Source organism: Corynebacterium sp. MSK310 (assembly GCF_030227355.1).
Taxonomy (GTDB): Bacteria; Actinomycetota; Actinomycetes; order Mycobacteriales; family Mycobacteriaceae; genus Corynebacterium; species Corynebacterium rhinophilum.
On sequence record NZ_JASPFZ010000002.1, the window covers coordinates 114,133 to 171,162 of the forward strand.

At 60.8% G+C, this 57,030-nt stretch carries 54 protein-coding genes (2 of these 54 cut by a window edge); 31 read left to right on the plus strand and 23 right to left on the minus strand.

All coding sequences use genetic code 11. The features are described from left to right. Positions 1-70, plus strand: the final stretch of a protein-coding gene (gene typA, locus QP891_RS02890; protein ID WP_284769917.1) for a translational GTPase TypA. 1,841 nt of this gene lie to the left of the window's left edge; 70 of the gene's 1,911 nt are visible here — the last part of the coding sequence; its start codon lies beyond the left edge, outside the window; its stop codon occupies positions 68-70. Positions 71-81: 11 nt separating this feature from the next. On the opposite strand, the gene QP891_RS02895 is transcribed toward typA, so the two are convergent. Together QP891_RS02895 and QP891_RS02900 are read right to left on the minus strand one after the other, a co-directional pair. After that, entirely contained in the window at positions 82-591 is a 510-nt protein-coding gene (locus tag QP891_RS02895) for a GPP34 family phosphoprotein (RefSeq protein WP_284769916.1), read from the minus strand. 14 nt (positions 592-605) lie between these two features. Beyond that, positions 606-737, minus strand: coding sequence for a hypothetical protein (locus QP891_RS02900; RefSeq protein WP_284769915.1), 132 nt, complete (start codon positions 735-737; stop codon positions 606-608). Between the two features lie 89 nt (positions 738-826). On the opposite strand from QP891_RS02900, the gene QP891_RS02905 reads away from it, so the two are divergent. The 7 genes from QP891_RS02905 to QP891_RS02935 are packed head-to-tail and all read left to right on the plus strand — an operon-like array spanning position 827 to position 6,583. Beyond that, positions 827-2,446 carry an ABC transporter family substrate-binding protein gene (locus QP891_RS02905; RefSeq protein WP_284769914.1) on the plus strand — a complete coding sequence of 540 codons (1,620 nt, stop codon included), beginning with the start codon at positions 827-829 and terminating at the stop codon, positions 2,444-2,446. After that, positions 2,436-3,305, plus strand: coding sequence for a PIG-L family deacetylase (locus QP891_RS02910; RefSeq protein ID WP_284769913.1), 870 nt, complete (start codon positions 2,436-2,438; stop codon positions 3,303-3,305). The genes QP891_RS02905 and QP891_RS02910 overlap by 11 nt, the downstream gene beginning before the upstream one ends. Beyond that, positions 3,305-3,682, plus strand: coding sequence for a hypothetical protein (locus QP891_RS02915; RefSeq protein ID WP_284769912.1), 378 nt, complete (start codon positions 3,305-3,307; stop codon positions 3,680-3,682). The genes QP891_RS02910 and QP891_RS02915 overlap by 1 nt, the downstream gene beginning before the upstream one ends. 54 nt (positions 3,683-3,736) lie before the next feature. Further along, positions 3,737-4,060 carry a ferredoxin gene (fdxA, locus tag QP891_RS02920; RefSeq protein ID WP_284769911.1) on the plus strand — a complete coding sequence of 108 codons (324 nt, stop codon included), beginning with the start codon at positions 3,737-3,739 and terminating at the stop codon, positions 4,058-4,060. 3 nt (positions 4,061-4,063) lie between these two features. Then, positions 4,064-5,152 carry a succinyldiaminopimelate transaminase gene (gene dapC, locus QP891_RS02925; protein WP_284769910.1) on the plus strand — a complete coding sequence of 363 codons (1,089 nt, stop codon included), beginning with the start codon at positions 4,064-4,066 and terminating at the stop codon, positions 5,150-5,152. Positions 5,153-5,204: 52 nt separating this feature from the next. Continuing rightward, a complete protein-coding gene (locus QP891_RS02930; protein ID WP_284816952.1) occupies positions 5,205-5,993 on the plus strand; it encodes a pseudouridine synthase in 789 nt (262 codons plus the stop codon). Between the two features lie 29 nt (positions 5,994-6,022). Then, positions 6,023-6,583, plus strand: coding sequence for a GtrA family protein (locus tag QP891_RS02935; RefSeq protein WP_005280100.1), 561 nt, complete (start codon positions 6,023-6,025; stop codon positions 6,581-6,583). Positions 6,584-7,010: 427 nt separating this feature from the next. Here QP891_RS02935 and QP891_RS02940 read toward each other — a convergent pair whose 3' ends face one another. The 6 genes from QP891_RS02940 to QP891_RS02965 form a co-directional block, all read right to left on the minus strand. Continuing rightward, positions 7,011-7,490: a transcriptional regulator gene (locus QP891_RS02940; protein ID WP_284769909.1), complete on the minus strand. Its 480-nt coding sequence runs from the start codon at positions 7,488-7,490 to the stop codon at positions 7,011-7,013. Next, on the minus strand, positions 7,483-7,692 hold the full coding sequence (locus tag QP891_RS02945; protein WP_284769908.1) for a helix-turn-helix transcriptional regulator: 210 nt from the start codon (positions 7,690-7,692) through the stop codon (positions 7,483-7,485). The genes QP891_RS02940 and QP891_RS02945 overlap by 8 nt, the downstream gene beginning before the upstream one ends. Positions 7,693-7,757: 65 nt before the next feature. Next, positions 7,758-8,603, minus strand: coding sequence for a type IV toxin-antitoxin system AbiEi family antitoxin domain-containing protein (locus QP891_RS02950; protein ID WP_284769907.1), 846 nt, complete (start codon positions 8,601-8,603; stop codon positions 7,758-7,760). Positions 8,604-9,021: 418 nt separating this feature from the next. Next, complete coding sequence (locus QP891_RS02955; protein ID WP_349838315.1) at positions 9,022-10,353, minus strand: amino acid permease; 1,332 nt, start codon at positions 10,351-10,353, stop codon at positions 9,022-9,024. 101 nt (positions 10,354-10,454) lie between these two features. Further along, a complete protein-coding gene (dapD, locus tag QP891_RS02960; protein WP_284769905.1) occupies positions 10,455-11,426 on the minus strand; it encodes a 2,3,4,5-tetrahydropyridine-2,6-dicarboxylate N-succinyltransferase in 972 nt (323 codons plus the stop codon). 17 nt (positions 11,427-11,443) lie between these two features. Continuing rightward, complete coding sequence (locus tag QP891_RS02965; RefSeq protein WP_284769904.1) at positions 11,444-12,802, minus strand: amino acid permease; 1,359 nt, start codon at positions 12,800-12,802, stop codon at positions 11,444-11,446. A gap of 88 nt (positions 12,803-12,890) precedes the next feature. Here QP891_RS02965 and dapE point away from each other — a divergent pair, with 88 nt between their 5' ends. Genes dapE through QP891_RS03000 form a run of 7 tightly spaced genes read left to right on the plus strand, consistent with a single transcriptional unit; the run spans position 12,891 to position 17,659 of the window. Beyond that, positions 12,891-13,979, plus strand: coding sequence for a succinyl-diaminopimelate desuccinylase (dapE, locus tag QP891_RS02970; RefSeq protein ID WP_284769903.1), 1,089 nt, complete (start codon positions 12,891-12,893; stop codon positions 13,977-13,979). Positions 13,980-13,981: 2 nt separating this feature from the next. Further along, positions 13,982-14,746, plus strand: coding sequence for an LOG family protein (locus QP891_RS02975; RefSeq protein WP_284769902.1), 765 nt, complete (start codon positions 13,982-13,984; stop codon positions 14,744-14,746). 14 nt (positions 14,747-14,760) lie between these two features. Beyond that, on the plus strand, positions 14,761-15,573 hold the full coding sequence (gene folP, locus QP891_RS02980; protein WP_284769973.1) for a dihydropteroate synthase: 813 nt from the start codon (positions 14,761-14,763) through the stop codon (positions 15,571-15,573). Then, on the plus strand, positions 15,570-16,292 hold the full coding sequence (locus tag QP891_RS02985) for a glucosyl-3-phosphoglycerate synthase (RefSeq protein WP_284769901.1): 723 nt from the start codon (positions 15,570-15,572) through the stop codon (positions 16,290-16,292). The genes folP and QP891_RS02985 overlap by 4 nt, the downstream gene beginning before the upstream one ends. A gap of 3 nt (positions 16,293-16,295) precedes the next feature. Continuing rightward, a complete protein-coding gene (locus QP891_RS02990) occupies positions 16,296-16,601 on the plus strand; it encodes a DivIVA domain-containing protein (protein WP_284782508.1) in 306 nt (101 codons plus the stop codon). Between the two features lie 11 nt (positions 16,602-16,612). Beyond that, on the plus strand, positions 16,613-16,780 hold the full coding sequence (locus QP891_RS02995; protein ID WP_005280113.1) for a DUF3117 domain-containing protein: 168 nt from the start codon (positions 16,613-16,615) through the stop codon (positions 16,778-16,780). A 9-nt stretch (positions 16,781-16,789) separates the two neighbouring features. Further along, entirely contained in the window at positions 16,790-17,659 is an 870-nt protein-coding gene (locus QP891_RS03000) for a methyltransferase domain-containing protein (RefSeq protein WP_284769899.1), read from the plus strand. 258 nt (positions 17,660-17,917) lie between these two features. On the opposite strand, the gene QP891_RS03005 is transcribed toward QP891_RS03000, so the two are convergent. The 3 genes from QP891_RS03005 to QP891_RS03015 all read right to left on the minus strand — a co-directional run bounded on the left by QP891_RS03005 (position 17,918) and on the right by QP891_RS03015 (position 20,213). Beyond that, a complete protein-coding gene (locus tag QP891_RS03005) occupies positions 17,918-19,360 on the minus strand; it encodes a GH32 C-terminal domain-containing protein (protein WP_284769898.1) in 1,443 nt (480 codons plus the stop codon). 12 nt (positions 19,361-19,372) lie between these two features. After that, positions 19,373-19,504 carry a hypothetical protein gene (locus tag QP891_RS03010; protein WP_284769897.1) on the minus strand — a complete coding sequence of 44 codons (132 nt, stop codon included), beginning with the start codon at positions 19,502-19,504 and terminating at the stop codon, positions 19,373-19,375. Between the two features lie 61 nt (positions 19,505-19,565). Next, entirely contained in the window at positions 19,566-20,213 is a 648-nt protein-coding gene (locus QP891_RS03015; RefSeq protein ID WP_023028631.1) for an O-methyltransferase, read from the minus strand. A gap of 151 nt (positions 20,214-20,364) precedes the next feature. On the opposite strand from QP891_RS03015, the gene sigE reads away from it, so the two are divergent. From sigE to QP891_RS03030, 3 genes are all read left to right on the plus strand, one after another. Next, the gene (sigE, locus tag QP891_RS03020; protein WP_005280118.1) at positions 20,365-20,994 is read left to right on the plus strand and encodes an RNA polymerase sigma factor SigE; all 630 of its coding nucleotides are present in this window, start codon (positions 20,365-20,367) and stop codon (positions 20,992-20,994) included. Between the two features lie 87 nt (positions 20,995-21,081). Continuing rightward, entirely contained in the window at positions 21,082-21,537 is a 456-nt protein-coding gene (locus QP891_RS03025) for an anti-sigma factor family protein (protein WP_284769895.1), read from the plus strand. Between the two features lie 21 nt (positions 21,538-21,558). Next, positions 21,559-22,080, plus strand: coding sequence for a twin-arginine translocase TatA/TatE family subunit (locus tag QP891_RS03030; protein WP_284769894.1), 522 nt, complete (start codon positions 21,559-21,561; stop codon positions 22,078-22,080). Positions 22,081-22,092: 12 nt separating this feature from the next. Here QP891_RS03030 and QP891_RS03035 read toward each other — a convergent pair whose 3' ends face one another. Beyond that, a complete protein-coding gene (locus tag QP891_RS03035; RefSeq protein ID WP_284769893.1) occupies positions 22,093-23,223 on the minus strand; it encodes an Mrp/NBP35 family ATP-binding protein in 1,131 nt (376 codons plus the stop codon). A 123-nt stretch (positions 23,224-23,346) separates the two neighbouring features. Between QP891_RS03035 and QP891_RS03040 the strand changes: the two genes are divergently transcribed. Further along, positions 23,347-24,093: a hypothetical protein gene (locus QP891_RS03040; RefSeq protein WP_284769892.1), complete on the plus strand. Its 747-nt coding sequence runs from the start codon at positions 23,347-23,349 to the stop codon at positions 24,091-24,093. Between the two features lie 373 nt (positions 24,094-24,466). Here QP891_RS03040 and QP891_RS03045 read toward each other — a convergent pair whose 3' ends face one another. Both QP891_RS03045 and QP891_RS03050 read right to left on the minus strand, forming a co-directional pair. After that, entirely contained in the window at positions 24,467-28,222 is a 3,756-nt protein-coding gene (locus tag QP891_RS03045; protein ID WP_410763623.1) for a multifunctional oxoglutarate decarboxylase/oxoglutarate dehydrogenase thiamine pyrophosphate-binding subunit/dihydrolipoyllysine-residue succinyltransferase subunit, read from the minus strand. Positions 28,223-28,385: 163 nt separating this feature from the next. Beyond that, positions 28,386-29,123 carry a hypothetical protein gene (locus QP891_RS03050; RefSeq protein ID WP_284769890.1) on the minus strand — a complete coding sequence of 246 codons (738 nt, stop codon included), beginning with the start codon at positions 29,121-29,123 and terminating at the stop codon, positions 28,386-28,388. Between the two features lie 145 nt (positions 29,124-29,268). Here QP891_RS03050 and QP891_RS03055 point away from each other — a divergent pair, with 145 nt between their 5' ends. Together QP891_RS03055 and QP891_RS03060 are read left to right on the plus strand one after the other, a co-directional pair. Further along, complete coding sequence (locus tag QP891_RS03055) at positions 29,269-30,972, plus strand: carboxylesterase/lipase family protein (RefSeq protein ID WP_284805831.1); 1,704 nt, start codon at positions 29,269-29,271, stop codon at positions 30,970-30,972. Positions 30,973-31,052: 80 nt separating this feature from the next. Beyond that, positions 31,053-31,910: a DNA primase gene (locus tag QP891_RS03060; RefSeq protein WP_284769972.1), complete on the plus strand. Its 858-nt coding sequence runs from the start codon at positions 31,053-31,055 to the stop codon at positions 31,908-31,910. A 3-nt stretch (positions 31,911-31,913) separates the two neighbouring features. Here the strand turns inward: QP891_RS03060 and QP891_RS03065 are convergent, their stop codons facing one another. Beyond that, a complete protein-coding gene (locus QP891_RS03065) occupies positions 31,914-32,426 on the minus strand; it encodes a hypothetical protein (protein ID WP_284769888.1) in 513 nt (170 codons plus the stop codon). Positions 32,427-32,538: 112 nt separating this feature from the next. On the opposite strand from QP891_RS03065, the gene QP891_RS03070 reads away from it, so the two are divergent. Beyond that, entirely contained in the window at positions 32,539-33,774 is a 1,236-nt protein-coding gene (locus tag QP891_RS03070; RefSeq protein WP_284769887.1) for an MFS transporter, read from the plus strand. A gap of 95 nt (positions 33,775-33,869) precedes the next feature. Here QP891_RS03070 and QP891_RS03075 read toward each other — a convergent pair whose 3' ends face one another. The 3 genes from QP891_RS03075 to QP891_RS03085 all read right to left on the minus strand — a co-directional run bounded on the left by QP891_RS03075 (position 33,870) and on the right by QP891_RS03085 (position 38,777). Beyond that, entirely contained in the window at positions 33,870-35,162 is a 1,293-nt protein-coding gene (locus QP891_RS03075) for an Nramp family divalent metal transporter (protein WP_284769886.1), read from the minus strand. A 93-nt stretch (positions 35,163-35,255) separates the two neighbouring features. Beyond that, positions 35,256-38,378, minus strand: coding sequence for a DUF3427 domain-containing protein (locus QP891_RS03080; protein WP_284816939.1), 3,123 nt, complete (start codon positions 38,376-38,378; stop codon positions 35,256-35,258). A 12-nt stretch (positions 38,379-38,390) separates the two neighbouring features. Further along, positions 38,391-38,777, minus strand: coding sequence for a (deoxy)nucleoside triphosphate pyrophosphohydrolase (locus tag QP891_RS03085; RefSeq protein WP_284769884.1), 387 nt, complete (start codon positions 38,775-38,777; stop codon positions 38,391-38,393). A gap of 127 nt (positions 38,778-38,904) precedes the next feature. Between QP891_RS03085 and QP891_RS03090 the strand changes: the two genes are divergently transcribed. Then, on the plus strand, positions 38,905-40,251 hold the full coding sequence (locus QP891_RS03090; protein ID WP_284769883.1) for a YjiH family protein: 1,347 nt from the start codon (positions 38,905-38,907) through the stop codon (positions 40,249-40,251). A gap of 3 nt (positions 40,252-40,254) precedes the next feature. Here the strand turns inward: QP891_RS03090 and hutG are convergent, their stop codons facing one another. After that, positions 40,255-41,193: a formimidoylglutamase gene (gene hutG, locus QP891_RS03095; RefSeq protein WP_284769882.1), complete on the minus strand. Its 939-nt coding sequence runs from the start codon at positions 41,191-41,193 to the stop codon at positions 40,255-40,257. Positions 41,194-41,255: 62 nt separating this feature from the next. Between hutG and QP891_RS03100 the strand changes: the two genes are divergently transcribed. Next, complete coding sequence (locus QP891_RS03100; protein ID WP_284769881.1) at positions 41,256-41,999, plus strand: IclR family transcriptional regulator; 744 nt, start codon at positions 41,256-41,258, stop codon at positions 41,997-41,999. Positions 42,000-42,073: 74 nt separating this feature from the next. Then, the gene (gene hutH, locus QP891_RS03105; protein WP_284769880.1) at positions 42,074-43,624 is read left to right on the plus strand and encodes a histidine ammonia-lyase; all 1,551 of its coding nucleotides are present in this window, start codon (positions 42,074-42,076) and stop codon (positions 43,622-43,624) included. Here hutH and QP891_RS03110 read toward each other — a convergent pair. Beyond that, positions 43,605-44,405: an SGNH/GDSL hydrolase family protein gene (locus tag QP891_RS03110; RefSeq protein WP_284805835.1), complete on the minus strand. Its 801-nt coding sequence runs from the start codon at positions 44,403-44,405 to the stop codon at positions 43,605-43,607. The genes hutH and QP891_RS03110 overlap by 20 nt on opposite strands. 181 nt (positions 44,406-44,586) lie before the next feature. Between QP891_RS03110 and hutU the strand changes: the two genes are divergently transcribed. From hutU to QP891_RS03130, 4 genes are all read left to right on the plus strand, one after another. After that, entirely contained in the window at positions 44,587-46,263 is a 1,677-nt protein-coding gene (gene hutU, locus QP891_RS03115) for a urocanate hydratase (protein WP_284816941.1), read from the plus strand. Next, positions 46,264-47,433, plus strand: a complete 1,170-nt coding sequence (hutI, locus tag QP891_RS03120) for an imidazolonepropionase (protein WP_284816943.1) — start codon at positions 46,264-46,266, stop codon at positions 47,431-47,433. Between the two features lie 46 nt (positions 47,434-47,479). Then, complete coding sequence (locus QP891_RS03125) at positions 47,480-49,351, plus strand: DEAD/DEAH box helicase (RefSeq protein WP_284769876.1); 1,872 nt, start codon at positions 47,480-47,482, stop codon at positions 49,349-49,351. 147 nt (positions 49,352-49,498) lie between these two features. Continuing rightward, positions 49,499-50,737 (plus strand): HNH endonuclease signature motif containing protein, encoded by a 1,239-nt coding sequence (locus QP891_RS03130; RefSeq protein ID WP_284769875.1) that lies wholly within the window; start codon positions 49,499-49,501, stop codon positions 50,735-50,737. An 8-nt stretch (positions 50,738-50,745) separates the two neighbouring features. Here the strand turns inward: QP891_RS03130 and QP891_RS03135 are convergent, their stop codons facing one another. The 3 genes from QP891_RS03135 to putP are packed head-to-tail and all read right to left on the minus strand — an operon-like array spanning position 50,746 to position 53,418. Continuing rightward, positions 50,746-51,189 (minus strand): DUF2269 domain-containing protein, encoded by a 444-nt coding sequence (locus QP891_RS03135; protein ID WP_284769874.1) that lies wholly within the window; start codon positions 51,187-51,189, stop codon positions 50,746-50,748. A gap of 56 nt (positions 51,190-51,245) precedes the next feature. After that, positions 51,246-51,812, minus strand: coding sequence for an HNH endonuclease family protein (locus QP891_RS03140; RefSeq protein ID WP_284769873.1), 567 nt, complete (start codon positions 51,810-51,812; stop codon positions 51,246-51,248). 34 nt (positions 51,813-51,846) lie between these two features. Next, positions 51,847-53,418, minus strand: coding sequence for a sodium/proline symporter PutP (putP, locus tag QP891_RS03145; RefSeq protein ID WP_284769872.1), 1,572 nt, complete (start codon positions 53,416-53,418; stop codon positions 51,847-51,849). 180 nt (positions 53,419-53,598) lie between these two features. On the opposite strand from putP, the gene QP891_RS03150 reads away from it, so the two are divergent. Together QP891_RS03150 and QP891_RS03155 are read left to right on the plus strand one after the other, a co-directional pair. After that, complete coding sequence (locus QP891_RS03150; protein ID WP_502869486.1) at positions 53,599-56,616, plus strand: DEAD/DEAH box helicase; 3,018 nt, start codon at positions 53,599-53,601, stop codon at positions 56,614-56,616. Positions 56,617-56,620: 4 nt separating this feature from the next. Further along, on the plus strand, positions 56,621-57,030 hold the beginning of the coding sequence (locus tag QP891_RS03155; protein WP_284769870.1) for an SWIM zinc finger family protein. Its footprint extends 412 nt past the window's final position; 410 of the gene's 822 nt are visible here — the first part of the coding sequence; the start codon lies at positions 56,621-56,623; the stop codon falls past the right edge of the window.

Sequence of the window (57,030 nt, forward strand, 5' to 3'; positions counted from 1 at the left end):
GCGCAAGCTGGAGCTTTCCGCCACCGACCGCAAGCGCGCTGCTTCCCGCGCTAAGCAGATGAAGAAGTAATCTGCCTCGGTCTAAGTGGTGGCTGCGGTTGATGCCGCAGCCACCGCGATAATCGCCGTCGTCTCCTGCAGTATGGTTTTTACCGCAGAGGCGGCGGCATCGTCGTATTCCACCTGTTGCTTTAATTCTTTGATGCGGGTGCGCATCTCCCGGCGTTTCATTTCGGGCGCATCCTCCTTGAGCAGGGGATAGGCCCCATTAACCTCGCGAAGAATATCCAAGATAATCATGTCTTTGGCGCTAGGGGCTTGGGTGCCGTCAAGTACCGCGGCGAGCCTCTCCCGCACCTCATCTTCTAGCGCCGTGTCCGTCATGATGTAGCGGTCGCCGCTCAACTGCCACCACGCGGCATCCTCAATTTCCAATTGGCCGCGGTCCTGAAAATCCTGGGCAATCTTCTCGCGCGGGGAGAACCACCGCGCCTGCAGCAGCGTTTTTACCGAGCCGGTCCGGTGCTCGTGCAGGCTATCCCACGCCCAGGCAAGCACCGGGTGCTCTGGCTTTTTGTCCGTGGCGTGCACCTTATTCTTTGCAGTTATGGCAACTGCTTCGTGCAGGAGCAAATCGCTAAAAGGCCGGCGCGCAGGGCGGTCTCGTTATTGGATAGCACCTCCTTTTTACCGTTGTCCTTGGTAAGCAGGAGGAACATTTCTTGGCAGATGAGCATGGTGAGGAGATCCCTTCAATGGTGATTTCGTACGAGTTTAGCGCGCAGAATCTTCGTATGGCGGGAAGAAGGTACTAAAGTAGTCCGCGATGAAAAATAGTCTCAAGGCCCGTGCACTTGCTGCCACTGCCGCCATTGGCCTCGCGTTTGTCAGCGGGTGTTCGGCCAATCCTGGCCCACCGCCGGTGGTAGAAGACTCGGACGAACATGAATCTACCGCCCAGGAAACGTCATCAACGACGACCGCGACGGACGATGAGCCGCCGCGCGCGGAGGAAGATAAGTCGCGGCCCACCATTTCCATCGGTGTCGATCCGCTGCGAGCCGGCCTCAACCCGCACTTGGTGGCCAATAACTCCGAGCTAGTGGATCAGATTGCAGAGCTAGTTTTGCCCTCAACGTTCCACTGGGGACGCATGGATACGGACGTCTTGGAATCTGCCGCGGAGGTCACCGCGCCGGAGGGCGTGGCCCAGCGGGTGCGCTACGTTATTGCCTCTCCCGCGCAGTGGTCCGATGGCACCCCGATTTCCGGCGCGGATTTCAGCTACTTGTGGAAGAAAATGACCACGACCGCAGGCGTTAAAGACCCTGCGGGCTACCGCGCCATTTCCGCGGTGACCACATCCGATGGCGGGCGCGTGGTCACGGTAGATTTTGCAGAGCGCGTTAAAGATTGGAAGCAGCTATTCAACCAGCTCCTTCCCTCGCACCTGCTGCAAAATTCCGATTTTGATTCGGTACTGGCCAATGACATCCCCGCCTCCGCCGGCCGCTTCTCGGTCGATAGCGTGGACCGCAGCCGCGGGGTCATCACGCTCAACCGCAATGACCGTTTTTGGGGCGCTGACCCCGCCCACATCGATGTCGTCCAGCTGCGCGAGGTGCGCGATAGCACGCAGGCGCTGAATATGCTGCGCTCCGGCCAAATTGGGTTCGCGGACTTTACCCCGGGTCAAACCTCACAGGAAGCGCTCGGCCTGCTGGGGCACGTGAGCGATAAGACGGTTACCCGCCCGCGCCAGCTACGCTTGCACATGTCCACTGAGCACGGCGCCTTGGAGGACGCCGCCGCGCGGCGCGGGGTGGCCTCGCTTATCGATACCGAACAGGTCGCCCGGCTCGCCACCGGCCGCGCGTCCAACCTGAAAGCCGGGCATAATCCGGTCTCAGGGGAGGCAAACCTGACGGCCCTGCGCGAACGCGCCAGCAAGAAGCCTATCCGCTTCGCTGTCGATCCGACCAGCCCCACGGCTTTGGCTGCGGCAAATACGCTTTACGATGTCCTCGAGGCCCACGGCATCCCCGCTGAGGTCACCACCGACCGGCTCACCACCATTACCTCTAAGCTGCTTCCGGAAGGCAAGGTTGATGCGGTGGTGACCTGGGAGGATATCACCCTAACCTCGCTCTCGGCCGCGAATGTCTTCACTTGCGCCGAAGACCAGCCGCTCGCCGGGGACCTCTCCGGGTTCTGCCCAGACAACGCCGCCGAAACACGCATGGACATTCTCTCCGGAAAGATAAGCCCTTCCACCGCGTTGGGGCGAATCCGCGAGATCAATGCCCAGGACGTGTTATACGTCCCGCTCTTAGATGAAACGCGTGTGCACGCGCTAGGGGAGGGTATTGTAGGCCCCGGCCAAAGTATTGATGATTGGGATAAAGGGCTGGTCACAGCGCCAGTTTGGAGGATAGATGAGGACTAAGGACTTGGCGGGCTACCGCGTAGTTGCAGTACACGCACACCCCGATGATGAAACGCTTTTTACCGGCGGCACCCTCGCCACCCTGGCCGCGCGCGGTGCGCAGGTCACGGTCATCACCCTTACCCTCGGCGAGGACGGCGAGGTCATCGGCGCGCCTTATCAAGGGCTCGCCGAGCACCATCAGCTCGGTGGCTTCCGCGCCCGCGAATTGGCCTGCGCTCTCTCCGCTTTAGGAGTAGAGGGCATCCAGCTGGGCGGATTCGGCCACTTCCACGATTCCGGCATGGTGGGGTCGCCCTCCCACGGCAACCCCCGCGCGCTGGTCAATCGCTTGGATGAGGCGGTAGATCTGCTCCGCGCGGAAGTAGATGTACTCAAGCCACACGCCATCTTGACCTATGGACCAGACGGCGGCTATAACCACCCGGACCACGTGGCGGTGCATAGGGTGGTGGAAAAGGCGGCATCGGCAAGCACGCGCATCTGGTGGGCGATTTTTGACCGCGCCGCCAATTACTCCGGCCTTGAGACCCTCGACGCGCCCGCGGGCTGGCGCAAACCCGATGCCGCGTACTTGGATAATTTCACCACTGCTGGCACGGATCTGGCCTTCGCGCTTGACGATGCCGCCCTCCACGCCAAACGCGCCGCCATGCGCGCCCACGCCACGCAAATCTGGCTGGCCGATGGCAACACCACCGCCACCAACCCCGAGGCCGCCGTCGCCGCCGTCCACGACCCAGCCGCGGTGCCTGGGGCCTACTGCCTGTCCAATAGATTGCTTATGCCCTTGCTGCGCGCCGAATACTTCCAACTCGGCAGGGGCGAGCCCGCAACCGACCTCCTGGGGGAGCTGTAATGCGCGCTGATTTTAGCCGCGGCGAGCAGGTTACAGGCCTTATCTGGCTTTCTCTCGGCGCCCTGCTATCGCTATTTCTGGAGGTCATTTACCTCACCGCCCGGATTCCGCTGGCTGATGGTGCGAGCATAGCGTTTCCCATCACCATCCTCATCGCCGCGGCCTTCAACGTGGTGCTAACCCGCACCGCGCGGCTGTGGAGTGATCGTACTTACATCACGGCCATCCCCACCATCGTCTGGGGCCTGGGATTTTTCGCGCTTATGCTGCTGGTTCCGATTACCGGTGATGTCATCGTGGGCAATAATATTCTCAGCTTGCTCCTGCTTTTGGCCGGAATCGGCGGCGGCGTTTGGCCTTTCCTAAAGCAGAAGTGACATACTATATTTCATCCCCAAACCCATGAAATCAGGAAGATTCAAGGATTCTCCATGACTTATACAATCGCTCAACCTTGCGTTGATGTAATGGACCGCGGCTGTGTTGAGGAATGCCCCGTCGATTGCATTTACGAAGGCAAGCGCATGCTCTACATCCACCCAGATGAGTGCGTGGACTGCGGCGCCTGCGAGCCCGCATGCCCGGTAGAAGCCATCTTCTACGAGGATGACGTTCCCGATGAGTGGATCGATTACAACGAAGCCAACGCAGCATTCTTCGATGACTTGGGCTCTCCCGGTGGAGCGGCAGCCCTCGGCCCGCAAGATTTCGATGCGTCAATGGTAGCCGCGCTGCCCCCACAGAATCAGGAGTAAATCATGGCCCGCACACCGCTAGGACAATCGCTTCCGGATTTTCCCTGGAACTCGCTGGCTGGCGCCAAAAAGAAGGCCCAGGCGCATCCAGATGGAATCGTTGACCTTTCGGTGGGCAACCCCGTAGATCCGGTCGCCCCCGGCGTGCAGCTGGCGCTGTCTTCTGCCGCCGAGGCCCCCGGCTACCCGCAAACACAGGGCACGCCCGAGCTGCGCGAAGCCATCGCCTCCGCCCTGCGCCGCCGCTACCGCATGGACGTGGACCGCGTCCTGCCCGTAGTGGGCACGAAGGAGGCCATCGCGTGGCTGCCCACCCTGTTGGGCATGCGCGGCGAGACCGTCGCCTTCCCCTCGGTGGCCTATCCCACCTACGAGGTCGGCGCCCTTCTCGCCGGGGCCACTCCGCTGCGCGCTGACGACGACTTTCAGGATGCCTCCCTGGTATTCATCAATTCCCCGTCCAACCCCACTGGCCGCGTAGCTGGGGTAGAGGAGCTGCGCCGCATCGTGGCCTGGGCCCGCTCGACGGGTGCCATCATCGCCTCCGACGAGTGCTACATGGGCTTGGGCTGGAATGACGACAACCCGCCGGTATCCATCCTGGATCCGCGCGTGACCGACGGCGATAATACCGGCCTTATCGCCATGCATTCGCTGTCCAAGTCCGCGAATATGGCCTCCTACCGCGCCGGATTCTTCGCCGGCGATAACGATCTCATCGCGGAGCTCCTGGAGCTGCGCAAGCACGCCGGGCTCATCGTGCCAGGCCCGATTCAGGCGGCGATGGTGGCCGCGCTTGACGATGACCCCACCGAAGCCCTCCAGCGCCAGCGCTACGCCGCGCGCCGCGCCGAATTGATGCAGGCGCTTATCAAGGCGGGCTTTACCATCGACCACTCCGATGCCGGCCTGTACCTCTGGGCCACCCGCGGCGAAGACTGCCGCGAGACCATCGACTGGTTGGCTTCCCTGGGCATCCTCGCCGCACCTGGCGATTTCTACGGCCCCTCGGGCGCACAACACGTGCGCATCGGCTTAAACGGCACCGACGAGCGGGTGCGCGCCGCCGCCGAACGCCTCGCCAGTGCCTAACTCGCCTCGCGCCTTTCGCCCGCCTGCGCGGGAGGGGATTTCTTCCCGCAAGGTGGTCCTGCGCGAACGCGTTCCGCGCGAGGGCGACTACTGGGCCGCCCGCGCGGGCGATTCGCCCTTTCCAGAGGGAACGCTTCTTCCCGCCGGTGCGGCTCTTCCCAGGCCCGTTCCCGCGTGGTACCACCCCTCCGTCCCGCCGGAGGAGCCGATTCCCTTTGACTACTGCGTAGTCCACGCGGATGAAGACATCATTGTTGCCGATAAGCCGCACTTTCTTCCCACCACCACGAATGGCCGCTTGCAGCGCGAAACCCTGCAAACCCGCCTGCGCGTAGACTTCGGCGAAGACGATATCGTGCCGCTTCACCGCCTCGACCGCCTCACCGCAGGCCTTGTCATCTGCTCGCGCCATCCCGCCACGCGGGCTGCCTACCAGCGCATTTTCCTGGAGGGAAGGGCGGTGAAGAGGTATAGGGGCATCGTCAAGCAGCCGCTTTTCTGTGATGAGGAAATCAGGCTGCCTATGCACAAGCCGCGGGGCAGCAGGCAGGTGCTCGTGGCCGATAATGGCACGCCTACCTCGACGTATGTGCGCGCTGCGGGGCGGGAGGTAACCATGTGGCCGCGGACCGGGCATACGCACCAGCTGCGGGTGTTGCTGAATTATCTTGGGCATCCGCTCATCGGCGATGACACATATCCCGCGCCGCGCCCGCTCGACCTCTATGACTTCTCCCGCCCGCTTTACTTGCTGCACAAAACTATATCTTTTATAGATCCTTCATCACATTCGGAGCGTCAGTTTTTCAGTTCGCGTGGCTTAGGAACTACAATCAGGTAATTACTAATCTCCGGCAAGAAAGGCGGCCCATGGCAGACCTCAGCGTTGCGCGCTTTGCGTCCAATTTTGGGCAATTCCTTAAGTTCGGTCTTGTCGGCGGCTCGGGAACCGCGGTCAACCTCTTCGTTTATTTTCTCGCGCAGAAGCTCTTTGGCGCGGCGGATATTTTTGCCGAGGACCCCTTCATGAACCTCTTCGGTTCTGCATTCCATATCCGCTGGTACCACGTCTTTGCCACCATCTCCTTCCTCGTAGCCAATACCTGGAACTACCAGCTCAACCGCATGTGGACCTTCCGGACCGTGTCCAAGGTGTCCTGGATTCGCGGTTTCTTCCCGTTCCTTTTGGCTGGAATCGGGGCGTTTATCGTTAGCCAGGTCATCCTGACGCTGCTCATGAATCCGAACTCGCCCGTGGGCCTACCAACCGATGTCTTCGATAACTCCACCGGATTGCGCACCAAGTCCTATTGGGCGCAGGCCATTTCCATTGTCGTTGCGATGCCCATCAACTTCATTATCAACAAGCTCTGGACGTTCCGCTCCAAGCCGAATAAACCCGTCGTCGTCGACGAGGTAGCGCCGGTTTAACTACCCGCTCCTAGCTCGGCCTAGCCCGGCTCGTTTCGCCACCCCGGCCCCGCCCTTCGCGCTCACCAGCGTGGGCTGCTGGGGTCTTTTTATGCCGCCGGTGAGCGGCAAGGGCGGGGAGGGACGTCGCCAAGCAAGTGTATGTGCGACACCCATCCCTTCGCGCTCACGCTGGGATAGTTTTCATCGACGCCATGCCTGCTCGGTGAGCGGCAAAGGAGGCTGCGCCTTTCGCGCTCACCGGCAATGGTTGCCGGCGGCGAAACTTCCTCCCGGTGAGCGGCAAGGGCGGGGAGGCGGGGCGCCGTTGTCGCTGGGACCCCTTCGCGCTCACGGGGAGTAGTAAACGAACGCCACCCGCCGTCCGCGGTGAGCGCGAAGGGCGGGTGGTGGGGTGTGCCTGAAGGCGGGTGGTGGAGGTGAGGTACTAGTCCTCGAGGGTGGCGTCGAGGCGGGACTGGTCGCGGCGGTTTTGCTTCCGTCGGAGCGCAGGGGAGATGAGGATGACCGTGAAGGTACCTACGGTGGCGCCGATGAGGTAGGGGGCAGCGGGGGCATCGGAACGCGTGAAGGCGTGGTAGGCGGTGCCGGCGAAGCAGAGGAACATCGGGATGAGGTAGAGGGCGGTCAAAGTCCAGTTGGAGCGGACGGTGGGGGTGGCGATGTGCCTGCGCATCCAGGCGGCGCTGAGGGACGTGCCGGCGATGGAGGGGACAATGGCGAGGAGTGCGAGGAGGCTGAGGCGGCCGGGGAGGGACCATGCGAGGATGGCCGCGACGATGAGCTCGAGGAATGTGATTGGGGTCAGGGTGATGGCGGAGGCCTTGGTGAGGATGTCGCGCTCGAACTCGTCGGTGGAGGCGCGCTCGATGTGGTTGAGGGATATGTTGGCGATGGCGTTAAACATGTTGTTCAGCTCCAAAGATTTCTTCGACTGTTTTATCTAGTTCGTGGCAGATGTCCAATGCGAGGTGCACGGACGGGGAGTAGTTGCCGCGTTCGATATTTGCGATAGTTTGCCGGGAGACGCCGACGCGCTCTGCTAGTTCGCCTTGCGACCATTCGCGCCAGCGCCGCCACTTGCGGACCATGTTGGGTTGTCCGGCCACATCATCACCTCTCTTGTCGTGTTTACATGACTTAATATAAAGTAAACTTGACATTATGGCAAGGGTTAGACGCATAGATGCCAGCGCCAATATGGCTGGGTGGCGGACATGGGAAGCTGTGGCTTGCGGCCTTTGAGCAGGTCACGGGTGGCTTTGATAAGCAGGATGACTTGGTCAAGGTGGTGCCTGACGTCATCGGCAGTAAAGCGCAAAACCGTGTACCCATGCGCGGTCGCGGCGTTCTGTTTGGAGCGGTCTGCCTGAAACGCGAGGCTGTGGCTGTGGTAGGTCCAGCCGTCGATCTCCACGATGAGCTTGCCCATTAAAAGATCGAAGCGGTATCCGCACACGTGGGCGTTATGAACAGGGAAAATGCCTTCGGTGCGCAGGGCACGGCTCACCTTGCGCTCCGGTGGGCTATCCGCGCCGATGGCCGAGAGCCGCATCGTCTCCTTCAACGCGCGCGGTGTCCGGCCCATTCGTTTGCGGTCCCGCTCCAGCCGGCCGGGCCCCTTTTCACCGCGGTAAAACTCTTCCAGCAGCGGGCCACAGGCCCTAGCAATCTTGCGAGCAGCCCACAGAACCTGCACCACCGGCAGCCCCTTGACCAGGCTCGTTGCCTTGAGCCGGGAATGCGAGACGCGGAAATTCTTGCCACGCAGCGTCCGCGGCCCCTCCGCTTCCAGTGGAAAGGTCAGCGGCCGGTCAAGGTGAATCTCCTGCGCGGTCTTCCCCGTAAAATGGATACGGCTCAGCCCATGCACCAGCGCCTTCGCCACCGCCAACGGCGACCACTCGTCGGTATAAATCCCCCGGTGCACGCGGTACAGCTTGCCCGCGCGCACTCGCCGCCGAATCGCGTCCTTGCCCAGCCCCTGCTCGCGCAACTGCGCAGTCGTCCATGCCCCCATGGCTTCAATTTAAAAAGCGGCCGCCTCCTCGTCCAGACGGGGTCCGACAGCCTGTGGATAACCCGCCTATTTTGAGGTCTCGCGCTCTCTTTTCCTCGCCGCTCTGTGGATAACCTCCTTCCACCCTCCCTTAGCGCTCACCGGCGGCCAGGTCTGTGCCCTTAAGCGGCCCCTGGTGAGCGCGAGGAGTGAGTGTGCCGGCCAGCCCCCTTCACGCTCACCGCTTCCGCTTTCCGATGCCCATTTCGCCTCCCCGTGAGCGCGGAGGTCGGCCCCACACCCGTCGCGCTCACCGGGAGGTGAAAACGCCGTACCCCGCCCAGTGCTGGTGAGCGCGAAGGGCGGGGTAATGGGGCGGCAGGCACGGTGGGCTGGATGTGAGGTGTAGGGCGTGAGGGCCGGAGGCAGGGAGTGGCCGCTAGGTCAGAGGGAGCGTGGAGGTCGGGTCGATGCCGCGAGCCTTGGAATTGAGCACACCCGCGATGGCGAGCACCGCGAACATGGCGGCGGCGGAGAGGAGTTGGGTGCGGGCGGTGGCATCGGTAAGCATGAGCACCGCGATGGCCGCGAAGAGGGCAAGGGCGAACCAAGTGAGATAGGGGAAGGCCCACATGCGGATGGGGAGTGGATGCAGGGCCTCGAGTTGGCGGCGTAGGCGCAGCTGGCTGACGGCGATGAAGACCCACACGATGAGCAGGGAGGCGCCGGCGGCGTTGAGCATGAAGGTGAGCAACCAGCCGGTATCGGCGTAGTTGAGGACGACCATGAGCACGGAAAGTGTGACGGATAGGGCGATGGCGGTGGTGGGCACACCCTCGGTATTGGTGGCGGCGAAGATGCGCGGGGCCTCGCCGCGGGAGGCGAGCGAGTGCATCATGCGGGAGGAGGCGAAGATTTGCGCGTTGAAAGCGGATAGCAGCGCGAGGACGATGATGACCTCCATGATGCCGGCGGCACCGGGAATGCCGGCGCGGTCGAGGACCATGGTGAACGGCGATTCGGCGGCGGTGGAGGCGGCGTCCAGGCTGGAATAGGGAAGCAGGAACGTGATGACCAGGACGGAGCCCAGGTAGAACACGGAGATCCGCAAGATGGTGGAGCGCACGGCGTTGACCAGGGATTTTTCGGGATCTTCGGATTCGGCGGACGCGATGGCGACGACCTCGATGCCGCCGAAAGCGAAGGCTACGGCGAGCAGGCCGGCGGCGACGCCGCCGAGGCCGTTGGGCATGAAGCCATCGGCAAGGAAGACGGATGTGCCCACGAAAGTGTGGCCCGGCAGGAGGCCGAAGATGAGGAGGGCGCCGATGATGAGGAAGGCGATGATGACGACGACCTTGATGAGAGCGAACCAGTACTCAAATTCGCCGAAGGTGCGCACGCGCAGCAGGTTGACGAGGCCGAAGACGGCGACGCAGATGGCGGCGGGTATCCAGGGCGGCACGTCGAACCACGAGCCGATGAAACCTGCGGCGCCGGTGATTTCGGCGCCGAGGACGGCGACAGTGGCGCACCAGTAAATCCACCCTTGGGTAAAACCTGCCCAGCGGCCGATGCCGTGTTCGGCGTATTCGGAAAAGGAGCCGGAGGCGGGGATGACCGTTCCCATCTCCCCAAGCATTTGCATCACGAGGATGGCGAGGAATCCGGCGATCGCGTAGGCGATGATTACCGCTGGGCCGGCGGCGGAAATGCCTACGCCCGTGCCGAGGAAGAGACCGGCGCCAATGGTAGAGCCAAGCCCCATCATGGTCAGGTGGCGGACCTTCAGGCCAGAACCAAGGGTAGAAGAGTTATCAGACACTTCTCCATGGTATTTCTCGGCCGCGGGGCGCCGGAATTGGGGTGGCGTTAGTTCTTGTGGAGGTCCTCGTTCAGTGCGACGGCCTCGGCATTCCACTCCACGGCTTCGACAGCACCGGAGACGGAATTGCGGCGCAGCAGCAGGCCGGAGGCGCCGGAGAGCTGGGAGCCCTTAACTGCCTCGCCATTGCTGACGCCCAGGGCCTCGGCCACCTTGCCAAAGACGGCGACCTTGGTACCGGCGGTGACGTAGAGGCCGGCTTCGACAACGGCGTCATCGCCAAGCGAAATGCCGATGCCCGAGTTAGCGCCGAGCAGGCAGCGCTCGCCGATGGAAATAACTTCCTTGCCGCCGCCGGACAGGGTGCCCATGATGGAGGCGCCGCCGCCAATATCGGAGCCATCGCCCACGACGACGCCCGCGGAAATGCGGCCTTCCACCATGGAAGCGCCCAGGGTGCCGGCGTTGAAATTGACGAAGCCCTCGTGCATGACCGTGGTGCCCTCTGCCAGGTGGGCGCCCAAGCGGACGCGATCGGCATCACCGATGCGCACACCGGAGGGGACAACGTAGTCCACCATGCGGGGGAACTTATCCACGGAGTAGACCACGACGGGGCCGCGGGAGGCGAGGCGGCCGCGCACCATCTGGAAATCGGAGACGGCGCAGGGGCCGTAGTTGGTCCAGACCACGTTGTTGAGGTGGCGGAAGATGCCGTCCATGTTGAGGCCGTGCGGTTTTACCTCACGGTGGGAGAGCAGATGGAGGCGCAGGTAGGCGTTGTAGGTATCGGTAGGTGCCTCGTCGAGGTCAGCGATGGTGGTTTCCACCGCCACGCGAGCCACGCCGCGCTCTTCATCGGGGCCGACGAGGGCGGAGAACTGCTGCGGAGTCTCCTCCAGACGCGTCGTGCCGGTGGTCTCTACTTGCTTATCGGTATGAACTGCTGGGAACCAAACGTCCAAGACGGTGCCGTCGTGGGTAATGGTTGCCAGGCCACGTGCGGATGCAGAAGTCATGGTGGCTAGCTTAGCAATTACTGCCGAACTTGTTCGCGCTTGTCCGCGGGAACCACGAAGGACAAGGCGACGAGCGCGGCAAAGAGGATGATGACGGCGATGACTTGGTTGCGGGCGGAGGGGTCAAAGAGCATGAAGATGGTCAGCGCGGCCAGCGCGGTGGCGGTCGCCCACGGTAGCCAGGGGTAGCCGGGCACGCGGATGTCCGTGAGCTCGCCGTTCGCCTTCAACTGCGGGTGCAGCTTGAGGAAGGAGGCGACGATGAAGGTCCACACCACCAAGAGGCAGCCGCCGACGGCGTTGAAGAGGAAGGCCAGCAGTCCCGGCGGGTTCCAGAACTGGAGGCCCACCGAGGCGAAGGCGAAGATCATGGACAAGATGACGGCGTTGATGGGGGAGCCGGAGTGGTTGGTCTTGAGGAAGAACTTTGGCGCGCAGTGGTCCTTGGCCATGTCGAAGACCAGGCGAGAGGTGGCGTAGATCTGCGCGTTGAAGGCGGACAGGAGGGCCAGCGCGATGATGGCCTCCATGAAGCCGGCGGCGAAAGGAATCTTGGCGGCCTCGAGCACCAAGGTGAACGGTGAATTGGCGGCGGCGTCGGCATCTTGGATCTGGCTAAACGGCAAGGCCATGGTGATGACCACGATGGAGCCGATGTAGAAGATCATGATGCGCACGATGATGGCGCGCACCGCGGTTGCCACGTTGCGGGCTGGATCCTCGGACTCGGCGGCGGCGATGGTCACCAGCTCGATTCCACCGAAGGCGAAGGCCACGGCCAGCAGGCCCGCTGCGAAGCCGGGCATGCCATTGGGCAGGAAGTTATCGGTGAAGTTGGTTCCAGCGCGGGAGAGATCCATGCCGGGCAGGATGCCGAGTGCCATGAGGATGCCGACAACGAGGAAGGCGATGATGACGGCGACCTTGATGATGGCAAACCAGAACTCGAATTCACCGAAACCGCGCACTGCGGCGAAGTTCACCACGGCGAAGAAGGCCACCGCGATGAGCGCGGGAATCCACGGGGCGATATCGAACCAGCTGCCGATGATCGCGGCGGCGCCGGTGATTTCGGCGCCCATGACCATGATGAGCATGAACCAGTAGATCCAGCCCATCGTAAAGCGCGCCCAGTGGCCGAAGGCCTGGCCGGCGTAGGTGGAAAAAGAACCCAGGGAAGGGCGGGCCGCAGCGATTTCCCCGAGCATCCACATGATGAGCGCGATGAGGACGCCGGCGACGGCATAAGAAATGAGCACCGAGGTGCCGGAGATTTGGATTCCCAATCCGACGCCCAAGAAGAGACCGGCACCCACCGCGGAGCCAAGGCCCATCATGGTGAGGTGTCGCGATTTCAATTGTGTGGCTTCGGCCATAATTACCACCTTGTGAGAGGTTATTTTTTACAGTGAAGTGAACATTACACAATGCAACGGACCCAGCGGGGCGCTACCATGGCGGCTTGTGACTTTAGATCTATATGCCGACCCCATTGAAGTGACCAAGGCGCTCGTCGATATCCCAAGCCCCTCCCACCACGAGGAGGCCATCGCGGATGCGGTGGAAGAAGCCCTGCGTGGTCTAGACGTGGAGGTCGCCCGCTTTGGCAATACCGTGTGTGCGCGCACGAACCGCGGGATGGATTCCCGCGTGATTCTTGCAGGCCACATCGATACCGTTCCATTGGCAGATAACGTACCGCATCGCATGGACACCGCCGAAGATGGTGGCGAGATCATGTTCGGCTGCGGCACCGTGGACATGAAATCCGGCATGGCAGTATACCTCAACGCCTTTGCTCACCTGCATGAATCGGAAGAACTCCAGCATGATTTGACCGTCATTGCTTATGAGGGCGAAGAGGTATCCACTGAATTTAATGGGCTGGGCCACTTGCAAAAGGATCACCCCGAGTGGTTGCAGGGCGATTTTGCGCTCCTCGGTGAGCCCTCCGGCGCCATGGTCGAGGCCGGTTGCCAAGGCACGATTCGTCTGCGCGTGACGGCGCATGGCACCCGCGCGCACTCGGCCCGCGCGTGGCTCGGCTCCAACGCCGCGCACAAGCTCGCCCCCGTCATGACCCGCATTGCGGACTACGAGCCGCGCGAGGTCACCATCGATGGCTGCACCTACCGCGAGGGCCTGAACATCGTCCACCTGGAGGCCGGCGTGGCCACCAATACCTTGCCGGACGAGGCATGGATGTTCGTCAACTTCCGCTTCGCCCCGGACCGCAGTACGGAGGAGGCGTTGGAGTACATGAAGGGGGTCATCGGCAAGCATGAGGACGTCACCATAGAGATCGATGACATCGCCGGTGCCGCCCTGCCTGGCCTGGGGCAGCCTGCGGCACGCGCGCTTGTCGATGCCGTCGGCGGCAACGTCCGCGCCAAGTTCGGCTGGACCGATGTCTCGCGCTTTGCTGAGATAGGCATTCCCGCCGTAAATTTCGGTGCCGGCGATCCTGGCTTTGCGCATAAGAAGGACGAGCAGGTGCCCACGGCGCAAATCACTGAAGTTTCTACCGCACTGCTTAATTACTTAAAGGGATAAAAATGACCCCTGACCACATGCGTACCCTGCGCGGCCCGCTCTTGCTGCGCAGCGAGGGAGAACAAGGCTCCACCTTTGACCAGCGCCTGCTGGAATCCGGCGCGGACCACGAGTGGCAGCACGCCGATCCGTGGCGCGTGCTGCGCATCCAAGGCGAATTCGTCGCCGGCTTTGATGCGCTGGCTAAGCTGCCCAAGGCAGTGACGGTTTTTGGCTCCGCGCGCACCAAGCCTGAGGATGCGAGCTATCAGATGGCCGAAGAACTCGGCCGCAAGCTCGCTGAATGCGCCTACGCCGTCATCACCGGCGGCGGCCCCGGCATCATGGAGGCGGCGAATAAGGGTGCGCACGAGGGCGATGGCCTCTCGGTGGGACTCGGCATCGAATTGCCGCACGAGCAGGGCCTCAATAAGTACGTGGACTTGGGCCTGAACTTCCGCTACTTCTTCGCCCGCAAGACCATGTTCTTGAAGTACTCCCAGGCCTTCGTCTGCCTGCCCGGCGGCATGGGCACCATGGATGAGTTCTTCGAGGTTCTCTGCATGGTTCAAACCGGTAAGGTCACTAACTATCCCATCGTGCTCATGGGTACAGAGTACTGGTCTGGCCTGCTGGAATGGATTAAAAATACCCTCGCCGCCGGTGGGTATATCAACGAAGACGACCAAGGCCTTTTCCTGCTTACCGATGACCCCGATGAGGCCGTCGCCCATATCATCGAGCGTCACAAGGTGATGAGCGATAAACGCATTAGGGAGCCGCGTTGAGCCTCGCGCGCGTGATGGCGATAGTCAATCGCACCCCGGATTCCTTTTATGACAAGGGGGCCACCTTTGACATGGACCCCGCCCTCAAGCGCTGCGATGAGGCCATTGTGGCGGGAGCCTCCATCATCGATATCGGCGGAGTCAAGGCCGGACCGGGCGAGGAAGTGGATAGCGCGGAAGAAATCGACCGCGTCGTGCCCACCATCGCCCGCGTGCACGAGCGCCACCCGGAGGTACTTATTTCCGTCGACACTTGGCGCAGCGAGGTCGCCGAGGCCGCCATCGCCGCCGGGGCGGGGCTGGTCAATGACACCTGGGCCGGGTGGGATCCGCAGCTTATCGAGGTCGCCGGCCACCACCGCGTGGGCTACGTGTGCTCGCATACCGGCGGGATTACCCCGCGCACCCGCCCGCACCGCGTGCACTTTGATGATGTCGTCGCTGACGTCATTGCTGAGACCACCGCCTTGGCGGAAAAAGCCGCGGGGCTTGGCTGCCCGGAAGAGCTCACCTTCATCGATCCCACGCACGACTTTGGCAAAAACACCTATCACGGCCTTGAACTCTTGCGGCGCATCGACGAGATCGTCGACACCGGCTGGCCCGTGCTTATGGCGCTATCCAATAAGGACTTCGTGGGTGAGACCCTCGCGCGCGGGGTAGGAGACCGCGTTGCCGGAACGCTCGCCGCCACAGCCTGGGCCGCAGCGCACGGGGTGGCCGCCTTCCGCGTCCACGAGGTTGCTGAGACTGTCGACGTCATCCGCATGACTGCCGCCATCCAGGGCACGGCCGCGCCCCTTGACACCACCCGCGGGCTCGCATGAGCGTTTCCGTCATCATCCCTGCGCTCAACGAGGAATCCACCGTGGTCGGCGTTATCCGCGCCTGCCTTGCCGGTGACCCCCTCGAAGTGCTCGTCATCGACGCCGACTCCACCGACGACACCGCCGCAGTCGCGCGCGCAGCCGGCGCCGATGTGCGCAACTGGCGCGATATCCTGCCCGAACCGCCGCGCCCCGGCAAGGGCGAATCCCTCTGGCGCGGGGTCGCCGCCGCGCGCGGGGACATCGTCGTCTTTATCGACGCCGACCTAGAATCCGCTGCGCCCGGCATGGTCACAGCACTCGCGGCGCCCTTTGAGGATCCCCGCGTAAACATGGTCAAGGCCCGCTATCGCCGCAGCCTCAACGGCCAACCCACCGGCGGCGGGCGCGTGACCGAACTCACCGCAAAGCCACTCATCCGGCAGTTCTTCCCAGAGCTAGCCCACATCGACCAGCCCCTGGGCGGCGAGTACGCGATCCGCCGCACAGCCGCGCTAGAGGTGCCTTTTGTGGAAGGTTATGGGGTGGAAGCGGGGCTGCTGGTGGACATCGGCAAGCGCGGCGGGCTGACAGAAGTCGACCTAGGCACACGAGTCCACCGCAACCGGCCGCTTCATGAGCTGGCACCGATGGCGGATATCGTGGCGCGCACGCTGCTCTCGCGCGCCGGGGTGGGAGCGCCAATTGCTCAGCGCCCGCCGCTGCTAGGTAGGATTTAAGCCATGCTGTCCTGGATTGTGCTCATCGTGGTGCTCATTGCGTTCATTGTGATCGGAACGTGGCTGTGGGGCTCGATATTTGGGCCCGGGACCGTGATGGACCCGCCCGATGAGCCGCAGAAGGTGCTGGAAAATAACCGCGCCGCCGCAGCTCAGGGCCGTTTTGAGGACGTGCAATTCGAGGTCGTCCCGCGCGGGTACCGCCAGGATCAGGTCGATGATCTGCTCGCGCAACTTGAGCAAGAATTAGCGGCTGCGCGGAAAAGCGGGCAAAAAGGGACTAAGCTGGATAGAAACGAAGATAGTTAAGGAGCCCTACTATGGCAGCAATGAAGCCACGTACCACTGGCGGCGAAATGGAAGCGGTGGTGGAATCCCGCAAGATCGTCATGCGCATCCCTTCTGACGGCGGCGGGCGCATCGTTATTGAGCTGAACAAAGAAGAGGCCGCGGAGCTCGGTTCTTTGTTGACCGAGGTTTCTAGCTAGTCTGGATACATGCTTTCTCATATCGTCGACATTCTGGCCGATCCAAACGACGGCACGGCGCTTTCCGGCGCCGGTGATTTTTCCCGCCTCGTTTCGGAGTCTGGCCATTCCTTTGATGTGGCCAAGCAAGGGTATGTGACCTTAGCGGCCGGTGCTGGCCTGAAGCACAAGGGCGATGACATGGACATGGTCAACGCCCGCGAGGCGTACCTGGCCACGGGCCACTTCGCGCCCTTCGTCGAGTCTGTGACCGGCGCGGTGCAAGACGCGCTCGATGCCAGCTCGCTGTCTGTCTCTACGCCCGCTTCGCTCCTCGAGGTCGGCGCCGGGACCGGCTACTATCTGGCCCACACGCTTGACTCCATCGACGGCGCGCGCGGCGTCGGCCTCGATATTTCCCCGCACGCAGCCAAGCACTTGGCCAAGTGCCACCCGCGCGTGGGCGCCGTGGTTGCCGATGTCTGGCAGCAACTTCCCATCCGCGATGAATCCATCGACGCCATTTCCGTCGTCTTCGCACCGCGCAACCCATCCGAGTTCCAGCGTGTACTCGCCCCCGGCGGCCAAGTCATCGTCCTGACCCCAGGCGCCGGGCACCTCGATGAGCTGCGCGAACCCCTCGGCATCCTCGGCGTAGAAGAGGGCAAGGTTGACCGCATGTATGAGCAGGCGGAAGGCCACCTCGAACAAGCCGCCGATCCGGTTGATATTTCCTTCCCCATCCAGTTGGACAAGGCGGCCATCGCCGCACAGGTAGGAATGAGCCCGTCCGCTCGCCACATCAGCGCCGACGAGCTCGCCGAGCGCATGGCCGCCCTTCCTCCCACGCTGACGGTCACCGCCCGCGCCCGTCTGGACCGCCTCCGCGCGGTTTCTTAATCGCACCCCTGCCTTTTGGCACCTAGCCTTCGGCCTACATACCGCCCTTCGCGCTCACCAGCAGCGCGTGGGGCGGTTCTTTTTTGCTTCCGGTGAGCGCGAAGGGCGGGTGTGGAATCGGCCAGTCACCGTTGCTTCCCTTGGTGCTCACGGGGCGCTGCTTGTCGATGCCCCTCTGCCTCGCCGGTGAGCGCGAAGGACAGGCGCTCGAAAGGCGGGGGGCCGAGAGGCGGGTGGCCGGGTAGGAGGGCTGCAGTATTAGAGCTTGGAGCCGGAGCGCTGCCAGTTTTGTTCGATGACTGCGTCGCCGGTGGTTTCGACATCCATGCCGGAGCAGCCGCCGTCGAAATAGACGCGGGAGGCCATGGCGATGAGGCCGCCGTCAACGAAGACCTCCACCGTGGAACCGTCTTGGATGATGGTGAGGGTGTCGGAGTCGCCATCGGCAAGCGTGGCTGTGGCGGGAGCGGAATCAGCGAAGAAGTGGTCGAAGGCCTTGTTCATGGAACGATCGAGGCTGATTTCCTCGCCGGAGTGGCAGATGGTGGCGGCGGGGTCGCCGTTGCCATCGAGAAGGGTGATGGTGACGCTGGAGCCGGTGGGAACCTCCATGACGCCGGTCCAGGAGCGCGCGTAATCCGAAAGCTTGACCGCCTCGGGCAGGCCGGTGGCCGGTGCCTGGTACAAGACGCCGCCCTCGAGCGTGACCTGGCGCGGCAGGGAGAGGGCATTCGACCAGCCTTCGGCATCCCAAGAGGCGTGTTGGGTGGCGTCGTCGCCGCGGCCATTGCCGTTGAGAAGGCCGAGGATGACGGCGCGCTCGTAGCGCCTTTCTTCAGGGATCGTGCCTGCGGTGGCGTTGGTATTGCGCGGGCGGGAGAAATCGTGGCCGAAGTCCACGCGGCGGAAACCGGAGACCACCGTGAAGGTGGTGTCTTCCAGCTGGCCCACGAGGTAGCCGGAAACGTCGCGGCCGTCGCGCTCGAGGGTGACAAAGAGGACGTCGTAGATTTCTTCGTCGATTTCATCGCGCAGGCGCACGATGCGCGGGGAAACCACCGGAGGAATAGGGGAATTGGCAGGCACTTCGCCGTCGAGGAAGCCTGGGTCGCCCTCAAAGGTAAGGCTACCGCGTAGGGACCACGAGATGCCGTCGTGGCTTTCTAGAATGACCGGCTGCGGGGTTTCGGTGCGGCCAGAAAGCGCCAGCATGAGCCAACCCTTGTGGCCGTCTTCGCGGTCATCGGTGGCCCAATCGGGCACGACGGAGGGCGAGCGGAACCGGGTGTGGTCGGTGGTATTGCCGGCCACCTCGCCGAAGCGCACGACGTTGGGGTCGAGGGCCGAGGAATCATCGGATACCTCGCAGACATCGTCGATACCGGAATAGCGCGCGAGGCGAATGGAGGTGCCGGTCGCGGTCACGGAGGTGAAATAGAGGTTGGTAGCGTCCTCACCCTGGGCCACGGAACCCGCGCGGAGGGCGAGCTCACCGCCGACGGGTGCGAGGACATCATCGCAGTCCAGCCAGTTAAACGGCGCTTCCTCCGAATAGGTGTGTCCCCAGCGGGCGGGGGCATCGGAAGTGGGGCGATATTGATAGAACATGTGCCACGTATCGCCATCGCGAAGGACACCGGCGGGTGCATCTAGGATGCCGGCATCGGGGATGAAGTGGAGTTCGGGGCGGTGAGTCGTCACGGCATTCCTCTCTTAAATCAGGTGCGGGTTCAAGCTTGGGTTGGGGTGGCAGCCACGCCAGGGAGGAAACTCGTTGACCTGCCACGCGGTGGTTTCGCCGCCGTGCGCGGGCGAGGACTTTATGGGGCAGTGTCCGGCTGTCATGTACACCCAGAATACGGATATCTTTTAGCGCGTGCAGGGCCCTCGCTTGCCGATGCCCCCTTTAAAGCTTCGTTACCAATGTCAGCCCCGAACCCAGTGGGAGCCGGGTCACGGTGGCGCCTTCGAGTTCGCGGAGGTATTCATCGGCCTCGCGCGCGGCGGCGGTATCGCGGTCGGTGCGGGAGGTGTCGGCGACGGTGCCATCGAGAAGCGCATTGGCAAGCACGAGCGTGCCGTGCTGGTGCAGCAGGGGCCAGGCCGCCTTGATGAGGGCGGGGAGGTCGAGGGCGGCGACGTCCGCGTAAATGACCTGGTAGGCCTCGGTGGCCAGGCGCCCGAGCACGTCGAGGGGGCGCGAGGGGAGAAAGCGGCCGCGGGTGGGGGCGTAGCCTGCCTCGCGGAAGGCGGCCTTGGCGCTGCGCTGGTGCTCGGCCTCAGGGTCGATGCACGTGAGGATGCCGTTGTCTGGCATGCCCGCGAACAGGTAGAGACCGACGACGGAGGCGGCAGGGGTAATCGCCACGGCCTGGGGGCGGTCTACCACACCGGAGGAGGTTGCCGTCAGCGTGGTGAGAAGCTGACCGGTGGATTCATCCGGGACGGGCAGGCCGTATTCCTCGGCGTGGTCGCGGGCTCCGCGGAGAGCCGCCGAAGGCTCACTGGTGGAATCGATATAGGAGCGCAGTGCGTCATATGCGGTAGTAGTCACGATTAAGACAATAGGTAAAGTTGCGCGCTAGGGTGGCAAAAACGCGCCTAGCCAGCGAAATTGTGGTCTGTGGGAAGTATGTGACGGACTCACAGGATATTATCAGCGCAGCAGCTGGAGTTTCCGCGCCGAGTATAGAAAAATGACACCCATGACAGAAACGAAGCGCGATGCCGAGTCCGTTGCCTCCACCGATCCGAACGTGGAGTTGACCGGTACCGCGGCGTTCGATGCTGGGGAAGCCACGATGCCTTCGTGGGCCGAATTGGTGGCAGAGCACGCCGATGGCGTGTACCGCTTGGCCTACCGTTTATCCGGTGACCAGCAGGATGCCGAGGATCTCACCCAAGAGACCTTTATGCGTGTCTTCCGCTCTTTGGATAAGTACCAACCGGGTACCTTTGGCGGCTGGCTGCACCGCATCACCACGAACCTCTTTTTGGATATGGTGCGCCACCGCTCCAAGATCCGCATGGAGTCCCTACCTGAGGATTATGAGCGCGTTCCGGGTACGGATATGACCCCGGAGCAGGCCTATACCGTGGCCAACCTGGATCCCGTGCTGCAGTCCGCGCTGGATAGCCTGGCGCCGGATTTCCGTGTCGCCGTGGTTCTGTGTGATATCGAAGGCATGAGCTATGACGAAATCGCCGAAACCCTCGGCGTGAAGATGGGCACGGTGCGCTCACGCATCCACCGCGGCCGCTCCCAACTGCGTGCGGCGCTGGAAAAAGAGGCACAGACCAATGCGGAAGCGCGCATCTTGTTGCGCACGCGCTAGAATCGAATCGTTAGCTCCCCTGCCGCGTGGCAGGGGGGATTAAGTGTGAGTAATCCGGCTGTGGCATGAACGTGAGGAGGGGTGTCGATGGACTCACTGCGCGGACGCCGCACCCTCTCCAGGCTCAGCGTGCGGGGTGACTTTACCCCCGCGCAGGCGAAGGCCCGGGATAAGGCAAAGGCGCGGGCGCGGCGCAGCGATTCCATCGGCCACCTCGGCCCAGAGGCCGTCGTTGCCTTCGTGGACGGGGAGATGGAGCCCAAAGCCATGCACCGCGTGCGCATCCACCTGGTCCACTGCGCGGAATGCCGCGCCGACGTGCACCACCAGCGCCATGCCTCTGAGTGGGTGCGTCACTGCAGCGATGATTCCGCGGTGAAGGCCCCGCAGTCCTTATTGGCCAAGCTGGCGGGAATGGCTACGGAAGGCGTGGCCCCGGGCCCCGATGCGTCGACCCCGGCGCACCGGCCGGAGCAGGATTTCCTGGATAAAGTCGAGACGGTGGTACGCGCGATTAAACACAATCAGCGCGGACAGAACTAAACGGAGGGCGAGGATTTAACCGTGTTTTCTTCCATTGGCTGGCCCGAGATTATTGTCATTGTCCTCCTCGGCATCGTCATCATCGGCCCGGAGCGCATGCCGGAAGTCATCAAGGACGTGCGCGCGGCCATCTACGCCGCCCGCAAGGCCATCAATAATGCGAAGGCCGAGCTCAACGGCGAGATGGGGTCCATCTCCGCGGAATTCGACGATATCCGTGGCCCGCTCAACCAAGCTGCACAGTGGACGCGGTTAGGCCCGAAGGGTGCTATTACCAAGGCGCTTTTCGATGGCGACGATTCCGCCTGGGACGACTTCAATCCCCAGAAGATGGCCGAAGACATTAAATCCGGCACCGCGCCGAAAGAACCCGAACAGCGCGCGCAGGACAACAATGGCCCCGCCCGGCCCACCTTTAACTATGCCGAGGTATATGGCGATACCACCGAAACCACCCAGCAGCCGCCCCAGCAACAACAAAAGCCGCAGCGCGGTGGGGAAGATTCCACCGGCGGCGGCTCTGAGTGGAGCGACGTTACCTAATACAACGCGCTCTTAGTTCACGCCCAAGTTGAGGCTCTTGCCCACGAGGGAATCGGAGCGGATGGCGAGCTTATCAGCAACTGCCCTGATTTCCTTTGCGGCAGGGGAGTCGGGTGCTTCGAGCACGATGGGTGTGCCGGCGTCGCTATTCGAGCGCAGGGACGGATCCAGCGGTACGGACGCCAGCAGCGGCACCTCGTGGCCCAGGATGACGCCGAGGCGGTCTGCGACGATCTGGCCGCCGCCTTCACCAAAGACATCCATGGTGGAGCCATCCGGCATGACCATGGCGCTCATGTTCTCAATCACGCCGGCCACGCGCTGGCGCGTTTGTTGGGAGATGGAACCGGCGCGCTCGGCTACTTCTGCCGCAGCGGCCTGCGGCGTGGTGACGATGAGCAGCTCCGCATTCGGTATGAGCTGCGCAACGGACAGCGCCACATCGCCGGTACCCGGTGGCAGATCGAGGAGGAGGACATCGAGATCGCCCCAGAATACGTCCGCCAAGAACTGCTGCAGCGCGCGGTGGAGCATGGGCCCGCGCCAGACGACGGGCGCGTTACCCTCCACAAACTGCCCGATCGAGATGTGCTTAATGCCGTGGGAGATGGGTGGCAGCAGCATTTCATCATCAAGCACGGTGGGGCCGTCGGTTGAGCCGAGCAGGCTGGGCACGGAGTGGCCGTAAATATCGGCATCGACAATGCCGACCTTCAGGCCCTTATCCACCAGCGCTGCGGCAAGGTTGACGGTCATCGAGGACTTGCCGACGCCACCCTTACCCGACGCCACCGCAAATACGCGGGTCGTCGAATCGGGCTTCGCAAAGGGAATCTCGGGCTCGGCCTGGCCGCCGCGTAGCTTTTGCTTCAGCTCGCGGCGTTGCTCATCGCTCATCGCGTCCATGGTCACGGTGACCTTGCCAACGCCGTCGATATCCTCGACTGCGGCGCGGGTATTGGTCTCGATGGTGGACTTCATGGGGCAGCCCGCGATGGTCAGATAAATGCCAACGGTGACGTCGTTTCCTTCGATATCGACCGATTTCACCATATTCAGTTCAGTGATGGGGCGGCCGATTTCTGGATCCTGTACGTGGGAAAGAGCCTCGCGTACGGCTGATTCGGTAATAGAGCTAGACATAACTCTTGCCATCTTAGTCACGGCGCTACCTCAGGTAAACACGCCCGCACGGTAGACTCTGTGGGACGTTTAAATCCATCCGTTTATATCGGTGAACTAGAACAATTAGAAGGAGCACCCTCAGTGAAGCGCAGCCCCGCCCGTCGATATGCCCGCGCTACTGTTACCGCGGTGGTAGGCGCTGCACTGCTTGCTGGGTGTTCAGACAAAGTCGAGACCAGTCCCGCTGCGGCACAATCCGAACCAGAACAGGTGCAGATCGTCGTTGACCCTGCACAAACAGATCAGCTCATCTTAGGCGAGGTATTCCGGCAGTCGCTCTTGGAGGAAGGACGTACCGCCGAGCTGAAGGAAGAAGAAACCTTCAAAACACATGGAGGCAAGGGCAGTTCGCTGAACCCAGAAGGCAACTTTTACGTCGGCTGCACCGGCAGCTTTTTAAGCCATTTTAATCCCGGTGAGGCGCGCGATATCTCGGCGGAATATAAAAAGGCAGAAGAAGACAGTGAGCCGGGCGGGGAGGACTTCCTAGCCCGCACCCATATTGCACTCATGTCTACCTTGCCCACTCAACTTGCCACAGTCGAGCCCTCCGGTGCTCACGGTTGTGAGGATGTGCAACCAGAGCTGCCAGAAAACTTCGTGGTCATCTATAGCGATAGCCTCTTTGACCGCGAAGAGGAAAAATCCGTCGCCGCGGTCACCAAATTCATCACGCAAAAAGATATCTCTGACATGGTGGAGGCGATAGAGGAAGGCGAAGAGCTGAAGAAGGTCGTCCACGAATGGATGGAAGCTTCCGGAATGGACATCGTCAATGAAGAAAGTGATTCCGGCTCCTCCGGCGGCTCGGATCTGAGCAGTTCCTAAGGTATCGGCGCGGTCCGTTCTACCCACCACCCGCCCTTCGCGCTCACCGGCAGGCGCGCTTTAGCGTGCGTTCGGCCTCTTCGTGATCGCGAAGGGTGGGGTAGGCGAACCGGCGAATCTAATCGTCGCACCATTTCTGCGATAGCTGCACCGCTCCCCTTGACGCTCACGGGCGGTGCTTGCCGATGCCCCTCCACCTCGCCGGTGAGCGCGAAGGGCGGGTAGGCGGCTGGCTGGAAGCGAACCTAGCGAGGCGAAGGCAACAGCGTCCATGAAATAGCATTAAGCATGAAAATGCCCCAGTGAGGAAATAACCTCACTGGGGCATTCAGCGCTGTACTGCGCTAGGTGCGGCTTCGGCGATTAAAAGCGATTAAACGTCGAAGGCCTCTTCAAGCAGGTTCTTCTGCTCAATCTGGTGCACCTTGGCGTTACCCGTAGCCGTAGAGGACTGGGCGCGGCGGGAGACGCGGACCATTTCCGGCATATCCGGAATGAGGTTGCGCAGGTGCTCGTTGTAGAACGGCCATGGGCCTTGGTTGGCGGGCTCATCCTGTACGAACCGGACCTGGGTGGCGTTCGGGTACATCTCGAATGCCTCGCTCAGGCGGTTGAACGGAATCGGGTGGAGCATTTCCACGCGGACGATGGCGATGTCATCGCGGCCGTCAGCCTCGCGCTTCTTCTCCAAGTCCCAGTAGAGCTTGCCGGAGACCAGCATGATGGTCTTAACCTTGTCCGTATCGCCGACCTTCTTGTTATTGACGTCCACGAAGTGGGGGTCATTGATAACAGAGCGGAACTTCTTGACCTCGGTGAACTCCTCAACGGAGGAGGTGGCGGCCTTGTTGCGCAGCATGGACTTCGGGGTGAAGACGACCAGCGGGCGCTTCATCTCACCCAAAGCCTGGCGGCGCAGCAAGTGGAAGTGGTTAGCCGGGGTGGACGGCTGGGCCACGGTCATGGAACCTTCCGCACACAGCTGCAGGTAGCGCTCGATGCGGGCGGAGGAGTGGTCCGGGCCCTGGCCTTCGTAGCCGTGCGGCAGGAGGAGAACCAGGCTGGACAGCTGGCCCCACTTGGCCTCACCGGAAGAGAGGTACTCATCGATGATGGTCTGGGCGCCGTTGGCGAAGTCACCGAACTGAGCCTCCCACGCCACGAGAGCGTCAGGGTTACCCACGGTGTAGCCGTATTCGAAGCCCATGCCGGCGAACTCGGTCAGCGCGGAGTTGTAGACCATGAACTTACCGCCGTTGTCCTTGGACACAGCCAGGGAGTTGAGCGGGTTGTACTCGTTGCTATTGCGGTGATCGAAGGTCACGGCGTGGCGCTGGGTGAAGGTACCGCGGCGGGAATCCTCACCGGCCAGGCGCACGACCTTGCCCTGGTTAGCCAAGGAACCGAAGGCGAGCAGCTCGCCCCAGCCCCAGTCGATGCCGCCTTCGCGAACAGACTTCGCACGGTCCTTGGCCACCTTGGCTACGCGCTTGTGGTACTCGAAGTCCTCGGGTGGGTTGCCGTAGGCATCGCCAAGCTCGACCATCTCTTCAGCGGTGATGGAGGTATCCAGGCCGCGGGTGAGGTCCTGCGAGGAGGTAATACCGGTCTGTTCCTTGGGGCCGGCCTTTTCGGCTTCCTTGTGTTCGGTGAATACGGACTCCATCTGGTCGTGGAAGTCGCGTGCCGCTGCCTCGGCGTCCTCAGCAGATAGGTCGCCACGGCCGATGAGCTCGTTGGTGTAGTGCTCGCGCACAGGCTCGTGGTTCTCAATAACCGAGTACAGCTGCGGCTGGGTCATGGATGGGTCATCGGCCTCGTTGTGGCCGCGCAGGCGGTAGACCACGAGGTCAATGAAGACGTCCTTGCCAAACTGGCGGCGGTATTCTGCGGCCATCTGGCCAACCCAGACAACAGCCTCTGGGTCATCACCGTTGACGTGGAAGACCGGGCAGTCAAAGCCCTTGGCCAAGTCGGTGACGTAGTGGGTGGAACGGCCGGAATCCGGGGTGGTGGTAAAGCCCACCTGGTTGTTGACCACGATGTGGATGGTACCGCCGTTGGTAAAGCCACGCAGCTGGGACAGGTTGATGGTCTCCTGCACGACGCCGAGGCCGGTGAAGGATGCATCGCCGTGGAGCATGACGGGAACGACGGAGTAGCCGTCCTTGCCCTTGTCCAAGATGTCCTGCTTGGCGCGGGCGATGCCCTCCATGACTGGGTCCACAGCTTCGAGGTGGGACGGGTTGGCAGCAAGGGTGACCTTGATTTCACCATCGCCGAACATCTGCAGGTGCTCGCCCTCGGAGCCCAAGTGGTACTTCACGTCACCAGAGCCGCCGAGCTGGCCGCCCTTGTAGTTGCCGTCGAACTCGCCGAAGATATCTGCCAGCGGCTTGCCCACGATATTGAACAGCACGTTCAGGCGGCCGCGGTGTGGCATGCCCATGACAACCTCGTCGAGGCCCTGGCCCGCAGCAGTGTCGATGATGGAATCCAAAAGCGGGATAAGGGTTTCAGAGCCCTCAAGGGAGAAGCGCTTCTGGCCCACGTACTTGGTCTGCAGGAAGTTCTCGAATGCCTCGGCGGCGTTGACCTTCTGCAGGATGTACTTCTGCTCGGCATTGGTCGGCTTTGGCATGCCGGCCTCGAGGCGGTCCTGCATCCAGCTGCGCTCGTCGCGGTCCAGGATGTGGGTGTATTCGGAACCCACCTTCAGGGTATAAGCAGCGCGCAGGCGGGAGAGCACCTCGCGCAAGGTCATCTGTTCCTTGCCGCCAAAGCCACCAACATTGAAGACGCGGTCCAGATCCCAGATGGTCAGGCCGTGCGTAGCGATGTCGAGGTCGCGGTGATCCGGGCTAGGCAGGCCGGGCTGGGACCAGCCGAGCGGGTTGACATCGGCAAGCAAGTGCCCGCGGGAGCGGTAGGACTCGATGAGCTGCATGACGCGGGTGTTCTTGTCCACGCCAGAGTTGGGGATGTCCTGTGCCCAGCGGAAGGGCTCATAAGGAACGCCCATGGACTCGAAGAGCTCGTCCCAGAAGGCGTCATCAACAATGAGCTTGCCGATGGTTCGCAGGAACTCGCCGGACTCTGCGCCCTGGATGACGCGGTGGTCATAGGTGGAGGTCAGCGTAACCAGGCGGCCGACGCCCAGGTCAGCCAGGCGGTCTGCGGAGGCGCCGGCGAATTCTGCCGGGTAATCCATGGAACCAACGCCGATAATGGAGCCTGCGCCCTTGGTCAGGCGAGCAATGGAGTGGCGGGTGCCGATGCCGCCCGGGTTGGTCAGGTTAATGGTGACCCCAGAGAAGTCATCCATGGTGAGCTTATTCTTACGGGAACGGGTAACGATGTCCTCGTAAGCCTCAATGAACTCGGCGAAAGATTTGGTCTCGCACTCCTTGATGGCGGCGACCACGAGGGCGCGGGAGCCATCCTTCTGCGGGAGGTCGATGGCCAAGCCTAGGTTGATGTGCTCAGGCTGGACGACGAAGGGCTTGCCGTCCTTTTCCTCGTAGCGCACGTTCATGCCAGGGTGCAGCTGCACGGCCTTGACCATGGCGTAGCCAATAATGTGGGTAAAGGAGATCTTGCCACCGCGGGTGCGCTTCAGGTGGTCATTGATCATGGAGCGGTTTTCCCACATGAGCTTGACCGGCATATCGCGCACGGTGGTAGCGGTAGGAATCTCGAGGGATTCTTCCATGTTCTTAGCAATCGCCTTGAACATGCCCTTGAGCTGACGCTCGTCGCCGCCCTTGTAATCTTCTAGGTTTTCCAGCGGAGACTGCGCATTCTTGCCTGCAGAATGCTTAGCCTTCGCGGACTTTTCCTTGGCCTTAGATACAGACTCTTTCACGTTGGTATCGCGGGCCTCTTGCTTGCGGGCGGTGGTAGTGCCTTCGGTCTTCTTGGCCGAGGACGTGGACTCTGCCTTTGCCTTCTGTGGCTGTGGCTTAGATGCTTTAGATGGAGCCTCAGCTTCTGGCTGCGCCTTGGGCGCGCCGTTTGCTTCGAAATAGTCGCGCCACTCCTTGTCTACGGAGCTAGGATCCTTGGAGTACTGCTGGAACTGCTCGTCTATCAGCCACGCATTCGGGCCGAAGATGCTCGATGTGCTCACGGCAGGTTTTCGCCTCATTTCTCTGCTTTAAAATGGTCGTTTATTCGACTTTAGTCCGGACTTTGTACGAGCGCATTTATCACCCGCCAAAGTGTCTGCCTATATGATACGGGCCAATCCCTCACCTTCACTATGTCAGGGGTACTGAATTCGCTCTAAACGATCATTGGGTACCCGCCTCAGTGTGGGAAAGAGGGGAGAGCTGGTGGCGGGCGTGTTCGATGACCTGATTGGCCAGCTTGCGATTGGCCTTCGTGCCAATGACCGCGCCGATGCCCATAGGCATGAGCTTGCCCACCCAGGCCCACTTCATGCGCTTGGTAATCTGCTTGGTAAAAACCTTGGTCAAGCGGCCATTGATGCCAGATAACGTGGGCCCGGAAAACCGGGAGAGGGAGGCTACGGAACGCGCCCCCGTGACCGTGCCGAGGTCACCAACGAAGGTATCGACCACCGCGGAACCCTTTGAGCCTGTCAATACCACCAGTACTAGGGCACGGCGGCGCTCAGGCGAGGAGATGTCATCGCCGCGCAGGTACGCGGATGCCAGGATGTACCACGTGGCGGCCTCAAGAAAGACCACGGATTCCGCACCGATGGTGGCAGCGCCCGTAAATAGCCCGATGCCGGGGACGGATGCGGAGGCACCAGCGGCCGCGCCCGTGCCGGAAGTGATATTCATGAAGTGCTTGTTAATAAAGCCCTGCAACTCTTGGTCAGTGGCTTCTGGGTGGTGCTTCTTGAGGCTCTTGACGTATTTGGAAATAACACCAGATTGCACGGATACGGCGCGGTCCAAAGAGTTCAGCAGCGCCTTGGTAAATCGGCCGCTGTGCTCCGGATCGATGTCATATGTGTCAGTAGCTGCGTCATCTGGGGCGGACTTTTTAAATATGGACATGCCTTCTCCCACACCAATCCTTAATTTGTTGGGGCAGTAGTATTAATTGATTTTTTTACCTAGCATAGCCCTGGCCTTGAAAGAAGGGGGCGGCCATGTGCGATTCGGATCGCGGCCGGCGTGCAATCTACCTAAGGTAGGGAGTATGCCTTACCCGCAGGATGGTCAACGCGACAGTGGGGACTCTTATTCCGAAGAGTCCACCGCTGCCGCGCGCTTGCGGGCCATGCGCGCACACGAGCGCGCCCGTCAGGCCCACGAGCGGGCACAGAATGCCTATGCGGATGAGCTCACGGTGCGCACGACCTCCGGCTGGGTGCGTGGGGTCATCGAAGAAGACCTTAGAGTAGATCGCCCCATTAGCGCCGGGCCGGTGCGCACGTGGCGTGGCATTCCCTTCGGCGCCTCCACGGCCGGCGACAATCGCTTCCGCGCCCCACGCCCGGCGCCGCGCTGGGGCGGGGTGCGCGATTGCAGCCAATTCGGGCCAATTGCCCCACAACCCACGTACTCCTGGACTGACCGCATCGTCGGCTCCGAGGACTGCCTGTACCTAGACATCGTGCGCCCGCGCACGGAGGAAAAGTTGCCCGTCGTGGTGTACCTGCACGGTGGCAGCTTCATCATGGGTTCATCCCACATGCTCATGCTGCGCGGGTTTGAGCTCGCCACCCGCATGAACGTGGTCTACGTATCTATCAACTTTCGCCTCAACGCCTTGGGATATCTCGATCTGCGCAGCCTCGGCGGCGAGTGCAGCGCTAACCCCGCCGTGGCGGATCAGATTCTGGCCCTTAATTGGGTGCGAGATAACATCGCTGCCTTTGGCGGTGACCCAGACTCCGTTACTCTCATGGGCGAATCCGCGGGTGGTGCCGCGGTGCTGGCGCTGATGACCAGCCCGCCGGCCGAGGGGCTCTTCCACCGCGCCATTGCCCAATCTCCACCCATCGCGCTGGTGCATTCCCGCGCCCAATCCACCTTGTGGGCCCGCGAACTTGCCCGCCGAGTGGGCCTGCCGCGTCGGGTGAGCGTGGATGATCTGCGCCAAGAAGACTGTGCGGATGTGGTGCGCTCCGGCCAATCCATGATGTGGCGCGCCGGCGAGCTACTGCACTTAAACTCCTGCTACGCGCCCACGGTGGACGGCGAACTTTTGCCCGAGCACCCTATCACCGCCTTTGAGCAGGGCCATCAACACAAAATTCCGTTGCTGATTGGCACGAATTCGGATGAAGCCAGCTTTGGCAAGTTCCTCTTTCAGCGCCAAAGCGCCCGGGAGCGCGCAGCCCTCCGGCTCTTGGCCTCCTACGATCCCCACCACGCCCCTGAGGTCGTCGCCGCCTATCGCGGTGCGGTCCGACGGGAGGACTTTGCGCACCTGCTTGCCGATGCCCTCTTCTGGGCACCCTCCACCCGCATCGCCAGCGCCCACTCTGAAGTAGCCGATACCTGGATGTACCGCTTCGACTTCGCTTCTGCCGTCTTAAAGTGGCTGGGGCTAGGCGCCATGCACTCGATGGAATTGGGCAATGTCTTTGGCGATCCCCAATCCTCGCGCGCTTCCCTGCTAACCGGCTGGGGCTCGCGCGCTGAGATGGAGGAATTGACCTCCACCATGCAAGATCACTGGGCCGCGTTCATCCACGGCGGCAGCCCCAAGGCGCAGTGGCCGCGCTATGACGGCGGCGATCGCGCGACCATGATTTTTGATGAACAGGCCTATATCGTGCACGCCCCCAATGACGGTCGCCGCAAAGCGTGGGAGGATTACCACATGGTGGAGTGGGGAAGTGGGCGCCCAGAGCTCGTGCGCTCCCTTGGTTTCCAACCACACAGGCGGGATTAGCGGTAGAATCCAGAGTGACCGCGGGCGGCGTCTTGCCCACCGCGGAGACCTCTGCTTCCGAAGGATGGATTTTCACCACCATGAGCTTTTTCGAAGATATCGCTTCCGCATTGGACGCCGAGGGCATCGAGTCCCGCGTCAACGAAGACGTCATGTTCGTTCCAATCACCTCTGATTTGGAAATCCAGTTTGTTGAAATCGATCCTCTCTTGCCTGCCGCCAACGTGTACATCGCTGCGGCGGATGTGGATGAAGACGATGAAGAATTCGAGGCCGTCTTAGTCTCCGTTGCCTTTTCCGTCGAAGACGCCGTAGAAGCCGTCTCCCGCCACATCGCCACCGACCAGGTCGTTACCGTCCTCCGAGACCTCCTGGAAGGCACCGATGAGCGCATCGCGGAATTGGAGTTTGACCAGGATGAACTCAACCCGCACCTGGTGGTGGCGGAAGTAGGCAACGATTCAGAGCTGCGCGTATTAGTGGAAACCATCGACGGCGTACCCTCTGCCATCGTGCGCTTCTTGGCCTTCGACTTCGATGAAGAAGACATGGAAGAGCTCGAGGATGAGGCCGTCACGGAGCTATGGCAGGTGGATGAGGAAGGCGAAGACCTCGATGAAAACGAGCGCCTTGCCCTCTTTGGCAACACCGATTCTGATGACATCCCCATCGTAGAAGTCCCCGCTGAGGCCCTAGAACTGGGCACCTACACCGATTTCGACCGACTTTTTGACGTGCTTGGTTTGGTCTCGGAACAGGCTCTTGATTGGGAGGCCCAGCTCGTCAACTTCGATGAGGACGATTTCGAGGAACCAGACGTCTACGACATTTTCTGCGAAGACGCCGATGATGACGACGATGAGGACCTTGAGTTCTTCGACACCTTCACCGAAGACGACGATGCTGACGCCGACGACGAAGAGGGCGACAACAACTAAGCCCTAGGCGGCTTGCTGGAATCCCGCGAACAAGGATTCCGGCGAGTGGACGGGCTTAAAGGCGCTATCCACCAGCCACACGTAAGTGGCATTTGGCCCGCGAGAGATCTCATGGACGGCGCCAGCTAACTCAGCAGGGACAAGCGTGCGTACCCACCCTTCCGCCGTGGCGGGATCGACGACCTGCCCAAAGTTATCGGTGATGCGAATGGTGATGAGGTAGGCAGGGACGCGGCTTTCACCGAACCCGCGGATCCGTGCCTTCACTCGTGCTCCCACGCGGTGGCGCGTAATGCTCATGCTGTAGTCCGCGCCACCTGGCGTGGGTGGCAGCTGTTTTATGGGCGGACGCCACGTCGGGGTGGGACGGGCCAAGGACCGCGGGTGGTGCATGATGGCGGAAATTGAGCTGACGGTCTCATAGTGGTGATAGGCCAAGTCGGCGGCAATTTCCGTAGCCGTGGCGTTGGGTTGACTGGGTACTGTGTGCGAAAAGTTCTTATCTACGTTGTGCATGGCACTTACTCTAAACCGCAGGGCCGACACGAGTTCGAAGAATATAAACACGTGTTCGAATTAGTGGGCTAAATAGCTTTCAGACCTTCAAAGGCATAAGGTTGCACGTGCTATGAAGAGTGCTAATGCCGAACCGGCGTCCTACGAAAAGCCCAAGGTGCCGCGGGAAATCTGGGTAATGGTAACGGCGGCGTTCATTATCGCCTTAGGTTATGGCCTTATCGCCCCGCTTTTGCCGCAGTTCGTGGTCAGCTTTGATGTATCGATGGCCGCCGCTGGCCTCGTGGTATCGATCTTCGCCGCCTCCCGGCTGATCTTCGCGCCCGTGTCTGGTTCATTGGTGGACCGCATTGGCTCGCGCCGCGTCTACTTGGTGGGCCTGATGACCGTTGCCGTGACCACGGGATTGGTCGCCATTGCTCAGGAGTATTGGCACATCGTGGTGCTGCGCGCCCTGGCAGGTCTTGGCTCGACCATGTTTACCGTCTCCGCGATGGGCCTTATCGTGCGCCTGTCTCCACCCTCGATTCGCGGTAAGTGCTCCGCCACTTACGCCACGGCATTCCTACTGGGCAATGTCGCCGGCCCAGTGCTCGGCGCCAGCCTGTCCTTCTTGGGCTTTCGCTGGCCATTTTTCATCTACGGCATCGGCGTGATGCTTGCTGCGTTCGTTGTCTGGTGGCAGATGCCGCGGGTCAACCACTCTCAAACCACCACCTCGGAACTGCCGCCCATGCGCCTGCAGGAAGCTTGGGGCGATACCGCCTTCCGTGCGGTCCTGACCTCCAACTTTGTCCACGGGTGGATCAATATGGGCGTGCGCGTATCCGTCCTGCCGCTATTCGCCGCCGCCATTTTTCACAATGGCGCCGCAGCTTCGGGCTTGGCTCTCGCGGCCTTCGCCGCAGGCAATGCGATTATTCTCCAGTTCTCCGGCCGGTGGTCCGATCTCCACGGCCGCAAGCCGCTTATCTTGATTGGCTTGGTCGGCTCCGCCATCTTCATGGTGCTCATGGGGCTGGCCACCAGCGTGTGGTTCCTCTTGCTCGTATCCGCGCTTGCGGGTGCAGCATCGGGCCTTATCAATCCTTCCCAGACCGCCGCGGTGGCAGACATCGTGGGCAACGAGCGCTCCGGCGGCAAGGTATTGTCCTCCTTCCAGATGGCAGGAGACTTCGGCCAAATCGTGGGCCCCATGCTCATCGGGCTGCTTGCCGATGTCTATGGCTTCCCCACAGCCTTCACCGTTTGCGGTGCCATTGCCATTTTCGGCATCATCGCCTGGCTCTTCGGTCGCGAGCCCCGCGAGGAGTCCACTGTGGAAGTAGAGCGGATGCCGAAAAAATAGTTGACGGCAACCGTTCAATGTCGAGGCATCCTGCCCTGGGAGGTGGAGAGCTTACGGAAAATTGGCGCGTACCTCGAAGATTACGGGCAACAAGGCTAGAAGAGCCCGGCAACCTGGGACACGCACAGGTAGACAAAGGCTGCCGAAATGATGCCCATCAAGGTGTTGATGAACCAACCATTGCGCCATTCCTTCGGGGTGTGCTTGGTATTAAGCAGTACCAAGAGCGTAAGGCCCAGGAACGGCATGAAGAATGCGCCCAGAACGCCGTAGCCAATGATCAATCCGGTGGGCTTGCCCAGCAGTAGGAGAAGCATCGGTGGGAAGGTCAACCAGATGAGGTAGGCGCGGTAGTATTTGCCGCCCGTGCTGGTGCTGGGGTGGCCCTGTGGAAGGTTCTTCAGGTGGCCCACGTAGTCCGCAAACATGAGAGACACACCGTTCCACACGCCTAAGCAGGAAGAGAATGCGGCAGAGAAGAATCCGACGATGAACCACTTAGAAATAAAGGTTCCGTAGCGGGCCTCCAGCACGTCCGCCATGTCCACCAAGCCCTGGTCATTATCGGAGACAGCGACATTAGCGCTGTACAAAAGCTCGGCACCAAGGACAAGTGTAGCGAGCACGAAGATACCGGTGACGGCATAAGCCACCGAGTTATCCATGCGCATGACCTTCATCCACTTGGGCGTGAACCATTTCTTTTCTCGCAGCCAGTAGCCATAGGCGGCAAGGGTAATGGTGCCGCCGACACCACCGGCGATGGAGAGCACGTAGACGAAAGAACCATCCGGGATGGTGGGGACAAGGCCGCGCAGAATCTCTGGCAAATTAGGTGCGGTAATTGCGGCGATGCCCACCACAGTGACAAACATGATGCCAACCAAGATGGCGGCCAGTTTTTCAAAGAGCTGGTATTGCCCCAGCCACGTAAGGACAAAGCACAACACGCCGGTCAAGATGGCCCACATAGTCAAGCTAGTACCGGGGAAGAGTGCGCTTAACGCCAAGCCGGTGCCGGACATGGCGGCGGCGCCATAAACCAACCCCCAGATGACGATGTAGGGTGCGAAATACCACGAGGTCCAGCGTCCTAGCTCCCGCCAACCGTGGAACATGGTGTTTCCAGTGGCCAAGCTGTAGCGGCCGACGCCTTCCACCAGCACGATTTTCATAATCGTACCGACGATGACGGCCCATAACAGTGCGTAACCGTAGCGCTGGCCAGCAATCATGGTTGCCACCAGGTCAGCGGCACCGACGCCAGTGGCTGCGGCGACCAAACCCGGACCAACAAGAGTCCATTTCACCTTTGCTTGTGGCTCAGAGTCGTGTGTCTGTTGGCCTGCGGCGAAAGGTGCGCCGGTGTGGTTATCTGATTGCCTCATGACACTTCCTTAAGTGGCTGTGGTGTGAATCACTTAAGGGAAATGTATCACTCTTGGTGGGTAAAGTGCAGCCTAATTATTCAACCATGCGTGCTAAGCGACGGTCCGACCGGCAGCGTACAGCGCCTTTGGCATGGTTCTTTGGAGCTTCCATTGAAACTGAATGGGCTTTTCTCCGTGGTGGGAAACATAATCCACAGCGCCTAAAAATGTATAGGCGCTCGCGGTGCCCACTGAGTTCTTCTTAGTGAAGCGAGATGCGATAAAAGTCCTCCCGCCGAGCTCCTCGTGCTGAATATAACGGCGTGCGGCCTTCGATTTTAAAGTTGTAGTAGATTGCGACTCCCAGTGGAGAAGATCCGGTGAAATCGGGTAATCACGGTAATTCGTGGTAGCGCTCACCTGATCGTCTTTTTGGAAGGTCACCAAGAACAAGTCCATGTTCATATCAGGGAAGTATTTCACTCCCTCGCGCGGAAGGCTGACTAGTTTTTCTAATTCTCCTGCTTGCAGGGCACCCACTAATTCTGCCAAGGAGTAATCGGCGTGGGTTTCCAAAACGGTGTCGTCGCTCGGCTGTGGGATAATACGCGAAGCATCATTTTGTAGCAGCATGACCTGCTCGAGTTCCCAAATAACTCGTGGGTGCTCCCGCAATATTCCCAGCGCCTCGTCAAAAGATGACGGGCTGGGTGCATTGGAATTAGCCCAAAACCCCAAGACCAGCATCCGTGCAAAGGCTTGATCAGTGGGCGTCATATCGCCGAATTGCGAGGTAGCGGATTTTAGGATTCGAAGATAGGCTTCAATGCGCGTCGTATCATTGACATGAAGGAAAACTTTAATCCGGTTGAGCAAGAAGTTTTCCATCTCATCGTCACATGGCTCGAGGAGGTTTTCCTCCCGCAGAAGACGGGTCCACGAGTACTTATTCGGCCGGTAAATATCCTCCAATTCGAGGTTTGCCTCGTCAAGGAACTTTTTGAGATCGGTAGTTCGTATTTCCGCTACCAGCGCACGCACTTTCCGCAAATTGCTGCGTGCCGTCTTCTTGACGTTGTTGAGGACCTGTTCCGTCGTCGACTCATCGAATTGGATATGCGTTCCTGGTGGCGTGGTGGGAAAGCCCTGCTCTATTTCGGTGAGTAATCGTTTGCCACGTTTTCTCGTTAGCGCGTTGAATTTACGCTCAAAATCGTATTCAACATGTTGTTGGCCAATGAAATCGAATACGGTGCAAGAATCTTTGCCGGGAGCAAGGCGAAGACCGCGGCCGAGTTGTTGTAGGAAGATAACCGGGCTTTGGGTCGGCCGGAGTAGGAGCAGCGTATTAACCGCAGGGATGTCGACGCCCTCATTGAAAATATCAACGGAGAAGAGAGCCTTGATGGCGCCGGTTTCTAGCTGTTTAATGGCTTCCGCGCGTTCAGAGGAAGTCAGTTTACTCGTCACCGCTTGAGCCGGAATGCCAAATTGCTGAAATTGCTGCGCCATGTGCTCTGCGTGGGCGATGGAAACACAAAAGCCGATCGCCTTCATCTCAGAAAGATCGAAAATCCGTTTATCCAGTTCATTCAGAATGAATCGCGTTCGCTTTTCACCAGACTTGATATAGAACTCTGATAGCTCGGTGGTGTTGTAATCCTTCTTTCCTCTGTTCCACGTGAGTGAGGAAAGATCCGTGCCGTCTGCGATTCCGTAATAGTGCATTGGAACCAACAGCTGGAGGCGCAAGGCATCCCAGAGGCGTAGTTCATGGGCAATGCGGTAGTCGAAATATTGTTGGACATTTTTGCCATCACCGCGCTCTGGTGTTGCGGTCAGTCCAAGTAATTCGTCTGGTTCAAAATGACTTAGAAGTGCGTTATAGGTTGGTGCTTCGGCATGGTGAAATTCATCGATGACCACAACATCGAATTGATCGGGCGCGAGCTTTTCCAATCGGGTGGAATTAAGCGACTGAACGCTCGCAAAGACGAAGTCCCAGCGCCGTGGCTCGGTGCCATCGACAAGCAACTCGCCAAAGTCGGCATCCTTAAGTACCTCGCGGTACGTACGGCGCGCCTGGTGAAGAATTTCCTTGCGGTGTGCGACGAAGAGTAAGCGAGGACGACGCTTCCACTGCCGGCAAAGATTAAGGTAATCCAGGGCGGCGACGACGGTCTTGCCAGTGCCTGTGGCTGCAACGAGTAGATTTTTGTGGCGATCCTTTACCTCACGTTCGGACCGCAGTGCCTCGAGCATTTCTTCTTGATAAGGGTAGGGAGTAACTTCCAGGCCAGAAAGCTCTAATTGGCGCAACGCTTGTGGGGACTCCGCGCCTTTGGCGATGCGCAGGGATTCCTGCAGGCGATCCATGTCCCGCGCCGGATCAAAAGTTTTGAAGTGGCTATCGTGCCAGTAGCTGTCAAAGGTTTTTATAAACTTTTCAATGACCTCAGGCGTCGCCGTAGCAGAGCCGCGCACATTCCACTCCCAGCCATCGATAAGAGCAGACCGCGAAAGATTCGAGCTTCCAATAAAGGCAGTGTCGAAACCAGAATTTCGTCGGAAGAGCCATGCTTTGGCATGCAGGCGTGTGGATTTATGCTCATAACAAATCTTCACATCGGCGCGATATTTTTCTACCAGGCGTTTAAGAGCCGCCGCATCGGAAGCACCACAGTAAGTAGAGGTCAATAGGCGGAACGGAATCTGGTTGTCGCGCAGGTACTGTAGGTGCTGGTCAAGGACACTGATTCCGGAGCTTTTGATGAATGCGCACAGCAAGTCGACGGAATCAGCCGTCTTTATTTCCCGCTCAATTTCACTGGTCAAGCTGGCTTCGCCTTGGGCATTGGTAAAAAGCGCGCTCTTAGTTAGCGATACATCGGGAAGCAGCGGAGGCTCGGCTAAAGAAGTGTTGTAGACGGCGTAGAGGAGTTGCTCGGCATCGATATCTTCGTCCTCGCCAAGCAGCCCAGCGATTGTATTGATAAGTGCTACGCGGTCTGTTGAGGATTTGAGTCCCATGAGGCGCTGTTCTAGTAGATCGCCGATGTGTTGAGACATGGCGGATGTGTAGCGCCCGCGAGCGTTATCATCTGTGCCGCTTCCGACCCCAAACCCGGCCGATGGGTGTCGGCTTTGCGTTTCTTCCATTCGCTCACGGATGCGTGAGGTCACCGGGGTTTCGTAAACGCCGAAGGGGAGCGAGGAATCCAAGGAATGGCTCATAGCTACAAGATTCTAAGGGCAAAGCTTTTCCACGGCTGGAATATCTGCTGGCGCCCAGGTCAGTTCCATTGCTTCTGCGGGGGTAACCCATCTGGTTGCGTCATGATCGCTGAGGCGAAGTTCGCCGCTGATAAGCGTGCAATAAAAGGTGGTTAGTTCGATGGTGGCAAAGTCGTATTCGTAGATGGTCGTCGTGAGCTTGCCGCCTACGCGCGCGATGAGGTTGAGTTCCTCGCGAATTTCGCGAGCTAAAGCCTGTTCGGGTGATTCGCCCGGTTCGATTTTTCCGCCTGGAAATTCCCAATGTCCTTCCAAGGGTTTTCCGGGTTTCTTGCGGCAGGCGAGGAATCGGTTGCCATCGTGAAAGACGGCGCCGACGACGCGGATGGGGTTAGACATAGTTCCATTGTGCCTTGAGCTAGGAAACGCTAGACAATAACGTGTTATTTAGATAACATAATCGCAATGTTCGCGTCAGGCTGTCGCGCGGGCTTGATCATCATGCAAGCTTGAGGGGCGGTCTATCGTGACTTCTACTGATTCAGTTAATTCCTCCACCCAGAGCCATGACGGGGAAGTCCCGCGGCCTGGGGGACGGTGGAAACTCTTTGTTTATAGCGCCATTGGCGGGTTCGTGTTCTTCTTTCCTGTGACGTATAAGGAAAAGAACTCCATTCCTTTGGACCACATGGTCACCATCGTGCGCGATAGCATTCCGGCGGTGGTGCCGTGGTTTATTTTTGCGCTCGCAGTGTATGGAACGGTGCGTAGCTTTAGTACGGGGCCGTTTAAGGAAAGCGCGCTGCAGGCGGTCTTTGCGGTCTTCAATATCGCCGGTGCCATCATTTCCTTCCTCATGGTTATTGACGCGCTGCCGTGGGTACTAGGTGATGAAGATTTGGTTCCCTTCTTGTGGAACTCCATTGCCACGCCGGTGGGGCTTATCGTGCCCATCGGCGGTACCTTCCTGGCATTTCTTATTGGCTTTGGGCTCTTGGAATTTGTTGGGGTGCTGATGCAGCCCATCATGCGCCCGCTATGGAAGACGCCGGGGCGCTCCGCCATTGATGCGGTGGCATCCTTCGTCGGTTCGTATTCGCTGGGCATTTTGGTGACGGACCGCGTCTATCAAAAGGGCGGGTACACCGGCAGGGAGGCTGCCGTTATTGCCACGGGGTTCTCCACGGTATCGGCGGCGTTTATGGTCATCGTGGCCAAGCAATTGGACCTGATGAATATCTGGGGCACCTACTTTGCCGTCACGCTGCTGGTGACGTTCCTGGTTACGGCCATTACCGTGCGCATCCCGCCGCTGCGGACGATTCCGGATGAATACTGCGAGGATGCAGAGCCAGACCCGGAAAAGCCGGTGGAAGGATCGCGCTTTAAGAATGCGTGGCGCGAGGCGATGCTGGCTCTGCAGCGTGCGCCGTCGCTGCCGCAGGCCATTTGGGATAATCTGCGCGATGGCGTGCGTATGGCCGCGGCGATCGTTCCGTCCATTATGTCGGTAGGCCTTATTGGCTTGCTGCTTGCGCGGTTTACCCCGATTTTTGAATGGATTGGGTACCTGTTTTATCCCTTTGCCTGGATAGTGCAGCTGCCGGAGCCGGCGCTTGGCGGCAAAGCCGCGGCGATGGGCATTGCGGAGATGTTTCTACCCGCCACAGCGGTGGCAGGCAGTGACTCCATGGTGCTGAAATTCGTCATCGGGGTCGTGGCGGTCTCTGCCATCATCTTCTTCTCCGCCTTGGTGCCGTGCATTCTGGCCACCAAGATTCCGGTGAAGCTATCCCACCTGGTCATCATCTGGTTTGAGCGCGTCGCGCTTACCATCGTGATTGCGACCCCGATTGCGCACCTCTTGTTCTGAGTCTTACTGCCCGTTTACCGCAGTGAGGTGAGCATTAACGATGTCATCGATAAGCCGCGCCGCCGCCTTGGCGGTGCGGTTGTCTATGTCGAAGGTGGGGTTGAGCTCGACGACATCGACAAGCGCGAGCTTGCCCGTCGCCGCGATGGCGACCGCCAGGGCGCGGATGCGCTCGTAGGCAACGCCGAGGCTGGCCGGGGCGGATACACCCGGCGCGGTGGAGGCGGGAAGCACGTCCAGGTCGATGGATAGGTGGACCTTGTCCGCACTGGCGGTGGCCTGGGTGGCGAGCGCGCCGCATTCGGCCGGGGTGAGGTTTAGCAGCTCCTCATCCAGGGTGTAGTTAACGCCGAGCTTATCGGCGTCGTTGAAGAGCACCGCGGTGTTATTGGGGCGGGAAATACCGAAGACGGTGTAATCAAAGTCATCGGTGAGCTGGGAAATCTGGGTAAAGGGCGTGCCCGAGGTGGCGTGGTCCGCGTGGCGGAGATCGAAGTGGGCGTCCAAGTTGATGATCGAGGTGGCACCGCGCGCGCGGAACAGGCCGCGGTGGGAGCCGAAGGCGGTTTCGTGCCCGCCGCCCAAGATGATGGGCAGGGTAGCGCTGCGGACGAGTTCTTCGACCTTGTCAGATAGGGCCTCGTGGGCGCCGTCGAGATCGTCGGCTTGGGTGGTGATGGTTCCGGCATCGGCAAGCGCGTGGCCGTGGTGGACCGCCAGGGAGCCAAGGGCTGTGCGCAGGGCGGAGGGGCCGGCGGCGGCACCTTGGCGGCCGCCATTGCGCAGCACGCCCTCATCGGAGGCAAAGCCCAGCAGGGTGACGGGCGCGGATTCGGCCTGGTTGATGACGCTATGCCAGCGCGCGTGCTCGGCGCCGGGGCCATCGGAGCGGCCGGACCATTCGGGGGCGGGAGTAAAAAGTGGGGCTGATTCGGTATTCATAGTGCCGATACTAGAAGCGTGCGGCGAATTTGTCTGTCAATGGCGGAATATAATTGGACGTTGTGAGTGCTAACCGAGTCCCCGCCGCGCGCCATGCCCTAGACATCCTCAAGCTGCTATCTACTATCGATGTCCCGATTTCCGCCGCCCGTATCCAAGGCGAGCTCGGCCTGCCGCGCTCGACCACGTACCACCTGCTCGCGGAAATGGTCGATGCCGGTTTCGTCGCCCACCTGCCCGAGCACAAGACCTACGGCCTGGGGCTGGCCGCGTACTCGATGGCCTCTGCGTATGTAACCCAGCAACCGCTGGTGCGCATGGCTACGCGCGACCTGGAGGAATGCGCACGGCTCGTTGGCGGATCCGGCCACCTTTCGCGCATGGCGGGCTCGGAGATTTTATACCTGCAGGAAGTCCGCGCGCCGGGCGCTACCTCGTTGGTTACGGAGGTGGGGGTGCGCCTGCAGGCGCATAAGACGGCATCGGGCAGGGTGATGCTGGCACACCTGCCGGAATGGGAGGTCAAAGCCGCATTCGATACCGCGGGAGGGGAAAATTTTGGTCTCCTTAAAAAGCAGCTGGACCGGGCCCGTGCGCGTGGATGGGACCAAGAGGTGGAAGAAATCTCGCGGGGGCAGGCCTCGGTGGCGGTGCCCATCCTGGACCACCTGGAGCGGCCCGCGGCGGCCATTGCGGTGACCTACCCCGTTTCCACGCCGGGCGATAGGGTGGAGGCGCTCATCGTGGCGCTGGGCCAGGCCGCGGAGAAAGTCGCGAGGAAAATGTATCGCCAGCGCGAAAAGTGAGGTAGCATGCGGGCAAGCGCGTTAGGCTGTGACGTGAGCTATATTTTGCTGCCCTAAAGACAACAGGAGTCATCATGCCTAATGCATACCCTTCTACCGTTACCGTCGGCGTTGGAGCGCTGACCATTGAGGAAGTCGTTGCCGTTGCCCGTTACGGCGCCACGGTAGAAATCTCCGCCGAGGCTTTGGATGAGGTCTCCTCCACGCGCGACCGGGTGGAAGAATTGGCCCAGGACCCCACGCCGGTCTACGGCATCTCCACCGGTTTCGGCGCGCTTGCCCGCCGCCACATCCCAGAAGAGATGCGCGCGCAGCTGCAGCTTTCCCTGGTGCGCTCCCACGCGGCCGGCACCGGTCCTGAGGTGGAAGAAGAAGTCATCCGCGCGCTCATGCTGCTGCGCCTATCCACCCTGTGCACCGGCCGTACCGGCGTGCGTCCCGTGGTGGTAGAGACCTACGCGAAGGCGCTCAATGCTGGCATCGTGCCGGTGGTGCGCGAATACGGTTCCCTGGGCTGCTCCGGCGACTTGGCCCCGCTGGCCCACTGCGCCCTAGCGCTCTTGGGTGAGGGCGAGGTGCGCGTGGGCGGCGAGCTCAAGGACGCCGGCGAGGCCCTTGCCGCCGCAGGCATCGAGCCGCTGGAGCTGCGGGAGAAGGAGGGCCTTGCCCTTATCAACGGCACCGATGGCATGCTGGGTCAGCTCTGCCTGGCCATCACTGACCTGCGCGCGGCTGCCAAGACCGCCGATATCGCCACCGCCATGACGGTAGAGGGCCTGCTTGGCACCCTCGTTGTCTTCGCCGATGACCTGCAGCAGCTGCGCCCGCACCCGGGTCAGGCCGATTCTGCCGCCAATATCCGCCAGGTGGCGGACGGCTCCGAGATTCTCGCAGCAGCGCTGGAGGAGTTCAAGAAGAACCAGGTCCAGGACGCCTACTCTGTGCGCTGCGCGCCGCAGGTGGCCGGCGGTTTCCGCGATACCTTGGCGCACACCGCGCAGGTAGCAGAGCGCGAGCTCGCCGCCGCCGTGGATAACCCGGTGGTGGCCAAAGACGGCCGCGTGGTCTCCAACGGCAACTTCCACGGCGCGCCGGTGGCCTATGCACTCGACTTCCTCTCCATCGTCACCGCGGATCTGGCGTCCATCTCTGAGCGCCGCACCGACCGCTTCCTGGATCCAGCCCGCAACCGCGGCTTGAACGCCTTTCTTGCCGACGACCCCGGTGTCGACTCCGGCCACATGATCGCCCAATACGCACAGGCAGGCATCGTCAGCGAATTAAAGCGCCTAGCCACCCCGGCCTCGGCCGATTCCATTCCTTCTTCTGCCATGCAGGAAGACCACGTGTCCATGGGCTGGTCCGCCGCCCGCAAGCTGCGCAAGGCCGTTGATGGCCTGCAGCGCGTGCTCGCCGTGGAGATCCTCACCGCGGCGCGCGCCATCGACATGCGCGAAGGAACGCCCGCTGGCGGCACCGGCGCGGTCATTGCCGCCCTGCGCGAGACCGTTCCTGGTCCCGGCACCGACCGCTACCTATCGCCGGAAATCGAGGAGACCGTGCGCCTGGTCAAGTCTGGCGCGCTGATCGATGCCGTCGAGACCGCTACGAGCGAGCTGCGCTAACCGCCTGCGCCATCGCCGCCTGGCCCGCATGGGTGGGGTGCATGGGGAAGGAATCGGTATCCTGCCCCGTAAAGTCCACCCACGGCTCATCCGAGCAGGCGGAGTGCTGCGGGGCATCGTCAGGCAGCACGTAGGTGGCGCCGTTGCGCTCGGCGGCTTCGCGCACCGCTTTGTTGATGCGCTGGATGGTATCTGCCAACCACTCCCGGTCTGTGGCCGGGATTTTTTCTATGAAGGGGCAAGTCTCGCCCGGGTTGATGAGGGGTATATAGCCGGTGGCAATGACCTTCGCCTCAGGCGAGCGGTGGGCGATTTCCCCGTAGACCTTGTCCAGACGTTGGGGCAGATCGTGTAGCTCCAGCTCTATCTGAGCCCCCGATTCGTCTTGGCATATATCGTCCGTTGCGCATTGGGTCAGGCGCACAAAGCTGACGTCGTTGCCGCCGATGCTCAAGGAGACAAGGGACGTATCCGCAGCCAGCGCGTCTACCTGGGCGGGGTGTTCGCCCGCGGAGGATAAAACATCCAGCGTGCTCGCGCCCTGGCAGGCGACGTTGCGGAAAGAGCTCGTGGCGATATCCTGCGCGGCGAGCTCCGGATAGGAATCTTGTGCGCGTGCGCAGGAATCGGGCGGATCGAGCGGGAGCGTCGTCGAGCCCATCGCAGCATAGGAATCCCCGAGGGCCACATAGTTTTCGGGGTCTTCTGGAACTTCCTCTGGCTGGTTGGAACATCCTGCAAGCAGGCAGGTGGCGGCGAGGGCGGGCAATACGTGGCGCATGAATGCCATCGTAGCCGCAGAGTCTGAAATGCCAGACAGTTGGTGACTATGCAAGCTCTAAATACGTTGTGCATCACACTAAATTGATATCTGTGACGCTCGCCAAGCCCCCGGGAGACAGCCCCGGGAAACCGGCCTTGGGGTAGGGCACGGCGTCGATAAGCACGAGCGAAAGGAAGCCATGTCTGAACCACGCGAAGTCCGCGCACCCCGCGGCACCGAACTCAACGCAAAATCCTGGCAAACCGAAGCGCCACTGCGCATGCTGATGAATAACCTCGACCCAGAGGTGGCAGAGCGCCCAGAGGACCTCGTGGTCTACGGCGGCACCGGCCGCGCAGCACGTAGCTGGGAGGCATTCGATGCCATTGTGGAATCGCTGAAGGACCTGGAAAGCGATGAAACCCTCCTCGTCCAATCCGGCAAGCCGGTGGGCATCTGGAAGACCAATGAATGGGCACCGCGCGTGCTCATCGCTAACTCCAACCTCGTGGGCGACTGGGCTAACTGGGAACACTTCCGCAAGCTCGAGGACGAGGGCTTGATGATGTACGGCCAGATGACGGCCGGTTCCTGGATCTACATTGCCACCCAGGGCATCCTGCAGGGCACCTACGAGACCTTCGCGGCCGTGGCCAAGAAGCGCTTCGAGGACAGCCTGGCAGGCACCCTGACCCTGACCGGTGGATGTGGCGGCATGGGCGGTGCCCAACCGCTCGCCGTGACGCTCAACGGGGGAGCAGTACTCATCGTGGACGTGGATGAGCACCGCCTGCGCCGCCGCCAGCACAAGCGTTACCTCGATGAAGTGGTCACCGACTTGGACGAGGCCCTGCGCTTGGTCCTCGATGCCAAGGAAAACAAGAAGGCCCTCTCCGTGGGCCTGGTGGGCAATGCCGCCGAGGTCTTCCCAGAGGTGCTGCGCCGCCAGCGCGCCGGGGAGTTCAAGGTGGACATCGTCACCGACCAGACCTCCGCGCACGACCCACTGTCCTACCTGCCCACCGAAATCACCGTGGATGACCGGCAGTCCGAAGCCAAGGCCGATCCCACCACCTTTACCAAAAAGGCCCGTGAATCCATGGCCGCACAGGTCCAGGCGATGGTGGAATTCCAGGACGAGGGCGCCGAGGTCTTTGACTACGGCAACTCCATCCGCGATGAGGCCCGCCACGCCGGCTACCAGCGCGCATTCGAGTTCCCAGGTTTTGTTCCCGCCTATATCCGCCCGCTCTTCTGCGAGGGAATGGGCCCGTTCCGCTGGGCAGCGCTGTCTGGCGACCCGGAAGACATCAAGGTCACCGACCAAGCCCTAAAGGAGCTCTTCCCAGAAAACGAGCACCTGCACAACTGGCTGGACGCCGCCGAGGAATACGTCGAGTTCGAGGGCCTGCCCGCCCGCATCTGCTGGCTCGGCTACAACGAGCGCCACAAGGCCGGCCTGCTTTTCAATGACCTCGTGCGCGAGGGCAAGATTAAGGCCCCCATCGTCATCGGCCGCGACCACCTCGATTCCGGCTCGGTTGCTTCCCCGTACCGCGAGACCGAAGCCATGCTCGATGGCACCGACGCCGTCGCTGACTGGCCGCTGCTCAACGCCATGACCGCCGTATCTTCCGGCGCTACCTGGGTCTCCCTCCACCACGGCGGCGGAGTGGGCATGGGCCGCTCCATCCACGCCGGCCAGGTCACGGTTGCCGATGGCACCGATCTCGCCGCCGCCAAGCTGCGCGCCGTGCTGACCAATGACCCAGGCATGGGCGTTATCCGCCACGTCGATGCCGGGTACTCTCGCGCAGAGGAAGTAGCCAAAGAACGCGGCGTTCGCGTACCCATGGAATTTAAGGCAAGGGATTAAATGAGCACACTTTTTACCGGAATTTCAGAGCTCCGCACGGTCAGCGAGCACGGCACGCTTAACGATGCCGCCCTTATCGCCGACCACGGCACCATCGCCTGGATTGGCCCCGCCTCTCAGGCACCTGCCGCCGATGACCAGGTGGACTTGGGCGGGCGCGCCGTCCTTCCCGGTTGGGTGGATTCGCACACCCACATGGTCTTTGACGGTGACCGCTCCGCCGAGTTTGAGGCCCGCATGTCCGGCGGCTCCTACGAGGCAGGCGGCATCGCGGTGACCATGGACGCCACCCGGGAAGCGGGGGCGGACCGCTTGGACAAGCTCGTCGCCGAGCGCGTGGCCGCCGGCCGCCGCGGTGGCACCACCACCTTCGAGACCAAGACTGGCTACGGCCTCAACACGGAATCTGAAGTGGAAGCCGCGCGCGTGGCATCCCAGCACGTCGACGACGTGACCTTCCTCGGTGCCCACCTCGTGCCGCCGGGAGCGGATGCGGAAGACTACCTCGATGAGGTCGTCGGCCCGATGCTGGACGGCGTTGCCGAATACGTCCAGTGGATCGACGTCTTCTGCGAGCGCGGCGCGTTCAATGAAGAGCAGTCGCGCCGGGTTTTAGAAGCCGGTAAAAAGTTGGGCCTTGGCCTGCGCGTGCACGGCAATCAGCTTGGCGAGGGCCCGGGTGTTAGCCTCGCGGTCGATCTCGGCGCCGCCTCGGTTGATCACGTGAACTACCTGAGCGATAGTGACATCGAAAAGCTCGCAGCATCTGAGACCGTGGCCACCATGCTCCCAGCCTGCGATCTTTCCACGCGCGAGCCCCTGGCGCCTGGCCGTGCGCTTCTCGATGCCGGCGCCACCCTCGCCATCGCCTCCAACCTCAACCCAGGTACCTCCTATACCTCGTCGATGAACTACTGCGTGACCACGGCCGTCCTGCAGCAGCACCTATCCGTCGACGAGGCCATCCACGCCGCCACCACAGGCGGTGCCACGGCGCTGTGCCGCCATAATGTGGGCAACGGCCTTGATCCTAAGGGCCGCCCCGCGAAGGGCACCCTGGTGGAGGGCGCTGCCGCTGACCTGCACGTGCTCGATGCTCCTAGCGCGGTGCACTTGGCCTACCGGCCGGGTATGCCGCTGAGCTATCGCACGTTCGTGGCGGGGGTATAGCGAGGAATGGAGTTTGCCGCCGGTATCGCGTAGGGTTGGACGAGCAATGAGCATTACCGATAACGCCACCGGCGGCGTAAACGAGCCGGAAGATTTTAATAAGTCGGAATCTCAGGACAACTCGCAAGGTGTCAACCAGGACACCAGGGCTGCGAATACTTCTGAGGGCACCGGCGCTGAGTCCAAAGATTCGGCCAACGACAACTCCCAGGGGTTCGAGCACCTCGGCTTGCCAGATAAAATTCTGCAAGCCGTTGCGAAAGTAGGCTTCACCACGCCGTCCCCCATCCAAGCAGAAACCATCCCGATCCTGATGGAAGGCCGCGACGTCGTGGGCCTTGCACAGACCGGTACCGGCAAAACCGCAGCCTTCGCGCTGCCGGTCTTGTCCCAGCTTGACCCGCAGGCGCGCCACCCGCAGGCGCTCGTCCTTGCGCCTACCCGCGAGCTGGCCCTGCAGGTTGCAGACGCCTTCCAATCCTTCGCGGAAACCCTGAAGGGAATCGAGGTTCTTCCTATCTACGGTGGTCAGGCCTACGGCATCCAGCTGTCTGGTCTGCGCCGCGGCGCCCAGGTCATCGTGGGTACCCCGGGTCGCGTCATCGACCACCTGGAGAAGGGTTCGCTTGACCTGTCCCAGCTGCAGTTCCTCGTCCTCGATGAGGCCGATGAGATGCTGAACATGGGCTTCCAGGAAGACGTTGAGCGCATCCTGGAAAGCACCCCGGACCGCAAGCAGGTGGCGCTTTTCTCCGCCACCATGCCTAACGCCATCCGCCGCCTGTCCAAGCAGTACCTGCACAACCCGGCGGAAGTAACCGTTAAGTCTGAGCGCCGCACCAACGACAACATCAAGCAGCGCTTCCTGCTGATTCCGCACCGCGCAAAGATGGATGCCTTTACCCGCATCCTCGAAGTCATTACCTATGACGCCATCATCGTCTTCTGCCGCACCAAGCATGAGACTGAAGAGGTGGCCGAGGCCCTGCGCGATCGCGGCTACAGCGCTGCTGCCATTAACGGCGACATCGCCCAGGCGCAGCGCGAGCGCACTGTCGACCAGCTCAAGTATGGCCGCCTGGACATCCTCGTGGCTACCGACGTCGCCGCGCGTGGCCTTGACGTCGAGCGCATCACCCACGTGGTGAACTTCGACATCCCGAACGATACCGAGTCCTACGTGCACCGCATCGGCCGTACTGGCCGTGCCGGCCGCTCCGGCGAGGCAATCCTGTTCGTCACCCCGCGCGAGCGCCGCATGCTACGCTCCATCGAACGCGTGACCAACGCCCGCCTCGAAGAGATGGATCTGCCGTCCGTCGATGAGGTCAATGAGAAGCGCAAGGAAAAGTTTGCGCAGGCCATTACCCAGTCCATGGACAACAAGCAGGCCGATTTCTTCCGCAACTTGGTACGCAAGTACTCGGAAGACAACAACGTTGCCATGGATGACATCGCAGCTGCGTTGGCCGTCATGCACCAAGGTGGCAAGAACTTCCTATTGGAAGACAAGCCTTTGCCCAAGCCAAAGAAAGACCGCCGCGATCGCGATGACCGCAAGCGCGACCGTGACTTCAAGGGTGGCGGCAAGAACCGCGGCGGCTCCAAGCGGCCGGATGGTGACTTTGAGACGTACCGGTTGGACGTCGGCAAGCGCCAGAATGTCCGCCCTGGTGCCATCGTCGGTGCTATCGCCAACGAAGGTGGCCTGTCTGCCAAGGACTTCGGGCGCATCACCATTGCGGTGGGGCACACGCTCGTGGATCTGCCGAAGAACATGGACCCGGCTGTGCTTGACCGCCTGAAGGATACCCGGATTTCTGGGCAGCTCATCAAGATTCAGAAGGATACCGGTCGCCCGCCTCGCCGTGATGGCGGCGGCGGTGGCCGCAAGCACGGTGGTCGCTTCCGCGACTAATTAAACCTCCAAAGGGCCTCTTTTTAGAGGCCCTTTTTTCATGCCCTGTGACCTGCGCTTTTACTATAAACGGGGGTAGTGTGTCAGGGTGGTCTTGTATGGTGTATGGCGAAATCATGTTCTAGTAAATCTCTCGAAAGAAAGTCCATGAATGCGCCATATTATGCCAATACCAATCCAGAAAATTCTACCTCCCGTGCAGCTACGGAGATTAGGAAGGCCGAATACCAGTTTTGGGAAAGGCTTCATCCTGGCCCGGATGACGATATCGAAATTATTAGCCAATCCCTGTCTAACTTAACTGGGGCGCGTCAGTCCCGAATTAGGAATATTATTTTCGCCTTCGAGCGATTAAAAGAGCTGCCGCGGCTGCGCGCTCGGCAAGAACAGCATTTCCATTTAGATTTAGACCGACTCATTACGATTGACCAAACCCTAGCCAAACTCGGCGCCATTGATGCGGAGAAGAAATTCACTATCGATGACGCCCTGACCAACTACTTGACCCCAACCCGTCCCAATCAAAAGCTGCCCTCGCACCGCAATCTCCGCCGAAAGCTGCGCGAGCTCATCGTGCGCCTCGATCCCTCTATTGCCGCGCGGGATCCGCGCCGCAAGCAAGCCTATAGCGTTGAACCTACAGGCGGGGAGTGGGCCGCGGTTTGCCTGGACGTCGGGTTAGAAACCGCGGAGATAATCGACCGCAATATTCGGGATATCGCTACGGACAAGGACCTCACGATGGCTGAGGCCGCAGTGGAGCTGCTGACTGGAAAGGCGCAGGCGAAGGCCAAGGTCGTGTTGAATATGTATCGCTGCGACCTGCCGGATGCGCCCGCGTTTGTACAGCACTTGGGCTGGGTATCCCCGGAGACCGCGGATGACCTACAGGCTCGCGCGACAACGACAAGGGATATGGAGAAAGCCGGTCAGGCGGAGAGCCCCAACTATGTGACGCCGCCAGATATCCGGGCGTTTGTAGAGGGCTTGGATGGCACGTGCCGGTGGCCAGGCTGCACGCGGCCGGCCGTGGTTTCGCAGATGGACCATCGGCACGACTTTGCGGATGGCGGTCCGACCTCGGCGGCAAACCTTACGTGCTTATGCCAACACCATCACAATATAAAGACCGATGGCAGGGCCTTTTATATCAAGGACCCGATAAGCGGGGACATCGTCTGGCTCTTTGATGACTCTACGTGGGTCTATGACTCCGCGAGTGGGCCGCTGGCCCCCAAGAACCGCAGGTGGGCGCAGACGGTTGCACAGGCGACGCAGAAACGGAGGGAGAATGCGCATGCAGATGCGCAGCAACTAAAAGAAGAACTTCGGGAAGAGTCCACCCATGAAAAAGGGGACAGCGATGACACTGTCCCCGAAGAGTAAATGGCTTCCTAGATGTACATCAAGATAAGACAGATGATCCACAGGAGGTTGAAGACGCCGCCGAAAGCGGACAAGGACTTCTTAATGGAGCCCAGGTTGGCTGTATCGCCGGACTCTAGGGCTGCCTGCGCCGTGCGCTGCTTAGGAAGGATGAGGAAGAAGAGCAGGCACCACGCGATGATGGCCACGAGGATGGCGATGTGGAAGTTGACCTGGCTCTTGAAGGTTTCGATATCAGACAGGAAGACAGCAAGGCCAAGGACCGGCACGAGCGCGGAAATGTAGCCGTAAGTATTGGTGATGTTGTGCAGGTTACGGGCGGCACCGAGGGCTGTCTTATCGCCCTGTGCTGCGCCCTGCAGCTGCGTCTGGTAGATGGACGTGGAAATGCACACGGGGCCAAGCAGAACAATGGCCGCCGCCACGTGCAGGAAAATGAAAAAAGTAGTCATGGAGGATGCCCTTCAGTTAAGAAAAGTTGCCTTGTTCACCCTAATCAATTTCCCTGCTAGAAATCGAACCGACATTGCCTTCTCATTGCACGCACGTCTGCGCGGGGCAACGGTAACTCGTAGTTCCGGGCGATTTCTGCGAGGCGCCGCGAGTAATCGCAGCGGTTGGCGGGCGGGAGCCACTCAGAGGGGAGGGAATCGGACTTTTCCTGATTGAGCTCCCGGCTGGTCGCCACCAGATTGAGGGGATCGTTAGCAAAGCGGATCTTGGTGTCTTGGTCCCATTCTGCAGCCCCCAGGTCAAAGGCGGCGGAAAGCGGGAAGATGTGGTCGACCTCGATGGGGGAGGTCGCTGAAATCATCTCACCCGCGTAGGGGTCATAAATCGTGCCGGATTGTGGCCGGCAGTCAGCGAAGTCCTCGCTGGCTTGGTTCTCCATGATGGCCTCACGCGTGGTGCATGCGCCGTTGGGCTGCCAGCCGCCGAACTCGTCGCGGTCGTAGCCCGGCAATTCCGCGCGAGCCGGCACTGTGGAGACATCAAAACGCGGAAAAGGCCACGCATACCATGCGATAACGAGAGCGGTTATGCATGATAGCGCGGCCAGATAATAGGACTTCATGCCCTATTGGACTCCGCGAGGTGCGGGAAGGTTCCTACTTGTTATCGGAAACCTTTTCTGCTGCTTCCTCGAAGTCCAGGGAGTCGTCCTTCTCAACGAGCTTGGCAAGCTTCTCGGCTTCCTCGAACTCGTCCAAGACCTCCTGGTCTGGCTGCTTGGTAGCCAAGGTGACCAGAACGGTAACGAGGAGTGCGGAGAAGAAGCCCGGAACCATCTCGTAGAGGGAATCGCCAAGCGGGGACATGCCCCAGCCGATGGCGACGACTGCACCGGTAACCATACCGGCGATTGCACCGGTTGCGTTGAGGCGCTTCCAGTACAGAGCCAGGATGACGAGCGGACCGAATGCGGAACCGAAACCAGCCCATGCGAAGCCGACCAGGCCAAGGATGGAATCGGACGGGTTGATGGCCAAGATTGCGGCGATGACCGCGATGGCCACGACGGCGGTACGGGACAGGTTAATCAGGATGCGCTCGTCAGGCTTGCGCTTTGCGATGATGAGGTAGAGGTCCTCAATCAGGGAAGAGGACACCACGAGCATCTGGGAGGACATGGTGGACATGATCGCTGCCAGAACTGCGGTCAAGACGAAACCTGCAGGCAATGGGTGCATCATGGCCTGAGCCATATCCAAGAAGATGGTCTCGAAGTTTTCTTGGTCAGTGATGGTTTCACCGAACTGGGTGAAGTACACGGTACCGGTAAGCGCAACGAAGATAGCGCCGATGACGGAAAGACCCATCCAGGTGATGCCGTAGAAACGGCCCTGCTTGGCGTCGGAAGGCTTACGCAGCGCCATGAAGCGCACGATAATGTGCGGCTGACCAAAGTAGCCAAGGCCCCAAGCGGCGTTACCAACGATAACACCAGCGGAAACACCGGCGAAGAGAGAGAAGTAGTTATCGTTTGGCTCGAGAGCGCCGTCGGTAGCGTAGCTGTTTTCGGTAGCGAAGGAGAAGATCGCGCTGGCATCGTCAAGAGCGAAAAGCGCCATGATTGGCACGATCAGCAGGGCGACGAACATCAGCATGCCCTGCATAGCGTCGGTGTAGGACACTGCCAGGAAGCCACCGATGAAGGTGTAGAAAATGGTCACTGCGGCGATGACCAACATACCGGTGATGTAGTCGCCACCGAAGGTGGACTCGAAGTAACGACCACCGGAGACCATGCCGGAAGAGACGTAGAAGGTAAAGAAGAAGATAATGATAACTGCGGAGATAATACGCAGCATGCGCGACTTATCGCGCAGACGGTTCTCGAAGAAGGAGGGGACCGTAATGGAATCGCCCGCAACCTCCGAGTAAGCGCGCAGACGCGGCGCAATCCACTTCCAGTTAGCCCATGCACCGATAAGGAGGCCGATAGGCATCCACAGCTCGGAAAAACCGGAAAGGAAGAGCGCGCCAGGCAGACCCATAAGCAGCCAGCCGGACATATCGGATGCGCCGGCGGAGAGAGCAGCTACGAATGGGTGCAGGCCACGGCCGCCTAAAACATAATCGTCATATTCGTCGGTTTGTTTGTAGCTCCAGTAGCCAATGGCTGCCATTACGAGGAAGTACACAATCATCGCAATGACGTACCAAGTTGATTCTTGCACGTTTCACTCCTTGTAGTGATTTGTCGGACATTCTTACGTTAACGGTGACTTCAGGTTCACCCAAGCTAAAATTCAGCTGTGGCATAGATCTCTGGTGATGTTTTTCACCGTTTAACTGCGTAAAGACGTGAATATAACGAGCTTGTAACAAAACTATACGGGGCTGCTATGCTGGCCGTTATGGCTTCTTACCTTGTGCATGGCCTTTGGCTGCCGGTCTCGGGGCTTGGTCTATGGATTGAGCAGGTAGAAGGGCACAAGATTGTTATGCCTTCGGCCGTGCCGGAGGGGACGTTTCCGCAGGCAGTCGATGCCATCTTGGCTAAGAAATCCTTCCGGAACCGGGCGCGCGTATCGCTGCGGACCCCAAAGGGAAAAGATGTCTCGCTCATGGTGCCCATGGCCATGTTTGCCCCGGAAGAAGCGGTAGAAGCCCTAGCCCAGCTGGAATACCTGGATCATCACCCGCCGGCATCGATTGCCCCGGATTTGCACTGGCTCATCCACGCATATAGCGGCCTGAGCAAGTTTGTCCGCGCGGGCAGGGTGACGTTCCGGCTGGCATACCAGGCCAATGAGTGGTTCCCCATGTGGCAGCTGGCCTCAGGCTTGGGCGAGCGCGGGTGGCTGGCAGAAATGATGGCCGCGGCGCCCGGGATTCTCCATATAAATAATAGAGCCCTGTCAGATGACCTCGCGGATGAACTAACGCATTGGATTGCCAACCGGGAATTGCAGCCGCTGCTCAATGAACCCCGGCCCATGCCGTGGCACGACTTCGCCCGTGCGCTATTGACGACGTCTCCCATTCGCCGCGGCCGCGCGCAACTACTGCGCGGGCTTAATGAATGGAAGAATTCCATTTACCAGGTGGAACTCCAGCTCGTCTACATCGTGGAGGAGCCGGAAGAACAGGATCCAGAAGATGCAGCGTGGCCGATTCGGGTGCGGGTGCGCTCTGGAACGGATTCGCCGCGGCCGGTATCGGCGGAGGAGCTGGATAGGGCGAGCATCGAGAAGCTGCGCGAAAACCACCGCAAGGCCGTGCATGCGGCACCGAGCCTGGGCCAGAGTACGCAATTGCCCCAGCCTGGCGACGGCGATTGGGATGTCTACCTGGACACGGAGCAGCTTACGCAGTTTATTGCGTACGAGGTGCCCGAGCTGAAAAAGCGGGGCATTACCGTCATGCTGCCCAAATCGTGGGCGCAGATGGATACCAAGGCCAAGCTGGAAACCCGTGAGGCCCGGGACCCGGCCGAGGCCGCCACGAAGAAGCACATCGGCATGAATCAGCTCGTGGACTATAACTGGCGCATGTCCGTGGGTGATGTGGAGCTTACCGAGTCCGAGATGGATGAGCTGGTCAATTCCAAGTCCGGCCTCATTCAGCTGCGCGGCAAGTGGGTGATGGCCGATACCCAGGTTGTGTCCAAGGTCTCCTCTTATATGGAGGAGCTGGCGGATAAGTCCCGCGAGCGCGCCAAGAAGGAGCTCGAGCAGCTGGCGGCCTCGGCGGAGATGGCTAAAAAACTCAATGAGCCGGGCTGGCAGCAGCTCATGGCAGAAGTTGAGCGTCGCCGTGCGGAGTTCTACGAGAAGAGCGAGCACCAGGTCACGGTGGCGGAGCTGCGGGAGCTGGCGCTTGAGTCGATGGCCCAAGAGCCCATCGAATTCACCGGCAGCACATGGCATACCGCGTTGCTCGGCGGCATGGATACGGTTGCGCCTAAGCGCGTGGACATTCCGGAGACCGTGCATGCTGATCTGCGCGAGTACCAGCGCACGGGCGTGGACTGGCTGTATTGGATGTCGCGCAATAATATTGGTGCCGTGCTTGCCGATGACATGGGGCTCGGCAAAACACTCCAACTACTGTCCCTTTTGGCGGTGGAGAAGGAGCGCGGTGAACAAACCGGGCCCACCTTGGTCGTCGCACCGACTTCCGTGGTAGGTAACTGGGCTCGCGAGGCGCGTCGCTTCGTGCCGGATTTCGAGGTCATGGTGCAACACGGCGCGGGGCGGCCGAGCGGGGAGAAGTTCCTCGAGGCCGCCGCGAAAGCCGATCTGGTCATTACGACGTACGGCACCGTCAGCCGGGATTTCAACCTCTTGGGTGAGGTGTCCTGGCAGCGCGTGGTCCTCGATGAGGCGCAGGCCATTAAGAATTCGGCCACGCGTTCCTCCAAGGCGGTGCGATCGCTGCCCTCTGAGCACCGCGTGGCTCTGACTGGTACGCCGGTGGAAAACCGGTTGTCAGAGATGCGCTCCATCTTGGACTTTTGCAACCCTGGAATCTTGGGCACGGCGTCCTTCTTCCGCAATCACTTCGCAAAGGCCATCGAGCGCAATAATGATGAAGAGATGTCCGAGCGCCTGCGCGCGCTGACCGCGCCTCTTATCCTGCGCCGCGTCAAGACCGATCCCAATATCATCGATGATCTGCCGGAAAAGTCCGAGCAGATTCTTACCGTATCCATGACCACAGAGCAGGCGGCTTTGTATAAGGCGCTGGTCAATGAGGTGAAGAAGAGCTTGGAGGATGCTACGGGCATCAGCAAGCGCGGCGTCGTCTTGGCCTCGCTGACGCGCATTAAGCAGATTTGCAATCACCCAGCGCACTACCTGGGGGATGAGTCCCCAGTGGTTATCAAGGGCAAGCACCGCTCGGGCAAGGTGAAGGAGCTGATGCGGATTGTCGATGCCGCTACCGAATCCGGCGAGCGCCTGCTGATCTTTACCCAGTACAAGGCCTTCGGGGATATTTTGCAGCCCTATCTGAGCGATCAGCTGCGCCACGAGATTCCCTTCCTGCACGGCGGGGTGACGAAGAATAAGCGCGATCAGATGGTGGAGAACTTCCAAGCCGAGGACGGCCCACAGGCGATGATCCTTTCGCTCAAGGCGGGCGGCACGGGCCTCAACCTCACCGCGGCATCGATCGTGGTGCACATGGACCGCTGGTGGAACCCCGCGGTGGAAAACCAGGCTACGGACCGTGCCTTCCGCATCGGTCAGCGCCGCAACGTGCAGGTGTATAAGATGATTACCGCTGGCACGTTGGAAGAATCCATTCAAGATATCTTGGATGGCAAGACGCAGCTGGCTGGTGCCGTCGTCGGCGAAGGCGAGGGGTGGCTCACGGAATTGGAGCCAGACCAGCTGGCAGAGCTGATGAGTTACCGGGGAAAGGAGTAAGCGGATGGCCGTTAAGGGCGATGACAATGTCATCTACGCAAACTTTGGTACCCGCAAGCGCGTGAGCACCCCGGATGAGGTCAACCATGTTGACCGCAGCGGGCGGCTACTGTCCAAGACCGCAGCCCGGATTTCTTCCTTTACCAGCCATGATGCGGACCGGGGACGGATTACCCGCGGGCGCCAGTACGCCGAAGGCGGTCACGTCGTTGGCTTGGAGATCCGCAACGGTGCCATCCATGGGCGCGTGGCCGGTTCCCAGAACGAGCCTTTTTCCGTACTCATCCAGCTGCCGTACCGCGATAATGACGATATTGCGGCACTCGCCGGCCAATTCGCGCGCACGCCGAATTCCGTAGCGAATGCGCGCAAGGGCCTGTTGTCTGAGGAAGCGCTGGATACCTTGTTTGCCAG

What these genes read in the sequence shown, in the direction of transcription:
- QP891_RS02900 (WP_284769915.1), bottom strand. Translation starts at nt 737, where the DNA reads ATGCTCATCTGCCAAGAAATGTTCCTCCTGCTTACCAAGGACAACGGT.
- QP891_RS02905 (WP_284769914.1), top strand. Translation starts at nt 827, where the DNA reads ATGAAAAATAGTCTCAAGGCCCGTGCACTTGCTGCCACTGCCGCCATT.
- QP891_RS02910 (WP_284769913.1), top strand. Translation starts at nt 2,436, where the DNA reads ATGAGGACTAAGGACTTGGCGGGCTACCGCGTAGTTGCAGTACACGCA.
- QP891_RS02915 (WP_284769912.1), top strand. Translation starts at nt 3,305, where the DNA reads ATGCGCGCTGATTTTAGCCGCGGCGAGCAGGTTACAGGCCTTATCTGG.
- fdxA (WP_284769911.1), top strand. Translation starts at nt 3,737, where the DNA reads ATGACTTATACAATCGCTCAACCTTGCGTTGATGTAATGGACCGCGGC.
- dapC (WP_284769910.1), top strand. Translation starts at nt 4,064, where the DNA reads ATGGCCCGCACACCGCTAGGACAATCGCTTCCGGATTTTCCCTGGAAC.
- QP891_RS02935 (WP_005280100.1), top strand. Translation starts at nt 6,023, where the DNA reads ATGGCAGACCTCAGCGTTGCGCGCTTTGCGTCCAATTTTGGGCAATTC.
- QP891_RS02940 (WP_284769909.1), bottom strand. Translation starts at nt 7,490, where the DNA reads ATGTTTAACGCCATCGCCAACATATCCCTCAACCACATCGAGCGCGCC.
- QP891_RS02950 (WP_284769907.1), bottom strand. Translation starts at nt 8,603, where the DNA reads ATGGGGGCATGGACGACTGCGCAGTTGCGCGAGCAGGGGCTGGGCAAG.
- QP891_RS02955 (WP_349838315.1), bottom strand. Translation starts at nt 10,353, where the DNA reads ATGATGGGGCTTGGCTCTACCATTGGCGCCGGTCTCTTCCTCGGCACG.
- dapD (WP_284769905.1), bottom strand. Translation starts at nt 11,426, where the DNA reads ATGACTTCTGCATCCGCACGTGGCCTGGCAACCATTACCCACGACGGC.
- QP891_RS02965 (WP_284769904.1), bottom strand. Translation starts at nt 12,802, where the DNA reads ATGGCCGAAGCCACACAATTGAAATCGCGACACCTCACCATGATGGGC.
- QP891_RS02975 (WP_284769902.1), top strand. Translation starts at nt 13,982, where the DNA reads ATGACCCCTGACCACATGCGTACCCTGCGCGGCCCGCTCTTGCTGCGC.
- folP (WP_284769973.1), top strand. Translation starts at nt 14,761, where the DNA reads ATGGCGATAGTCAATCGCACCCCGGATTCCTTTTATGACAAGGGGGCC.
- QP891_RS02985 (WP_284769901.1), top strand. Translation starts at nt 15,570, where the DNA reads ATGAGCGTTTCCGTCATCATCCCTGCGCTCAACGAGGAATCCACCGTG.
- QP891_RS02990 (WP_284782508.1), top strand. Translation starts at nt 16,296, where the DNA reads ATGCTGTCCTGGATTGTGCTCATCGTGGTGCTCATTGCGTTCATTGTG.
- QP891_RS02995 (WP_005280113.1), top strand. Translation starts at nt 16,613, where the DNA reads ATGGCAGCAATGAAGCCACGTACCACTGGCGGCGAAATGGAAGCGGTG.
- QP891_RS03000 (WP_284769899.1), top strand. Translation starts at nt 16,790, where the DNA reads ATGCTTTCTCATATCGTCGACATTCTGGCCGATCCAAACGACGGCACG.
- QP891_RS03010 (WP_284769897.1), bottom strand. Translation starts at nt 19,504, where the DNA reads ATGACAGCCGGACACTGCCCCATAAAGTCCTCGCCCGCGCACGGCGGC.
- sigE (WP_005280118.1), top strand. Translation starts at nt 20,365, where the DNA reads ATGACAGAAACGAAGCGCGATGCCGAGTCCGTTGCCTCCACCGATCCG.
- QP891_RS03025 (WP_284769895.1), top strand. Translation starts at nt 21,082, where the DNA reads ATGGACTCACTGCGCGGACGCCGCACCCTCTCCAGGCTCAGCGTGCGG.
- QP891_RS03035 (WP_284769893.1), bottom strand. Translation starts at nt 23,223, where the DNA reads ATGTCTAGCTCTATTACCGAATCAGCCGTACGCGAGGCTCTTTCCCAC.
- QP891_RS03050 (WP_284769890.1), bottom strand. Translation starts at nt 29,123, where the DNA reads ATGTCCATATTTAAAAAGTCCGCCCCAGATGACGCAGCTACTGACACA.
- QP891_RS03055 (WP_284805831.1), top strand. Translation starts at nt 29,269, where the DNA reads ATGCCTTACCCGCAGGATGGTCAACGCGACAGTGGGGACTCTTATTCC.
- QP891_RS03060 (WP_284769972.1), top strand. Translation starts at nt 31,053, where the DNA reads ATGAGCTTTTTCGAAGATATCGCTTCCGCATTGGACGCCGAGGGCATC.
- QP891_RS03065 (WP_284769888.1), bottom strand. Translation starts at nt 32,426, where the DNA reads ATGCACAACGTAGATAAGAACTTTTCGCACACAGTACCCAGTCAACCC.
- QP891_RS03070 (WP_284769887.1), top strand. Translation starts at nt 32,539, where the DNA reads ATGAAGAGTGCTAATGCCGAACCGGCGTCCTACGAAAAGCCCAAGGTG.
- QP891_RS03075 (WP_284769886.1), bottom strand. Translation starts at nt 35,162, where the DNA reads ATGAGGCAATCAGATAACCACACCGGCGCACCTTTCGCCGCAGGCCAA.
- QP891_RS03080 (WP_284816939.1), bottom strand. Translation starts at nt 38,378, where the DNA reads ATGAGCCATTCCTTGGATTCCTCGCTCCCCTTCGGCGTTTACGAAACC.
- QP891_RS03085 (WP_284769884.1), bottom strand. Translation starts at nt 38,777, where the DNA reads ATGTCTAACCCCATCCGCGTCGTCGGCGCCGTCTTTCACGATGGCAAC.
- hutG (WP_284769882.1), bottom strand. Translation starts at nt 41,193, where the DNA reads ATGAATACCGAATCAGCCCCACTTTTTACTCCCGCCCCCGAATGGTCC.
- hutH (WP_284769880.1), top strand. Translation starts at nt 42,074, where the DNA reads ATGCCTAATGCATACCCTTCTACCGTTACCGTCGGCGTTGGAGCGCTG.
- QP891_RS03110 (WP_284805835.1), bottom strand. Translation starts at nt 44,405, where the DNA reads ATGCGCCACGTATTGCCCGCCCTCGCCGCCACCTGCCTGCTTGCAGGA.
- hutU (WP_284816941.1), top strand. Translation starts at nt 44,587, where the DNA reads ATGTCTGAACCACGCGAAGTCCGCGCACCCCGCGGCACCGAACTCAAC.
- hutI (WP_284816943.1), top strand. Translation starts at nt 46,264, where the DNA reads ATGAGCACACTTTTTACCGGAATTTCAGAGCTCCGCACGGTCAGCGAG.
- QP891_RS03125 (WP_284769876.1), top strand. Translation starts at nt 47,480, where the DNA reads ATGAGCATTACCGATAACGCCACCGGCGGCGTAAACGAGCCGGAAGAT.
- QP891_RS03130 (WP_284769875.1), top strand. Translation starts at nt 49,499, where the DNA reads ATGAATGCGCCATATTATGCCAATACCAATCCAGAAAATTCTACCTCC.
- QP891_RS03135 (WP_284769874.1), bottom strand. Translation starts at nt 51,189, where the DNA reads ATGACTACTTTTTTCATTTTCCTGCACGTGGCGGCGGCCATTGTTCTG.
- QP891_RS03140 (WP_284769873.1), bottom strand. Translation starts at nt 51,812, where the DNA reads ATGAAGTCCTATTATCTGGCCGCGCTATCATGCATAACCGCTCTCGTT.
- QP891_RS03150 (WP_502869486.1), top strand. Translation starts at nt 53,599, where the DNA reads ATGGCTTCTTACCTTGTGCATGGCCTTTGGCTGCCGGTCTCGGGGCTT.